53 protein-coding genes and 5 pseudogenes (2 of these 58 only partly in view) are annotated in these 56445 nt (G+C 66.2%); 29 read left to right on the plus strand and 29 right to left on the minus strand.

Annotation, left to right across the window (positions count from 1 at the left end; all coding sequences use genetic code 11):
• From KXV01_RS08245 to KXV01_RS08280, 8 genes are all read right to left on the minus strand, one after another.
• Positions 1-93, minus strand: partial view of an exo 1,3/1,4-beta-D-glucan glucohydrolase gene (locus tag KXV01_RS08245; RefSeq protein WP_111096260.1) — the 5' portion only. It extends 2466 nt beyond the left edge of the window; the window shows 93 of its 2559 coding nt (coding positions 1-93); the start codon lies at positions 91-93; its stop codon lies off the left edge, out of view.
• Positions 90-1499, minus strand: coding sequence for a sugar porter family MFS transporter (locus KXV01_RS08250; protein WP_111096261.1), 1410 nt, complete (start codon positions 1497-1499; stop codon positions 90-92). Before KXV01_RS08250 ends, KXV01_RS08245 begins: the two co-directional genes overlap by 4 nt.
• A gap of 49 nt (positions 1500-1548) precedes the next feature.
• Positions 1549-2883 carry a xylose isomerase gene (xylA, locus tag KXV01_RS08255; RefSeq protein ID WP_111096262.1) on the minus strand — a complete coding sequence of 445 codons (1335 nt, stop codon included), beginning with the start codon at positions 2881-2883 and terminating at the stop codon, positions 1549-1551.
• 43 nt (positions 2884-2926) lie between these two features.
• Positions 2927-4420 carry a xylulokinase gene (xylB, locus tag KXV01_RS08260; RefSeq protein WP_111096263.1) on the minus strand — a complete coding sequence of 498 codons (1494 nt, stop codon included), beginning with the start codon at positions 4418-4420 and terminating at the stop codon, positions 2927-2929.
• A gap of 165 nt (positions 4421-4585) precedes the next feature.
• Positions 4586-6115 carry a tryptophan halogenase family protein gene (locus tag KXV01_RS08265; RefSeq protein ID WP_099495893.1) on the minus strand — a complete coding sequence of 510 codons (1530 nt, stop codon included), beginning with the start codon at positions 6113-6115 and terminating at the stop codon, positions 4586-4588.
• 14 nt (positions 6116-6129) lie between these two features.
• Entirely contained in the window at positions 6130-7152 is a 1023-nt protein-coding gene (locus KXV01_RS08270; protein ID WP_263467669.1) for a cupin-like domain-containing protein, read from the minus strand.
• Between the two features lie 3 nt (positions 7153-7155).
• Positions 7156-7914 (minus strand): SapC family protein, encoded by a 759-nt coding sequence (locus KXV01_RS08275; protein WP_263467670.1) that lies wholly within the window; start codon positions 7912-7914, stop codon positions 7156-7158.
• A 130-nt stretch (positions 7915-8044) separates the two neighbouring features.
• Entirely contained in the window at positions 8045-11173 is a 3129-nt protein-coding gene (locus KXV01_RS08280; protein WP_262223250.1) for a TonB-dependent receptor, read from the minus strand.
• Between the two features lie 527 nt (positions 11174-11700).
• Here KXV01_RS08280 and KXV01_RS08285 point away from each other — a divergent pair.
• Positions 11701-12156 carry a fasciclin domain-containing protein gene (locus KXV01_RS08285; RefSeq protein ID WP_239668883.1) on the plus strand — a complete coding sequence of 152 codons (456 nt, stop codon included), beginning with the start codon at positions 11701-11703 and terminating at the stop codon, positions 12154-12156.
• A gap of 96 nt (positions 12157-12252) precedes the next feature.
• Here KXV01_RS08285 and KXV01_RS08290 read toward each other — a convergent pair whose 3' ends face one another.
• Both KXV01_RS08290 and KXV01_RS08295 read right to left on the minus strand, forming a co-directional pair.
• Complete coding sequence (locus KXV01_RS08290; RefSeq protein ID WP_049411161.1) at positions 12253-12465, minus strand: hypothetical protein; 213 nt, start codon at positions 12463-12465, stop codon at positions 12253-12255.
• A 106-nt stretch (positions 12466-12571) separates the two neighbouring features.
• On the minus strand, positions 12572-13753 hold the full coding sequence (locus KXV01_RS08295) for a serine hydrolase domain-containing protein (RefSeq protein ID WP_049411158.1): 1182 nt from the start codon (positions 13751-13753) through the stop codon (positions 12572-12574).
• Positions 13754-14048: 295 nt separating this feature from the next.
• Between KXV01_RS08295 and KXV01_RS08300 the strand changes: the two genes are divergently transcribed.
• Positions 14049-15296 carry an arsenic transporter gene (locus KXV01_RS08300; protein WP_049411155.1) on the plus strand — a complete coding sequence of 416 codons (1248 nt, stop codon included), beginning with the start codon at positions 14049-14051 and terminating at the stop codon, positions 15294-15296.
• Between the two features lie 24 nt (positions 15297-15320).
• Here KXV01_RS08300 and KXV01_RS08305 read toward each other — a convergent pair whose 3' ends face one another.
• The 5 genes from KXV01_RS08305 to KXV01_RS08325 form a co-directional block, all read right to left on the minus strand.
• A complete protein-coding gene (locus tag KXV01_RS08305) occupies positions 15321-16754 on the minus strand; it encodes a porin (RefSeq protein WP_263467671.1) in 1434 nt (477 codons plus the stop codon).
• A gap of 134 nt (positions 16755-16888) precedes the next feature.
• A complete protein-coding gene (locus KXV01_RS08310; protein WP_005409726.1) occupies positions 16889-17665 on the minus strand; it encodes an ABC transporter permease in 777 nt (258 codons plus the stop codon).
• Positions 17649-18482: an ABC transporter ATP-binding protein gene (locus KXV01_RS08315; protein ID WP_014647218.1), complete on the minus strand. Its 834-nt coding sequence runs from the start codon at positions 18480-18482 to the stop codon at positions 17649-17651. Before KXV01_RS08315 ends, KXV01_RS08310 begins: the two co-directional genes overlap by 17 nt.
• A 13-nt stretch (positions 18483-18495) precedes the next feature.
• Entirely contained in the window at positions 18496-19554 is a 1059-nt protein-coding gene (locus tag KXV01_RS08320) for an ABC transporter substrate-binding protein (protein ID WP_049410922.1), read from the minus strand.
• A 75-nt stretch (positions 19555-19629) separates the two neighbouring features.
• Complete coding sequence (locus KXV01_RS08325; RefSeq protein WP_263467750.1) at positions 19630-20751, minus strand: 4-oxalomesaconate tautomerase; 1122 nt, start codon at positions 20749-20751, stop codon at positions 19630-19632.
• A gap of 109 nt (positions 20752-20860) precedes the next feature.
• Between KXV01_RS08325 and KXV01_RS08330 the strand changes: the two genes are divergently transcribed.
• Positions 20861-21763, plus strand: coding sequence for a LysR family transcriptional regulator (locus KXV01_RS08330; protein ID WP_049410734.1), 903 nt, complete (start codon positions 20861-20863; stop codon positions 21761-21763).
• Positions 21764-21835: 72 nt separating this feature from the next.
• On the opposite strand, the pseudogene KXV01_RS20015 reads toward KXV01_RS08330, so the two are convergent.
• The 5 genes and pseudogenes from KXV01_RS20015 to KXV01_RS08350 form a co-directional block, all read right to left on the minus strand.
• A pseudogene (locus KXV01_RS20015) lies at positions 21836-22093 on the minus strand (hypothetical protein); the annotation flags it as partial.
• 44 nt (positions 22094-22137) lie between these two features.
• Positions 22138-22608 (minus strand): hypothetical protein, encoded by a 471-nt coding sequence (locus KXV01_RS08335; RefSeq protein ID WP_262223248.1) that lies wholly within the window; start codon positions 22606-22608, stop codon positions 22138-22140.
• A 166-nt stretch (positions 22609-22774) separates the two neighbouring features.
• Positions 22775-23302: a DUF6622 family protein gene (locus KXV01_RS08340; RefSeq protein WP_263467672.1), complete on the minus strand. Its 528-nt coding sequence runs from the start codon at positions 23300-23302 to the stop codon at positions 22775-22777.
• 88 nt (positions 23303-23390) lie between these two features.
• Positions 23391-24275, minus strand: coding sequence for a methylenetetrahydrofolate reductase (locus tag KXV01_RS08345; RefSeq protein WP_164284110.1), 885 nt, complete (start codon positions 24273-24275; stop codon positions 23391-23393).
• Positions 24275-25189: a LysR family transcriptional regulator gene (locus KXV01_RS08350; RefSeq protein WP_049410747.1), complete on the minus strand. Its 915-nt coding sequence runs from the start codon at positions 25187-25189 to the stop codon at positions 24275-24277. Before KXV01_RS08350 ends, KXV01_RS08345 begins: the two co-directional genes overlap by 1 nt.
• Positions 25190-25264: 75 nt before the next feature.
• Between KXV01_RS08350 and msuE the strand changes: the two genes are divergently transcribed.
• The 3 genes from msuE to KXV01_RS08365 are packed head-to-tail and all read left to right on the plus strand — an operon-like array spanning position 25265 to position 27966.
• Positions 25265-25858: an FMN reductase gene (msuE, locus tag KXV01_RS08355; RefSeq protein WP_111096267.1), complete on the plus strand. Its 594-nt coding sequence runs from the start codon at positions 25265-25267 to the stop codon at positions 25856-25858.
• Positions 25859-25914: 56 nt separating this feature from the next.
• The gene (locus KXV01_RS08360; protein ID WP_049410753.1) at positions 25915-26892 is read left to right on the plus strand and encodes a DUF1852 domain-containing protein; all 978 of its coding nucleotides are present in this window, start codon (positions 25915-25917) and stop codon (positions 26890-26892) included.
• A gap of 39 nt (positions 26893-26931) precedes the next feature.
• The gene (locus tag KXV01_RS08365) at positions 26932-27966 is read left to right on the plus strand and encodes a methionine synthase (protein WP_263467673.1); all 1035 of its coding nucleotides are present in this window, start codon (positions 26932-26934) and stop codon (positions 27964-27966) included.
• Here KXV01_RS08365 and KXV01_RS08370 read toward each other — a convergent pair.
• Both KXV01_RS08370 and KXV01_RS08375 read right to left on the minus strand, forming a co-directional pair.
• Positions 27923-28492: a hypothetical protein gene (locus KXV01_RS08370; protein WP_240459004.1), complete on the minus strand. Its 570-nt coding sequence runs from the start codon at positions 28490-28492 to the stop codon at positions 27923-27925. The two genes, KXV01_RS08365 and KXV01_RS08370, sit on opposite strands and share 44 nt — an antisense overlap.
• A 106-nt stretch (positions 28493-28598) precedes the next feature.
• Complete coding sequence (locus KXV01_RS08375; protein WP_164284112.1) at positions 28599-28811, minus strand: hypothetical protein; 213 nt, start codon at positions 28809-28811, stop codon at positions 28599-28601.
• 66 nt (positions 28812-28877) lie between these two features.
• Here KXV01_RS08375 and KXV01_RS20020 point away from each other — a divergent pair.
• A pseudogene (locus KXV01_RS20020) lies at positions 28878-29135 on the plus strand (arsenic transporter); the annotation flags it as partial.
• Positions 29125-29477, plus strand: a pseudogene (locus KXV01_RS20025) (LysR substrate-binding domain-containing protein); the annotation flags it as partial. The pseudogenes KXV01_RS20020 and KXV01_RS20025, both read left to right, overlap by 11 nt.
• Before the next feature lie 65 nt (positions 29478-29542).
• Here the strand turns inward: KXV01_RS20025 and KXV01_RS08390 are convergent.
• A complete protein-coding gene (locus tag KXV01_RS08390; protein ID WP_049410763.1) occupies positions 29543-30757 on the minus strand; it encodes a hypothetical protein in 1215 nt (404 codons plus the stop codon).
• Between the two features lie 185 nt (positions 30758-30942).
• Here KXV01_RS08390 and KXV01_RS08395 point away from each other — a divergent pair.
• Positions 30943-31239 (plus strand): annotated as a pseudogene (locus KXV01_RS08395) (PfkB family carbohydrate kinase); the annotation flags it as partial.
• A gap of 60 nt (positions 31240-31299) precedes the next feature.
• Positions 31300-32229 (plus strand): DUF6708 domain-containing protein, encoded by a 930-nt coding sequence (locus tag KXV01_RS08400; protein WP_049410768.1) that lies wholly within the window; start codon positions 31300-31302, stop codon positions 32227-32229.
• A gap of 4 nt (positions 32230-32233) precedes the next feature.
• Here the strand turns inward: KXV01_RS08400 and KXV01_RS08405 are convergent, their stop codons facing one another.
• On the minus strand, positions 32234-33808 hold the full coding sequence (locus KXV01_RS08405; RefSeq protein WP_049440848.1) for a CocE/NonD family hydrolase: 1575 nt from the start codon (positions 33806-33808) through the stop codon (positions 32234-32236).
• Between the two features lie 802 nt (positions 33809-34610).
• Here KXV01_RS08405 and KXV01_RS08410 point away from each other — a divergent pair.
• Together KXV01_RS08410 and KXV01_RS08415 are read left to right on the plus strand one after the other, a co-directional pair.
• Positions 34611-35351: a DNA/RNA non-specific endonuclease gene (locus tag KXV01_RS08410; RefSeq protein WP_263467674.1), complete on the plus strand. Its 741-nt coding sequence runs from the start codon at positions 34611-34613 to the stop codon at positions 35349-35351.
• Positions 35352-35455: 104 nt separating this feature from the next.
• Positions 35456-36151 (plus strand): HAD family phosphatase, encoded by a 696-nt coding sequence (locus KXV01_RS08415; protein ID WP_099495909.1) that lies wholly within the window; start codon positions 35456-35458, stop codon positions 36149-36151.
• A gap of 11 nt (positions 36152-36162) precedes the next feature.
• Here KXV01_RS08415 and KXV01_RS08420 read toward each other — a convergent pair whose 3' ends face one another.
• Entirely contained in the window at positions 36163-36393 is a 231-nt protein-coding gene (locus KXV01_RS08420; RefSeq protein WP_099495910.1) for a hypothetical protein, read from the minus strand.
• Positions 36390-36815, minus strand: coding sequence for a VOC family protein (locus KXV01_RS08425; protein ID WP_049410787.1), 426 nt, complete (start codon positions 36813-36815; stop codon positions 36390-36392). Before KXV01_RS08425 ends, KXV01_RS08420 begins: the two co-directional genes overlap by 4 nt.
• 271 nt (positions 36816-37086) lie before the next feature.
• Between KXV01_RS08425 and KXV01_RS08430 the strand changes: the two genes are divergently transcribed.
• Positions 37087-39570, plus strand: a complete 2484-nt coding sequence (locus tag KXV01_RS08430; protein WP_263467675.1) for an aminotransferase class V-fold PLP-dependent enzyme — start codon at positions 37087-37089, stop codon at positions 39568-39570.
• 26 nt (positions 39571-39596) lie between these two features.
• Here the strand turns inward: KXV01_RS08430 and KXV01_RS20030 are convergent.
• A pseudogene (locus KXV01_RS20030) lies at positions 39597-40034 on the minus strand (helix-turn-helix transcriptional regulator); the annotation flags it as partial.
• The gene (locus tag KXV01_RS08440; RefSeq protein WP_049410792.1) at positions 40031-40957 is read right to left on the minus strand and encodes a LysR substrate-binding domain-containing protein; all 927 of its coding nucleotides are present in this window, start codon (positions 40955-40957) and stop codon (positions 40031-40033) included. The gene KXV01_RS08440 and the pseudogene KXV01_RS20030, both read right to left, overlap by 4 nt.
• 91 nt (positions 40958-41048) lie before the next feature.
• Between KXV01_RS08440 and KXV01_RS08445 the strand changes: the two genes are divergently transcribed.
• Together KXV01_RS08445 and KXV01_RS08450 are read left to right on the plus strand one after the other, a co-directional pair.
• Complete coding sequence (locus tag KXV01_RS08445; RefSeq protein ID WP_263467676.1) at positions 41049-42089, plus strand: hypothetical protein; 1041 nt, start codon at positions 41049-41051, stop codon at positions 42087-42089.
• Positions 42086-42967 carry a PD40 domain-containing protein gene (locus KXV01_RS08450; protein WP_099496001.1) on the plus strand — a complete coding sequence of 294 codons (882 nt, stop codon included), beginning with the start codon at positions 42086-42088 and terminating at the stop codon, positions 42965-42967. Before KXV01_RS08445 ends, KXV01_RS08450 begins: the two co-directional genes overlap by 4 nt.
• 7 nt (positions 42968-42974) lie before the next feature.
• Here the strand turns inward: KXV01_RS08450 and KXV01_RS08455 are convergent, their stop codons facing one another.
• Entirely contained in the window at positions 42975-44330 is a 1356-nt protein-coding gene (locus KXV01_RS08455; RefSeq protein ID WP_099487150.1) for a sigma-54 dependent transcriptional regulator, read from the minus strand.
• A gap of 397 nt (positions 44331-44727) precedes the next feature.
• Between KXV01_RS08455 and KXV01_RS08460 the strand changes: the two genes are divergently transcribed.
• The 14 genes from KXV01_RS08460 to KXV01_RS08525 form a co-directional block, all read left to right on the plus strand.
• On the plus strand, positions 44728-45258 hold the full coding sequence (locus tag KXV01_RS08460; protein ID WP_049438401.1) for a hypothetical protein: 531 nt from the start codon (positions 44728-44730) through the stop codon (positions 45256-45258).
• Positions 45255-45872 carry a hypothetical protein gene (locus tag KXV01_RS08465; protein ID WP_049438400.1) on the plus strand — a complete coding sequence of 206 codons (618 nt, stop codon included), beginning with the start codon at positions 45255-45257 and terminating at the stop codon, positions 45870-45872. Before KXV01_RS08460 ends, KXV01_RS08465 begins: the two co-directional genes overlap by 4 nt.
• A gap of 43 nt (positions 45873-45915) precedes the next feature.
• Entirely contained in the window at positions 45916-47232 is a 1317-nt protein-coding gene (locus KXV01_RS08470) for an adhesin (RefSeq protein WP_111096274.1), read from the plus strand.
• A gap of 99 nt (positions 47233-47331) precedes the next feature.
• On the plus strand, positions 47332-48036 hold the full coding sequence (locus KXV01_RS08475; protein ID WP_111096275.1) for a C39 family peptidase: 705 nt from the start codon (positions 47332-47334) through the stop codon (positions 48034-48036).
• 13 nt (positions 48037-48049) lie between these two features.
• A complete protein-coding gene (locus tag KXV01_RS08480; protein ID WP_111096276.1) occupies positions 48050-48799 on the plus strand; it encodes a hypothetical protein in 750 nt (249 codons plus the stop codon).
• A gap of 49 nt (positions 48800-48848) precedes the next feature.
• Positions 48849-50153 carry a transporter gene (locus tag KXV01_RS08485; RefSeq protein WP_111096277.1) on the plus strand — a complete coding sequence of 435 codons (1305 nt, stop codon included), beginning with the start codon at positions 48849-48851 and terminating at the stop codon, positions 50151-50153.
• Between the two features lie 137 nt (positions 50154-50290).
• Positions 50291-51430 carry an SPFH domain-containing protein gene (locus KXV01_RS08490; RefSeq protein ID WP_263467677.1) on the plus strand — a complete coding sequence of 380 codons (1140 nt, stop codon included), beginning with the start codon at positions 50291-50293 and terminating at the stop codon, positions 51428-51430.
• A gap of 20 nt (positions 51431-51450) precedes the next feature.
• Positions 51451-52803 (plus strand): membrane protein, encoded by a 1353-nt coding sequence (locus tag KXV01_RS08495; protein WP_049410830.1) that lies wholly within the window; start codon positions 51451-51453, stop codon positions 52801-52803.
• Complete coding sequence (locus KXV01_RS08500; protein WP_049410834.1) at positions 52800-53057, plus strand: hypothetical protein; 258 nt, start codon at positions 52800-52802, stop codon at positions 53055-53057. The genes KXV01_RS08495 and KXV01_RS08500 overlap by 4 nt, the downstream gene beginning before the upstream one ends.
• 210 nt (positions 53058-53267) lie before the next feature.
• Entirely contained in the window at positions 53268-53852 is a 585-nt protein-coding gene (locus tag KXV01_RS08505; RefSeq protein ID WP_049410837.1) for an AprI/Inh family metalloprotease inhibitor, read from the plus strand.
• 69 nt (positions 53853-53921) lie between these two features.
• Positions 53922-54881 (plus strand): cation diffusion facilitator family transporter, encoded by a 960-nt coding sequence (locus KXV01_RS08510; RefSeq protein ID WP_263467678.1) that lies wholly within the window; start codon positions 53922-53924, stop codon positions 54879-54881.
• Between the two features lie 72 nt (positions 54882-54953).
• A complete protein-coding gene (locus KXV01_RS08515; RefSeq protein WP_100478409.1) occupies positions 54954-55589 on the plus strand; it encodes a DNA-3-methyladenine glycosylase in 636 nt (211 codons plus the stop codon).
• Positions 55589-55783: a hypothetical protein gene (locus KXV01_RS08520; RefSeq protein WP_263467679.1), complete on the plus strand. Its 195-nt coding sequence runs from the start codon at positions 55589-55591 to the stop codon at positions 55781-55783. The genes KXV01_RS08515 and KXV01_RS08520 overlap by 1 nt, the downstream gene beginning before the upstream one ends.
• Before the next feature lie 120 nt (positions 55784-55903).
• A protein-coding gene (locus KXV01_RS08525) for a diguanylate cyclase (RefSeq protein WP_263467680.1) crosses the window boundary here: on the plus strand, positions 55904-56445 show its 5' portion. The gene runs 1177 nt beyond the window's last position; only the first 542 of its 1719 coding nucleotides appear in the window; the start codon lies at positions 55904-55906; its stop codon lies off the right edge, out of view.

The following is a 56445-nucleotide window of genomic DNA, read 5'->3' on the forward strand; positions in this document are numbered from 1 at the left end:
GTCCTGGCCGTGGCAGCCAAGCAACCCCAGCATCAGTGCGGCGACCAGCGCACCGCTGCGGTTTACGAAGGTCTGCGATGTCATGGCGCTCATCCTTCCATCTGCTCCAGTTCCTTGCCCTTGGTCTCGTGCACATGCCGGACGACGAAAATCACCGAGATCACGGCAGCGACCAGGTAGATGCCGTAGGTCGCCGCCAGCCCTGCCGCGGCCAGCAGCATCGGGAACGTTACCGTGACCACGAAGTTGGAGGTCCATTGCGCTGCGCCAGCGACCGCCAATGCCGAACCGCGGATCTGGTTCGGGAACATCTCGCCCAGCATCACCCACATCACCGGCCCCCAGGACAGATTGAAGAACACGACGTAGGCGTTGGCCGCCACCAGCGCCAGCGTGCCCATGCGGCCGGGCAGCTGCAGATGCCCGTCGGCCAGCGAACCACTGGCGAAGGCCACCACCACCAGTGCAAGCGACAGCGACATCCCGGCCGAGCCGAACCACAGCAGGGGCTTGCGGCCGATCCGGTCAATCAGCAGTACGGTGACCACGCAGGCACCGATGCTCAGCGCGCCGGACAGCACGTTGATCAGCAGCGCGTCGTTTTCGGAAAAGCCGACCGCCTGCCACAACACGGCGCCGTAATAGAACACCACGTTGATGCCGACCAGCTGCTGGAAGCAGGCCAGCCCGACGCCGACCCAGACAATCGGGCGGATCCGCCCGGTCCCCCTGCTCTTCAGGTCGGACAGGCGCGGGCGATGGTGGTCGTTGGACAGCGAGGCATCGATCTCCTCGAGCGTGGTCCTGGCCTTGTCGCTGCCCAGCAGCCGGGTCAGCACCTGCAGGGCGTCGTCCTTGCGCCGTTTCACCACCAGGTAGCGCGGGCTCTCCGGAATGGTCAGCAACAGCAGCAGGAACAGCAGCGATGGCGCGGCCTGCACCCAGAACATCCAGCGCCAGGCGGCCTGCCCGCCCCACAGTGGCTCGGTCGACGCCCCCGCTGCGGCCGCCAGCAGGTAGTTGGACAGGAAGGCAGCGGTGAGCCCGGTGATGATGGCGATCTGCTGCACCGTGGCCAGGCGGCCGCGATAGCGGGCCGGAGCGACCTCGGCGATGTAGGCCGGCGAGATCACGCTCGCCGCGCCGACCGCGAATCCGCCCACCACCCGCGCCGCAATGAACCAGCCCGACGAGACCGCCGCCCCCGCACCGAGTGCCGACAGCAGGAACATCACCGCCGACAGGATCAGCACGTTGCGACGGCCGAGGCGGTCGGCCAGGCGGCCGGCACTGAACGCGCCCACCGCACAGCCCAGCAGCATCGACGCGATCTCGAACCCCTGCATCCATTCGCCGGACCGGAACGCCTGGTGCAGGCCGTCCTGGGTGCCATTGATCACGCCGCTGTCGAAGCCGAACAGAAAACCGCCAATCGTCGCTACCACGCTGATCAGTACGATCAGCCGGGTGTTCTCGCCGCTGCCTGCTGCCTGGTTCATCCCCGTCCCCTTGAGTGCACCGTTGCCGCCGTTGGCCTGCCTGCTGCGCTCAGCGCAGCAGGTACTGGTTGAGCAGGTTTTCGTAACGCTCCTGCTTGCCGCTGGCCTGGCGCGGTTCGCCGAGGCGGGCGGCCAGGCCCGCCAGGTCCGGCAGGCTGAGCGTGCCGCGCTCGAACTCCTGGCCGGCGCCGCTGTCGAAACTCGCGTAGCGCTCCTTGCGCCATTGCTCCCAGGGCGACTCGGTCAGCAGTGCATGGGCGACCTCCAGCCCGCGTGCGAAGGCGTCCATGCCGCCGATATGGGCAATGAACAGATCCTCCAGGTCGGTCGACTCACGGCGCACCTTCGCATCGAAGTTCAACCCGCCCTCCAGCCCGCCCTGGCGCAGCACGACCAGCATTGCGCCCACGGTGTCGTACAGATCGCTGGGGAACTGGTCGGTGTCCCAGCCGTTCTGCGCGTTGCCGCGGTTGGCATCGATGCTGCCGAGCAGGCCATGATCGGACGCGACCTGCAGGTCGTGCTCGAAGGTATGGCCGGACAACGTGGCGTGGTTGGCCTCGATGTTGAGCTTGAAGTCCTTGTCCAGCCCGTGTTCCTTCAGGAAGCCCACCACCGTGGCACTGTCGAAGTCGTACTGGTGCTTCATCGGCTCCATCGGCTTGGGCTCGATCAGGAAGTTGCCCTTCAGCCCGATGCTGCGGCCATAGTCGCGTGCCATGGTCAGGAAGCGCGCGAAATGCTCGATCTCCCGCTTCATCTGGGTATTGGCCAGCGACGCATAGCCTTCGCGCCCGCCCCAGAACACGTAGTGCTCGCCACCGAGTTCGACCGTGGCCTCGAGGGCGGCCTTGACCTGCACGGCTGCACGTGCGACCACCGCGAAGTCGGGATTGGTCGATGCGCCGTTCATGTAGCGCGGGTGCGAGAACAGGTTGGCCGTGCCCCACAGCAGCTTGACGCCGGTGGCCTCCTGGCGCGCCTTGGCCAGGCCCACCATATGCGAGAGGTTCTTCTGGTACTGGCCGATGTCGTCGGCATCCGGCGCCAGGTCGATATCGTGGAAGCACCAGTACGGCACGCCCAGCTTGGTGAAGAACTCGAACGCTGCGTCCACCTTTGCTTCGGCCGTGGCCAGTGGCGAGGCGGCCTCCCACGGGAACTGCCGGGTGCCCGGGCCGAACGGATCGTGCCCGGCATTGCAGAAGGTGTGCCAGTAGCACACGGCGAAGCGCAGATGCTCCTGCATGGTCTTGCCACCGATGACCCGGTTGGCATCGTAGACCTTGAAGGCAAGCGGATTGTCCGAGCCCTTGCCCTCGAACGGAATGCGGCCGACGCCGGGGAAGTATTCCTTGGCGCCGATGAAGGGCTGCGTGCTCATGGTGCGTGCTCCTGTCGTGGTACGGGGTGTCGTGGAGGAGTCATCAGCCGCGCTGCAGCGGCGTGATGGCATCGAGATGACTGAGGAAGCGTGCGTAGGCCCGTGCATAGGCATCGCTGCGGGCCGGATCCGGCCGTGCGGACAGCGCGGGATCGACGGTGACGTGGCGCGCGGTGATGTCGCTGATCGAGGTGGCGTCTCCCTGCGCCCGGGCGAGCGCCCACAGCGCCTGCAGTGCCGCACCAAACGCCGCACCTTCGGCCTGCACCGGGACGTCCACCGGCAGGCCGAACACATCAGCCACCAGCTGACGCCAGGCAGCGCTGTTGCTGCCACCGCCGGTGAGCACGATGCGATCGAACTGCATGCCCGCGCGGACGAAGGCGTCGTAGCCGTACTTCAGGCTGTAGGTCGCGCCCTCCATGGCGGCGCGGTAGATATGCGCGGGAGTGAAATTGGCAATGTCCAGGCCAGCCAGCACGCCCTTGCCCAGCGGCAGGTCAGGGGTACGTTCGCCATTGAGGAACGGCAGCATCACCAGGCCCCCTGCCCCCGGCGGCGTTGCGCGAAGATGCGCGTCACCGTCGCGGCTGCTGAAACCGAAGGCGGTGGCCACGCGTTCGGTGGCCACGGTGCAGTTCATGGTGCAGATCAGCGGCAGCCAGCCCCCCGTGGACGAGCAGAACGCCGCCCACGCGCCGTCCGGATCGATCACTGGCGAGCCGGAATAGGCAAACAGCGTTCCGGAGGTTCCCAGGCTCATCGCCAGCCGCCCTTCCGTGACGCAGCCGGTGCCGATTGCCGCCATCATGTTGTCGCCGCCACCCACGGCAATCTTCACGGCCGCCGGCAGCCCGAACTCGGCGGCTGCCTTCGGCGCGATATCGAACAGGGCATCGGGCGCAGCGATCGGCGGCAGGCAGGCAGCAAGATCACGATCAGGATCGGTTGCGCGCAGCAGTTCCTGCGACCATGTGCGTGTGCGCACGTCCAGCCAGCCGGTGCCGGACGCATCGCCAAGCTCGCAGAACCGCTGCCCGGTCAACACGAAATTCAGGTAGTCGTGTGGCAGCAGGATGGTCGCCAGCCGCGCATAGGCGTCGGCACGGTGGGTCCGGGTCCAGGGCAGCTTGGAGGCCGTGTAGCCGGCCAGGATCGGATTGCCCGCCAGCGCGATGGTCCGTTGGAACCCACCCACGGCGTCCATGATCTGGATGCATTCGGCCGAGGTGCTGGTGTCGCACCACAGCTTGGCCGGCGCCAGTACCTCGCCAGCATCATCGACCGGCACGAACCCATGCTGCTGGCCCGATACCGCCAGCGCGACGATGCGTGCGCGCAGCGAGGGATCGACCCGGGCAAAGCAGTCGCGCAGGGCCGACACCCAGTCGGCCGGCGCCTGTTCACGGCTGCCATCGGCACCGCTGTCCAGCGCGAGCGGCGCGCTGGCCGAGGCCACCACCGCCTGCTTCCGCGGGTCATAGACCAGCACCTTCAGGCTCTGCGTCCCTGCATCGATCCCTGCAACCAGACCCATCGAAACCGCCTCCGATCGACAAAAAGGTAGCGCTAACATTGCGTGGACTCAAAAAGGGGGCGTGGTGTCCGGCCCCCTCGTTGCCACCGCGCGCGTCATCGCCCGCGGTGTTGCCGCACTGTAACCAGCTGCAGCGGAAAAAGCGTGCTGCAACGCAAAACCCTGCTACGTGCTCGCCGTCGTCGAACGCCATACGTCCACGCCGGACCTGCAGTACTGCGCGATGAACTCCGCCTGCGCCGGCATCTGCGCGGCGGCCTGCTGCACAGGCCCTTGGATGCCCTTCAACAAGGTGCGCAGATCGACATCACTCACGGCCCGCGCCAGCGGGTGGGCAGGACCGGGCGCGATGCCCTGCCCGAGCAGCACGCTGGTCCAGGATTCGACACGGAACAGCTCGCCGGGGTCCTGCCACGCATGTGCACGCTCGCGCCACGCCTGCAGCCGCTGCTGCAGCGATTCCGGCACGCGCATCTCGCGACAGGCCTTCCACATCGGTTCGCTGCGCTGCGTGGCGTGGTAGTGCAGGATGATGAAGTCGCGCACGTGCTCCATTTCCTGCCGGCTGACATCGTTGTACAGCTGCACCAGCGACGCACTGATGCCGTCGAACGGGAACAACTGGATCAGGCGCACCACTGCGCTGATCGTCAGATGGATGCTGGTCGACTCCAGCGGTTCGATGAAACCGCTGGCCAGCCCGAGCGACACCACGTTCCTGTTCCACGCCTTCAGCCGGCGTCCACTGCGGAACGGCACCTTCCATGGATCGCGCAGGGGTGGAGCCCCGGCATCGCGCAGCAGTTTCGCGGCGGCCTCGTCATCGGACAGATGGCGGCTGTCATACACCAGCCCACAGCCGACACGGTGCTGCAGCGCGATGTGCCAGCGCCACCCCGCCTCGTGGGCGATCGCCCGGGTATAGGGCACCGGCGGTGCCACCGCCTCGGTCTGCACCGCCACGGCACGGTCGCACGGCAGCCATTCGTGCCAGTCCTCGTAGCCGGTGCCCAGCGCTTGCTCGATCAGCAGGCCGCGGAAGCCGGTGCAGTCGATGAACAGATCGCCCTCGATCACCTGGCCGTCGTCCAGCACCAGCGCCTGCACCGAGCCGTCGTGCGCGTGCTGCCTGACCTGGGCGATCCGGCCTTCGATCCGGCGCAGGCCGTGGGCCTCGGCCCTGCGGCGCAGGAACCGCGCATACAGCCCGGCATCGAAGTGATACGCATAGCTGGCTTGCGGCTGGGTGTGCAGCGAGAAGCGGTCGCCACGCGAGGCGATGCTCTCCAGGCAGAAGTCGCCCAGGTCGGAGGGCATGCCGCGGCGCAGGCTGTCCAGCCAGAAGTGATGGAAGGGGGCCGCCCAGGTGCCGTGGCCGATGGTGCCGAACGGATGGAAGAAGCGATCGCCCGGCAGGCGCCAGTTCTCGAACGAGATCGACAGCTTGAAGGTGCCGGCCACCGCGCGCAGGAACTCCTGCTCATCGATCTGCAGGAAGCGATGGAAGGTGCGGATCGGCGGCACGGTGGACTCACCGACGCCGACCGTGCCGATCTGCTCGGACTCGACCAGCGTGATCTGCAGCTGGTCACGGAACTGGTGCGCCAGCGCGCAGCCGGCCAGCCATCCCGCTGTACCGCCACCGGCAATGACCACCTTGCGGATGCGCCCTGCAGGCGCGCTCTGGGTATCCAACGCGGTGCCCTCTCTCAACGGTTGAGCCTGCCCAGCAGCATCGCGCGCATGCGGCGGGCGCGCTGCTCGTCGAACGGTGCCAGGTCCCCGCGCGCGGGGTCAGGCAGGTGCTGCGCCGCGCGCTCGCCAGGGCCGAATGCGTAGTAGCGGAAGAGTCCTTCCCAGGCCTGCTTTTCGCGCGCCGGCAGGTCACGCACGGCCCACATCGCGTGGTGCAGCGCCGCCAGCGCGGATCCCAGCCATGCCGGCGAGTTTCGCCACCAGTAGTTCACCAGCACGTTGAACGGCTCCAGGCTGCGTACATGGTGCCACCACATGCTGGGAATGAAGATCGCATCGCCGGGTCCAACTACCGCGCTGCGTGCATGCGCCAGCGCCTCGCGGAAACGTGGATGCCGATCGAAGTCGGGGCGCTCGAAGTCCACCACGCTGACCACCTGTCCGCCCGGCGTGGGATCGAGCGGGCCCGGATAGAGGTTGTCGATCTGGGCGGGCGGGAACAGGGTGAACTCACGCCGCCCCACCGCGCAGCAGGCGAGATTGTCGGGTGTGTCGAAATGGCACGAGGCCGTCACCCGGTTGCCGATCCAGATGCTGGCGGTGGCGTCGATGCCCTGCTTCGCCAGACCGGCGTCGTTGGCCTGCGCGAATGCCGGCAGCAGTGCCCGCGCGATCGGCAGCGAGGCCACGTAGTAAGTTGGCGGTTGCGGTACATGCAGCGTCATGGCGATCTCTTCCAGCACCTGGGCCAGCACGCCGCGCCGCACTTCGAAATTCAACCGGGTGAAGTCCGCGCTGTAGAACGGGCGCCCCCCGATCTCGGGGCCGCCGAACGAGTACTGGATGGGCGCACCCGCATCGACGCTGCACAGGTACGCCATTGCGTCCTGCACCCCGCCCAGTCCGGCCTGGACCAGCGGCCAACCGCTGGCGATGCCGCGCAGTACAACCGGCTCACCGGCCTCCACCAGGTCAGCCAATGGCAAGGCGGCAGGATCGATGCCTTCCAGGATCCGCATCGGCAGGCGAGCGTGCACCGGTCAGTTCCTGACCGCCTGCGCGGTGCCGTCCTGGATGCGGAGGCGGCGCTGCTTCTCGGCAATCAGGCGGCGCATGTTATGCAGCGAGGCAAGCATCAGGTACGCACCTTCCAGGTAACCGGCGCGGTTCAACGCAGCCAGGCGCGAACTGTCCAGCGCCGCCAGGCGCTCGCGGTCGACGCCGTGCAATCCGCTCACGCTCACCCGGTGGTGCGGCGCGACCTGCACGTCGAGCATGACCGGCTGGATGAGGCCGCAGTCGTCGAGCATCGTGAACATCCCGGTTGCGAAGGCACTGCCCTCGTGGATGCCGCGCAGCACGCCGGCGATGTGGTCCAGGTAAGGCGTGTTGCCGCCCTGCGGCAGGAACAGCGGCTCACCGACGCCGGCGGTGACGCGCGGATGGTCCAGGTCCACGTGCATCACCGCATCCTGGGTGAGCAGGCCATCCACGTAGTGCTCCTGGAAGCCGATCAGGAACGGCCCTTTGGCGGCCGCGCCAGGCAGGTAGGAGGCATTCCAGCGCCCGTCCAACAGGAACAGGTTCTCGTGTTGTTCGAAACCCAGCAGGGCCACGGACTGCCACGCTCCCGTCCCGGTTTCCCTGCGCAGGAAGATCGGATACTCACGCTGCAGTTCGGCGAACTCGCTGGGATAGGCCGGCACCATACCCACCGCATCGCCGAACTGCGGCCCGAATCCGGTGGCGACCTTCAGGTCCCGATGCGCGATGTTGTTGAGCATTTCATAGCGGGCCATCAGGGAATCCAGTCCAGTGCGGGGTGGCTGGCCGGCAGAGTAGCGCAGGCGCGACAGGTGCGGCGACACCGTCCCGGCGCGGCACCGCTGGCGGGCAGCGGTGCCGTGCCGGACGCATCGGCAACCAGGCTCAGAACTTGTAGCGTACGCCCAGCATGTAGCGCGGGCTCTGGTCTGCCAGCTTGACGATCATCTGCGAGGTGCGCGAGCGCCACCGCACATCCTCGCCGGTCAGGTTGATCGCCTCCAGGCTGAAGGACCAGTGGTCATCCAGCGCGTAGTTGACGCTGAGATCCCATTGCTCGTACGGCTCCACATAGTACGGATTGCGGCTGGAGCCCTGGTTGGCCAGGATCAGGTACTGGTCGCGCCAGTTCCATGCCAGGCGCACCGACCACCCGTACTTCTCGTACATCAGCATAGCGTTGGCAGTGTCGCTCAGGCCGGTGAGCGAGAACTGGTCGACGCCCGGATCGCCGCCATTGTTGTAGCCGACATCGCCTTTGACGACGGTGTAGTTGGCCAGCACGCCGAAGCCAGTGTCACCGAAGAAGTACTGGCCGCCCAGCTCCCAGCCATGCAGCTTGGATTTGTTCTGGTTGATCGGGCGATTGACGTTGAACTGGTACAACGGGTCGTTGGGCTGCCCATACAGATCGTAGGCCGCTTCGGTGGCCAGGACCTGCGCATCGGTGCCGTTGTAGGCGCCCAGCCCGGCGGGATTGTTGCGCAGCAACGCCAGTGCGGTGAACAGCGAGGTGTCGTTGGCCGAGCAGGCAGCGGCATTGGCCGGCCCGACCTGGGCGACGCAGGCGCCGCTGGTCAGGAAGTCCAACGCCGCCCGCGCATCCGGCCCGGAGGTCGGGTCGGTGAGGCCGTACAGGCTTTCCTGGACGACGGTATTGCCGATGAAGTTGCTGACCGACTTGTTCCAGTAGGTCAATGACACATAGCTGGCGTCGGCGAAGTACCACTCCAGCCCCAGGTCGAGGTTGTCCGATTCCAGCGGCTTCAGGCTCGGGTTCTGCGAGTTGCCGCTGGCGCGCGACGAGGGATCGATCAGCACCGAGCCGAACGGCTGCTGGGCCCCGGGTCCTGCATAGAGATTGCCGTACGGCGCGCGGGCGATGCTCTTGCCGAACGAGACGCGGCCCTTCAGCTCCTCGGTGAGATCGATGCTGAAATCAAGGTTGGGCAGGATGTAGCTGTACCGCGCCTTCTCCGTGAAGGGCTGCTGCTCATCGGACAGCACGATGCGGAAATCATTGTTGGCCTGCCACTCGATCGATTCGGGCACGGCAATGACCGAGGTCGACACCACATCGGTGGTCTCATAGCGCACGCCCAGGCGGGTGTTGGTGCGCAGGCCGCCCAGTTCGCCATCCAGTTCCACCTGGAAGTACGCCGCCTTGGTCTTTTCCTCGACGAAGTTGTCGGCCGCACGTTGCGGGTTCACGCCCAGCCCGACGCCGTACTCGCGCGATGCCCATTGCGCCAGCTGCCCCGCATTGCCGCGCCAGGCCGGCCAGCTGTTCGCGCTGTAGTCGTCGAACAGGCCGACGATGTTGACCGGCTGCAGCAGGTCCATCAGGCCCGCGGCGGTATCCCGGTCCACGTTGGCCACGCCCCAGTCGCCCAGGGTCGAATAGGCCTCGGCCGCCTGGATGCGGTGGGTGGTGGACTTGTTGGTGTCCACGCCGAACTGGAAGCGGCCGTGGTCGAAGTTCCATTCGCCATCGACGCGCGCCTGCTTGATCTCGCTGATCTGGGTCTGCGCGTTGACGCGCAGCACCTGCGTGCCGACCTCGCCCTCCTGGAAGCCCGGGTTGACCACGCCATTGGTCCCGGCGATCGCATCGGCCGTGCTGGGATACCAGACCTGGGTGCCGACCGGGAGGCCATTGTTGAAGTTCAGCTCCTGCACCCAGGAGCCGCCACAATGCGGGCCACGGGTACAGTTGTTGGTGCCGGCGATGCTCATGAAGATCGAACCACCGCCGGTGAGCGGGTCGTTCGGGCGGCTCTCGTTCTTCGAGTTGTGCGCATCGAAGCTGAGCTTGAAGCGGTCGCTGACATTCCAGACGGCATTGAAGCCCAGCGAACCCAGCTTGTATTCCTGCATGCTGCGCTGCTGTTCCAGGCCGAAATCCTTGGTGCCGGCGATTTCACGGATGTACACCGGCGTCGCGACGGCGCCACTGGTGTCGAACTCGACGTTGGTGTAGTTGCTGTTCTGCAACCACATGCCCTGCTCGCCGCGATTCTCGGTGATCTCGTTGGTCGAGTAGGTGTAATCCACGGTCAGGGTCAGGCTGTCCGTCGGTGCGAACTGCAGCACGGCCTGGCCGTTGACGCGCTCGCGCTCGAATTCGGAGAACGCGTAGCGCAGGTCGTTGGGCCGCGCGTAAAGCTGGCCGACGGCCGGGGCATTGACCACGGTCGGATTGCCCGGCATCGACCCTGTCCACGGCTGCACGTTCCAGTAGTTCTCCGTGGCCTGCACCGAGCCACCCTTGCGCTTCTGCTGGCTTGCGCTGAGGCTGACGCCGAAGGTCTTTTCCGGATTGCTGTAACTGAAGATGCCTGACAGCTCCGGGGTCAGGTCATTGTCGAACGGCTGGCTCTGGTCGGACACCAGCTTCGCCCCGGCGTTGGCCACGATGCCGGCGTGATCGAGCGGACGCGAGGTCAGGATGTTGATCGTCGCGCCGATGCCGCCGCTGGGCACCTGTGCCTGGCTGGTCTTGTAGACCTCGATACCATTGATGGCCTCGGCGGCCAGCTGCGCGAAATTGAAGGCGCGGGTGCCGCCGTCGACACCGCCGATGGCGACCTGTCCAGAGGCACCGAATGCATCGGCGCCCGGCATCTGCCGACCGTTGAGCGTGACCATGTTGAACTGGGGGCCGAAGCCACGCGCGGTGACCTGCGCACCCTCGCCGTCACGGCGCTCGATGGAGATGCCGGTGATGCGCTGCAACGACTCGGCAAGATTGGTATCGGGGAACTTGCCGATGTCCTCGGCACTGATCGCGTCGACCACGCCCGCCGAGTCGCGCTTGATGTCCATGGCCTGGCTCAGGCTGTTGCGTATGCCCGTGACCTGCACTGCATCAAGCTGGGTGGGTTGCGACTGGCTCTGCGGCTGCTGCCCGGTCGCCGGTGCGGCGTCCTGCGCAAAGGCGGGATTGATGACCAGGGCACCACCCACGAAGGTGAACATGGCCCGGGACCGGAACTTCGCCAACGCGCGGCTCATGAACCGGCCCTCGGGGCCAGGGTGCCGCGGAAACTGCAAGTGCTCATGAAAGTCCCCTCTGACATACGATCGAATGGATGTACCGCCCCCTCCCAGGGGCACGCACGGGCGTGGCCCGCATTCCAAACCGAACAGCACGGGTGCTCGGGCACGCCGCGACTTACACTTGCTTTTCAAGCCTGCCAGGACAAACACGCGGCAAAGAAGGCAGCCCCTGGACCTTGGATCCCCGTCCAACTGGTAGCGCTACCATCGCGTTGCAGCGGAGAGTAATCACCGAGGTTCGCCGTTGTCACCATGCAGCGCAGCAAAACCGGCAGCGCGCGAAACAGCTGCTGACTCGGCCGTTGCTGCATCCGGTCACGCTCGCCCGCCGTAGGAAAGATGCCCGCGCTTGCGGGTCATCCAGAAAGGAACGCACCGTGAACGCTCTTCAGCGCATCGCCGCCGCAGTCGGCTTCGCCGTACTCGTTTCGTCCGTGCCCACTGTCCTCGCCGCCAACACCGTCATCGTGGGCGGGGCAGAAATGTATCCCACCAGGACCATCGTCGAGAACGCAGTCAATTCCAAGGACCACACCACTCTGGTCGCAGCGGTCAAAGCCGCCGGCCTGGTCGACACCCTCAACGGCGCCGGGCCCTTTACTGTTTTCGCGCCCACCAATGCGGCCTTCGAAAAGCTGCCTGCAGGCACTGTCGATACACTGGTGAAGCCTGAGAACAAGGCGCAGCTGACCCGGATCCTGACCTACCACGTCGTCCCGGGCAACTACAGTTCCGCCCAGCTTCTGGCCGATGCCCGCAAGCACGGCGGCAAGGCCACCCTGAAGACCGTGCAGGGTGAGCCTCTTACCGTGGCGCTCCACGATGGCAAGCTCTGGGTCATCGACGCAAAGGGTGGAAAGGCAGGTATCAGCGTTGCAGATGTCAGCCAGTCCAACGGCGTCATCCACGTGGTCGACACCGTGCTGATGCCCAAGTAGGCGGCCTCATGCAACGGGCATCCGGCGCGATGCCCGTTGCCCCGGCCGGTCATCCCGCCGTCACCATGCGGATCCCCGCCCGGCATGGCGTAGTGGCTACCACTCCGGTCCCAGCAACTTGGTCACTTCGGCCTCCAGTTTCTGCGCAGCCTCGTCCTGGGAGGCAACCTTGATGCACAGCCCCGACTGCGCCGGCCCCGGCACCAGCTGGTAGCGGTTGATGGTGCCGCCACCGTCGCCGTCCAGCGCTACCCGCGCCACTACCGTTCGGCCATTGGCGTGGAAGGTCCAGTCCTGATAATCAAACATGCTTCAGTAAGTGTGCGGCCAAGATGTCATCCCACTTTAGGCGCCACGACAGTGAAGAACGCTCCAGGAGGATGTTCAGAGCGCGTGGACATGATGACAACAGGGCCTATGGCAGTGTCCGCGCCAACTGCAGGACATCGGCGAAGAAGGAGGGATAGTCGTCCTGTGGAGCGCTGTGGGTGTCGCGCCGGTGGACCAGACGCACGGCGACCACCCGCTGTTCCGGGACGATCATCAGGTATTGGCCCAGGTAGCCGTTGGCGGCAAAGCCGACGACCGGTCCCCGTGTGATGTCGTAGAGATCGGCGAGCTTCAGGCCGCGCGCGGAGATCTGGCTGGCGTAGCGCTGGGACCAGTCCGCGCCCAGCTGATTGGCGAGGAAGGCGACCAGTGCGCTGCGGCTCTCGAATGCACGCCCTGCGCTGGCCTGCAGTGCGCGCTGTACGTCGTCGTCCACGCCCCTTTCCACCAGCAGATCCCGTAGCCGGGGCTTGAGCTGGTACCGTTCCCAGGCCGGTATCCGCCACCACAGCAGCCCAACCTCTGGCGCACGGGCGCTTTCGGTCGTCATCAACGCGACCGACTGCTCACTCAGGAGTCGTTTGCCATCCGGCGCCACGCCACCGTCCAGCAACAGTTGCCCGATGGCGGCAAGATCGATCGCGCGCAGGGACAGCCCGGCCATGCCCAGCGGAGTGCCTGCTTCATCCTTCATCCAGGTGTAGTGGGCGATGCCCAGTGGCTTGAACAGCCGCGCGTCCAGGTACGCATCCACAGGCTCGCCTGCCAGGCGCTCGACAATGCCGGGCAGCAGGTTGGTAGCCTTGTTGTTGTAGGAGAACACGTTACCCGGCTCATCGCTCAGCTCGGCAGCCAGTGCCAGCTTGATCAGGTCCGGGGCCCCTTCCAGCTCTTCGCCCGCGTTCGCCACGTTCTGCAGGCCCGAGGTATGGTCCAGCAGCATGCGCACGGTAATGGCGCTCTTCCTGCCCTGCTTCCATTCGGGATAGATCCGGCTGACCGGCGTATCGATCGAAGCCAGCTTTCCTTCGTCCAGCAGCAATGCAATGGCCAGCGCGACGACCGACTTGGTGGCCGACATCAGGTGAACGGATTCCTGCCCGACGGCGGGCTTCAGCTCAAGCAGCGTCTCCCGGTCGTGCATCACCAGGACCGCATCGGAATGCGCGGCGCGCGCGTTGCGCTCGATCGCGGCGAGGGCTTCGGCGCGCGTCGCCGCTTGGCTGGGCCCGGCGATGCCGAACACCAGGGCCAGGGCGCAGGACAACCAGCAGGATCTTGGCATCGCAATCTCGTCCAATGAGTGTGCGTGCAGTGTGACTACATGTGTAGTCACACTGCAGTGCCTGAAGTCATGGCGCGCTTGAGTGCTGAACGTGGGCTGGGCGCCGCCCCCGGCCCACCTGCAACGCGGTCGTCCGCAGCGGTCGCCATGCCGCGCCGCACGGTATGATGCGGCGACCCGGAACCTGCGATGATTGCAGCGGCCGCCCATCCGCTGATCGCGCGCGCCAGGCCCTCCTGCGCCGGGGTCGCTGCAGGTGCCGCTGAAGCCCCACTCCATGCTCGCCCCCCAAGCCCCCCTCGTGATCTGGGCAGCGGTCGCCGTTGCCACCATCGGCCTGCTGTTCCGTCCTTTGCGCATCCCCGAATATATGTGGGCGTTGGGCGCTGCCGCCCTGTTGCCGTTGCTGGGCGCGGTGTCGCTGCATACCGCATGGGGCGCAGTGGCCGAAGGCCGCGACGTCTACCTGTTCCTGGTCGGCATGATGGTGCTGGCCGAACTGGCGCGGCGCGAAGGCCTGTTCGATTGGCTGGCGTTGTACGCGGTGCGGCATGCGGGCGGATCGGGGCGACGCCTGTTCGACCTGGTGTTCCTGGTCGGCACGCTGGTGACGGTGTTCCTGTCCAACGATGCAACGGCCGTAGTACTGACGCCGGCGGTCTACGCCGCCTGCAAGGCGGCGCGCGCCAATCCCCTGCCCTACCTGTTCGTCTGTGCCTTCATCGCCAATGCGGCCAGCTTCGTGCTGCCCATTTCCAATCCGGCCAACTTGGTGGTGTACGGCCAGCACATGCCGCCGCTGCTGCAGTGGCTGGCGCAGTTCGCGCTGCCGTCGGCGGCGGCGATCGGCGCCACCTATCTGGTCCTGCGCTGGGTGCACCGGCGCGAGATCGCCCAGCCGCTGGTGGCCGCGCCGGCGCATCGCCCGTTGACCGACGGCGGCCGACTGAGCGCACTGGGCGTGCTGTTCACCGGCACCGTGTTGCTGGTCACGTCCGCCTTGAACGGGCCATTGGGCCTGACCACGTTCTGCGCGGGCACGCTGAGTGTGGCGGTGGTGGCGATCCGCCAGCGGCGCAGCCCGCTGCCACTGCTGCGCCACGTGTCCTGGGGTGTGCTGCCGCTGGTGGCGGGACTGTTCGTGCTGGTGGAAGCGGTGGCGCAGACCGGTGTCATCCAGACCGCGGCCAGCGCGCTGCAGGCCGTGGCGCAGGCATCTCCCCGCCAGGCCAGCTGGCTGGCCGGTGGCGCGGCTGCGCTGCTGAGCAATGTGGCCAACAATCTGCCGGTCGGCCTGGCCGCCGGTTCGCTGGGGCAGATGGCCGACCTGCCGGCGCAGACCCGTGCCGCATTGCTGGTCGGCGTGGATCTGGGGCCCAACCTGTCGGTCACCGGTTCGCTGGCCACGATGCTGTGGCTGGTAGCGCTGCGCCGCGAGGGCGAGCATGTCAGCGCGCTCGACTTCCTGCGTGTCGGCGCGCTGGTGATGCCGCCGGCGTTGATCGGAGCACTGCTGCTGCTCTGATCGGCGCGCGAGCGGCATGCGCTGCTAGAAGGCCACCTGCAGGCGGGTGTTGAAGGTGGTGCCTTCATCCCTGCCCTGGCCGGTGCCGCTGCGGTTGCGGGTCTGCCAACGGATCGCCTCGAACATCACGCGGCTGAAGTCGTTGAGATACCAGTTCGCACCCAGCGTCCACGCGTGGCCGGTACCGCCACTGGGCAGCTCGGCATAGTCGACGTCCTCGTAGCGCCCTTTCAGTTCCCATGCCCCGGCGCCGCCGCGGGTGACAGGATCGGCCACCTTGACCCGGCCCCAGGTGCCGGCCTTGCCCGAATAGGCCGGCCTTGCACCGGCCAGGAACCAGCCAGCCGAAATCGCCCAGGCCTCGTGGTCCAGATCGTAGTGCCCGCCGGCGTCGGCCCCGCGCAGGTTGCGCGTACCCCATTCGCCGGTCGCCCAGGCCGGCCCGAAGATGCCTGCCAGTTCCGCGCCATAGGCCGTGCCGCGCTCGGCGCCCGGCAGTGTGCCCGGCGCGATCTTTACCAGGTCATTGAAGTGCCCGGCGATGGCCGAACTGCGGACGACGCCGCTGGCGCCTGCGGCGATCTCCTCGTGGAAGGCCCAGGCCCCCAGGTGCACCGTGACCGCGTCGTTGGCCACCGGGTTCCAGTGCACGCGCGTGGCCCAGGTCTGGCTGTCGTTGTCGGTGCCGGCGTTGTTGAGATCGTTGCCGGCCACCGACAGGCTGGCATGCCAGTCCTTGCCGTACACGCGCTCGGTCAGGCCGACACCGAACAGGCCGCGCTGCGGCAGCATCAGCGTGCCGACCACGTTTCGGTCCTGGAAAGGCGTGTTGGAAGTGCTGCTGGAGCCATCGATACCCCGGTCGTTGAGGCGGTTGCCCACGGTCAGGTCGGCCGGCAGCCCGAACAGGCGGTGGTCCACGGTGGCGTAGACCGACTTCCACGCCACCGCGTTGTCCGCGAAGTCACCTTCCACTGCCCAGCCGAGGATGCCGTAGCGGCCTTCGGCGCCCAGCCGCACCGAGCGGATCTCGGTACCGGAGATGTTGCGGTCACTCACTGAGGATCCATCGGTGCTGGATGCGTCGACGAACAGACGTCCGCGCGGACGGAACGCCACGGCGCCGTCGGCACTGCTGAACTCCGGTGCGCCCTTGGACCAGGTGACCTTGGGCGCCTTGGCCTGGCTGGATTCCAGTGCGGCGACGCGGGTGTCCAGCGCGGGGGGCTGCGTTGCGGCCGCCGCACCGGCGGTGCTGTGCCCGCCCTCCACGGCACGCAGGCGCGCCTCCAACTGCTGGATCTGCAGCGCCTGCTCCTGCACCAGGCGTGAGAGTTCGGCCTGGCTCAGTGGTGCGGGAGGGGACGAAACAGCCTGGGCGCCAGCATGGCCACTGGCCAACAGCAGGCCGAGCGCGACCGACAGCGCTGCCGGTGGCAGCACGGTGGAATGGTTCATGGACTCTCTCTCCGGCCAGCCGGCCCCCTGGCCCGGCGCTGGCCTGTTGCGGTGGTGCGGGGGAAGATCGGGGGAGGAAGCGCGCGCCGCCGGATCGGCCCGGCGGCGCGGCAGGCGGGCTCAGCCCGGCCCGGTCAGCTGGTGGCCTGGGCCTGGGCGTTGGGACGCCAGGTGATCAGCTTGTTCTCGACCACGTCCAGCAGCGCGTCGATGACCAGCACGAAGGCGGCCAGGATGATGATGCCGGCGAACACACCCACAGCGTTGAAGTTGCCTTCTGCCTGCGCGATCAGGTAGCCCAGGCCCGCCGAGGCGCCGAGGTATTCGCCGATGATCGCACCAACCACGGCAAAGCCGACCGAAGTACGCAGCGAAGACAGGATCCAGCTCGCCGCTGCCGGGAAGTAGACATGGCGCAGCAGGTCACTGCGGCTTGCGCCCAGGATGCGGGCATTGGCCAGCACCACCGGATTCACCTCGCGTACGCCCTGCATGGCATTGAAGAACGTGGTGAAGAACACCAGGGTGACCGCCAGCGCCACCTTCGACCACAGGCCCAGCCCCAGCCACAACACGAAAATCGGCGCCAGCACCACGCGCGGGATCGCGTTGAAGCCCTTGATGAAGGGATCGAGGATGCGTGCCGAGCGGCGGCTCAGGCCGAGCCAGACGCCGCCGGCCACACCCAGGCCGGTGCCGATGATGTAGCCCAGCGCGGTTTCGGTCAGCGTGATGTAGACGTGCTGGTAGAACGACGTATCGGACAGCCAGGTCCAGGCCTGCTGCACGATCGCCGTTGGCGAGGGGAAGAAGAACGGATCGATCACGCCCAGCGCGATGCCGCCTTCCCAGCCGCCGAACACGGCCACAACCAGGGCCAGTTGGATGAACTTGTCAGTCTTGGCGTGCATAGCTCTTCTCCACTTCGCCGCGCAGGCAGGCCCAGATGTCGCGGTACAGGTCGGTGAAACGGTCATCCAGCTTGATCTCGGCCACGTTGCGCGGACGTTCCAGATCCACATCGAAACTGCGCACCACGCGGCTGGCCGGGCCGGAGGACAGCACCACCACGCGGTCGCCCAGTGCGATCGCTTCTTCCAGATCGTGGGTGATCAGGATCACCGAGCGCCGGTCTTCCTGCCACAACCGCAGCAGCTCGTTCTGCATCAGGTGGCGGGTATGGATGTCCAGCGCCGAGAACGGCTCATCCATCAGGATCACCTTCGGCTCGACGATCAATGCCTGGGCCATCTGCACGCGCTTGCGCTGGCCACCGGACAGCTGGTGCGGGTAGCGATGCTCGAAGCCGGCCAGACCGACCTTGGCCAGCCACGCGTTGGCCTTGGCCTTGCGTTCGGCCTCGGGCACACCGCGGAAGCGCAGGCCGAGTTCAACATTCTGGTACGCGGTCTTCCACGGCAGCAGCGCGTCCTGCTGGAACAGGTAGCCGACCGACTCCTGCACGCCGCTGACGGCGCGGCCGTCGATGCTGACCTGGCCCGACGACGGCTTCAGCAGGCCCGCCACGGAATTGAGGATGGTGCTCTTGCCGCAGCCGGTGGGTCCGACGATGGCAAGGAACTCGCCGTCACCCACCTGGATGTCGACATCGCGTACGGCGGTGAATTCGCCGAAGGACATGGTCACCTTGTTGATGGCGACCATGGTCTGTGCAGGCTCCAGCTGCGGTGCGCCATTGAACTGGCGCACGGTGGCATTGAGGGCCATGGTTTACCTCCGCTTACGGTTGGGCAGCCGGCGCCGCAGCGTTGGCACGCTCGACGAAGGCATTGGTATAGGTCCGGGACAGATCGATATCGGCCTTGGCGACATCCGTGTTGAACTCACGCAGCACCTTCAGCGGTGTTTCCAGATCGGCAGGCGTGAAGTGACCATCCCGGGTGAAGATCGCGCGGGCGTTCTCCACTGCGCGTGCATAGGTGGCGCGGTCGCCAGACACGTAGCTGTCCGGCAGCGCCGCCACGATGTCTTCAGCACTGTTGTCGGCGATGAACTTCAAGGCCATCTGCTCGGCGCGGGCGATCTTCTCGGCCGCTTCGGGTCGCTTGTCAAGGAAGCTCTGGTTGGCGTACATCACCGAGGTCGGGTACAGGCCGCCATAGACCTGGCGGGCGCCGTCGTCGCTGCGCGCGTCGAGGATGATCCTGCCGACCTTGCGCTCGGTGATCAGGGTGGCGGCAGGATCATAGTTGACCAGCAGGTCGATCTTGCCCTGCTCCAGCGCGGCCACCGCTGCGGCGCCCGAGCCGACGCCGATCAACGAGATGCTGTCGGCCGGAATATCGTGCTGGGCGAGGAAGTGACGGACGAAGAAGTCGGACGAGGAGCCCGGCGCGGTGATCCCGACCTTCTGGCCCTTGATGGTCTCCGGGCGCGCCGGATCGAAGGTGGCATCCTCGCGGCCGGCCATCACCAGGCCGGAGTTGCGCGAGAGCAGTACGAAGGCCACCACGTCCTTGCCCTTGGCCTGCATCTGGATGGTGTGGTCGTAGAAGCCGACGGCCACGTCGGTGGAATTGGCCACCAGCGCCTGCAGCACCTTGGAGCCGCCCTGGGCGAAGTTCTCGGTCTTCACCTGCAGGCCGACGTCCTTGAAGTACCCCTTGGCGTCGGCGATGAAGAACGGCAGGTTGTTGAGGTTGTAGGAGCCGACGCTGATGCGTACCGGGGCATTGTCGCCACCGCCGGCGGATGCGCCTTCGGTGCGCCCGCTGTTGCTGCATCCGGCCGCGGCCAGACCGGCCGCGCACAGCGCGGCCAAGAAGAACTGCTTGTACATCATCCCTCCCAGGAGTGAAGCATCTACGTTGTAATGGAGGGCATGCGCGTCTACGCAGGCCCGTCCGGGTTCAGATCATGCCGCTGACGTCCATTGGCGGGCTTGGGTGGCAGTGGCCGTGGCGGGCGCGGGCGAAGTCGCGTACACGCGCCCCTCGAACAAGCGGCGTGCGGTGCGGACCACGCTGGCAATCACCGGCGAATCGCCCGAGCTGCGACTGAGGCCCACCTCCAGGGCCCCACTCGGATGTTCGAGGGTAATGCTGCCGGGAACGGACCGGCATCCGACCAAAGTGTGGGCCAGCGTGCCCGGCGTGACGGCGGCGGTGGCCAGGCCGACCGCACCGGTAATGGCCAGTGCGGTGTGGCATTGGTGCGGCATGAAATAGCGCACCTGCAGATCGCCGCCCTGTTGCGGCGCCGACAGCAGCACCGGCTTGGGAATGACCTTGTTGCCGGCGTCGGCGATGCCCATGCGGGCGCCCGCCTCGATGCGCAGCGCTTCCAGCCGGCGCATGAACGCCGCGTCCGCGTTCAGTTCGGCGGGCGAGGCATCACCGCGCACGCCCAGGTCTTCGGCACGCACCAGCATCATCGGCATGGCGCAGTCCACCAGGCTGGCCGGCACGCCATCGATGGTTTCCTGCGCATGCCCGCTGGGCAGCAGCTTGCCGGTGCGGGCGCCTGCCGCATCAAGGAAGGAGAGCCTGACCGGCGCGGCTGAGCCCGGCGCGCCGGCAATGCGCGTATCACCGCGGTAGGCCACATTGCCGCCCGGCGTTTCCACCGTCGCGATGATCAGCTTGCCGGTGTTGACGTTGTGGATGCGCACCTCGGTCTGCGGATCCTGCGCCTGCACCAGCCCACGCTCGATGGCATACGGGCCCACGGCCGCCAGCATGTTGCCGCAGTTGGGCGAGGTATCCACCATCTGCTGCTCCACCCGGACCTGGGCGAACAGGTAGTCCACGTCGGCGTCCGCCCGGCTCGAGCGGTCGATGATCGCCACCTTGCTGGTCAGCGCGTTGCCACCGCCGATGCCATCGATCTGCAACGGATGGCCCGAGCCCATCACTTCCAGCAGCAGGCGATCCCGTTCGACGGTGTCCGCCGGCAGGTCGCTGGCCAGGAAGAACGGGCCCTTGGAGGTGCCGCCGCGCATGAGCACGCAGGGAATGCTGAGCAGATCGTTGGACATACGTGTGCTAGATTGATGCGTATAGGGGATGAATGACCCCTCTGTGATTCGATACTGGCATGACCCTAATTGATCTGTGAATTGCTGATTTTTGGATGATTGATACCCAATGAGCATCAATTGCGAAATCCTGGATCTACGCGCGTTCCTGCTGGTATCGGAGACACGCAGCTTCCATCGCGCCGCGGAAATCCTGCACGTCTCCCAGCCAGCACTCAGCCGGCGGATCCAGAAACTGGAGCAGGCCGTGGGTTCGCCACTGCTGGAGCGCACCACGCGCAGCGTCAGTACCACCGCAGTCGGCGAGAACCTGCTGCCGCTGGTACGCCGCATGCTGGAGGAATTCGATGGCTCGCTGTTCTCACTGCGCGGCCGGGAGGACACCCGCGGCGCCACCGTGACCATCGCGTGCCTGCCGACGGCGGCGTTCTACTTCCTGCCCAGCGTGATGGCGCGTTTCCACGAAGCGCACCCGAACGTGCGCTTCCGCATCCTGGATATCCCGGCCACGGAGGGTCTGCAGGCAGTGGAACGTGGCGAAGTCGAGTTCGGGATCAACTTCATGGGCGCCAACGATCCGAATCTCGACTTCGACGTGCTGGCCGAGGATCCGTTCGTGCTCGCCTGCCGGCGTGACCATCCGCTGGCACGCAAGCGCAAGGTGGAGTGGGCCGACCTGGCCGAGCACCAGCTGATCACCGTGCATCGCACCAGCGGCAACCGCACGCTGCTGGACGGCGCGTTGGCGCGCGAGAACCTCAAGCTGAGCTGGCACTACGAAGTGACGCACCTGTCGACCTCATTGGGCATGGTCGAGGCCGGCATCGGCGTGTCGGTGCTACCGAAGATGGCCACGCCGGACGGGGATCACCCCACCCTGGTGACACGTGCGATCGGCAACCCGGTAGTGTCGCGCACGATCGGCATCGTCCGCCGGCGGGGCGCCCTGCTCTCGCCCACCGCCGAGCGGTTTCTTCAGATGCTGATGAGCCAGTGGCGCGGGAACGTCTAAGGCGTTGGGCGTCTGACCGACATGTCATGGTCTGGATCCGCACAAAAGGCTCGCCTCGATGGTGCGCAGCACGCACGCCCCCCGCCGCGTATTGGGCGAAAAGTCCTCGGCATACAGCATGGGCGGGGTGGCCGGGTAAGCGCCTGCCCGCGAGTACATCATGCGCACCAGACTGGACAGCGTGTTCACGCTACCCACCGATGATCGCGCATTGCTGGCACCGCGCTATTGCTGCAGAGCCACCGCCGGTGGCGGCCCATCGGTGGCATCGACGTCGGGCACGCCCACCTGGTCGATCAGGCGGCGTGCATGAGGTGCGACGGATTCGAAGTCAGGAGATCAATGCGTTTGGCGCACTTCAATCGCCCCTGGATTCAATGGCACTGCCGCGCGACATCGATGCCGTCTCTAAGCTTCATGATGAGCGCCTCCAGTCCCGAGGGCTCTCCAGAACTCGGGCCGGGCTTGCCGGGCTGACCCTCCGGGATCAGTCTCGATGTCATCTGATCTTGAAGCTTGGCAATGCCTGGCGCACGTCGGTCTGCGTACCCAAAGATATCGAGGGTGAGCAGGTCATGCCCGTTCTCTACCAGAAGTAATGGAACCTCTCTGCACCGCAGTTCGAACACGCTCGATTGCGGGGGGCCTGCTTCGATGGTAATGCCTTTCGATGCGTTCGCCCGAGCGAAGGCAATCGCATCGTCGCGAAGCATCTTGAATGTTTCTGGTGGAAGTGAGCGGAAGGTTCTGAGCTCAGATTCGAGAGAGGTTGGATACGTTATCCAAACGATTCCTGCCGCAACCACCAAGCCCAGGAGCGTGAGGGAGGAGATCAGAATCTTCATTCTGGAGCCTTCATTCGACCTGTCTGAACCTTGGCGGTACCCACTACGCTGACGTGCCAAGCTGCGAAATGCAATCCGCCCACCGCATGGTTCATCGTGACGTCTGCGCCAGCTCCGCACAACCCTGCCTGGGGAAGCCGGCCAGCGGCCGGCACTACCAGGTCAATCAACCTGCGGTTTCCAGTCCCTTGCCCGCCGCATCCACCCGCAGCGAGGCCAGGTAGCGGGCGTACTTGCCGACGAAGATGCCAGTGAACCCGCCTGTCAGCAGCAGGTAGGCGGCGCTGAAGCCGGCACTGGCGGTCAGCGTCGGCGACACCGCAAATGCGACCTCGAAGCCGTACTTCACCAGGAAGGTGGCCAACAGCAGCGGCAGCAGGCTGAAGTCCGCACTGCGCCAGAGCTTGCCGGTGCTGCGGTCCAGCGTCAGCTTCAAGCGATTCAACAGCAGCCAGGCAAGCGCGGCCCCCGTGGCGATGCCGCCAAGCCACTCGCTCCAGGCGATCAGCGACGCGCCGAAACGATGACTGATCGACCACGCACCCCAGACGGCAAACAGGCCGGGCACGATCGCCAGCTTCTGCAGCGAAGTCTCGGCCGGCTTCATGGCGGCGATGCCACGGGTGACCAGGAAGGCCAGTAGCAGCCAGACCCAGATCGGCGTCTGCGAGGCGAGTTGCTGGAGCATGTTCATGAGCGATCCCTTTGGTGAGTGGCGGCGAGGTGCGCCCGCCTTGGTGCTCACTATTCGCTTCCGCCCCGGTTGCAGCCAGTGACAGCTGTCAGCCTTCGGGGATTACGCTGCGGGCACTGGAAATGCGCTGCCGGTACTGCGCCATCCAGTCCAGCGATGGTGCAACACCGCCGAACGGGTAGAAATGCGGGCTGACCTGGCCATGGGCGCGGGTCAGCCCCTTCACCAGGCGATCGACGAACACCTCCGGCCCTGCCGTGCCGAGCAGCCGGCCGATCGAGATGCCATACCTGGCCAACATCGATGCACTGGCGCCCACGCCGCACATCGCGGCATAGCGCAGCAGACGGGAGATGCTGGCCGGGCCCGGCACACCGACCAGCACCGGAACGCTGATGCCACGCGTGCGAAGTGCATCCAGCCACGCCAGCACGAGATCGGCATCGAAGGCGAACTGGGTGACGATCACTGGCGCCATGCCGCGCGTTTCGATGCCCTGGCATTTACGCTCAAGCACCTGCCAGCGTTCGTCACTGCTCATTGCCGGATGCCCTTCCGGGTGGCCGCCGATACCAACGACCTTGATCCCGGAGTGCTCCAGAAGACCGGTCTGGATGATCGAAGCACTGTCGGCAAACGGTCCGGCGGGCGTGGCCAGGTCGCCCGCGATCAGCAGGCAACGCTCGACCCCGGCGTCGCCGGCGGCACGCTCCAGGAAACGTTCAAGTGCTGCGCGTGACCCGACGCGCCGCGCAGAGAGATGCGGCATCGGCTCCAATCCGAGCGCACGCACCGTGCGCGCGGCGGCCAGGCGGGCGTCGTCATCCTCGCTGGACAGGTACGGAAGGGAGATGACGGTACCGCGCGGGATCCGATCCGTCTCGGCGCGCAGCGCGGGCATGGCCTTCGCACTGACTTCCAGTGAAAAGGCGCCGATGAAGGCGTCCGCCCGCAGTGACAGGCCTGCCGGCATCAACGTGCTCCGCCCACATTGCCGGCAAGCGGCGAGCTGTTGCGGGCCAGTTCGATGAAGGCCTGCAGGTAGTCGATGCCGGTATCGGCCTCGCGCGCGCCAAGATAGATCTGCTTGGGGATGCCCTTGGCGCCCAGGCGTACGGGCACCACGTCCATGCGCGCCGCGTACTCTTCCACCAGCCAGCGCGGCATGGCAGCCACGCCGCGGCCGCTGGCCACCATCTGCATCATGATGTCGGTGGTTTCGATGGCCTTGTGGCGCCGCGGCGTGATGCCGGCCGGCAGCAGGAACTGGTTGTAGATGTCCAGGCGTTCGAACGGCACCGGGTAGCTGATCAGCACTTCCTGGCTGAGCTGGCGTGGCTTTACGTGGTCCACCTTGGCCAGGGCGTGGCTGCGGGCCACCACCAGCACCTGCTCGTAGTCGAACACGGGGATGAACTTCAGGCCCGGCTTCAGCAGTGGATCGGGCGTGACCAGCAGGTCGATCTCGTAGCCGAACAAGGCGCCGATGCCGCCGAACTGGAACTTCTGCTTGACGTCCACATCCACATCCGGCCACGCGGCCAGGTACGGCGAGACGATCTTCAACAGCCACTGGTAGCAGGGGTGGCATTCCATGCCGATGCGCAGCGCGCCACGCTCGCCCTGGGCGAACTGGCGCAGGCGCTCCTCGGCCAGGTCCAGCTGCGGCAGCACCCGGTTGGCGACCGCCAGCAGGTACTGCCCGGCCTGGGTCAACCGCAGGCTGCGGCCTTCGCGCAACCAGACCTCGGTACCCAGCTGCTGCTCGAGCTTCTTCATGCTGTGGCTGAGCGCCGACTGGGTCAGGTTGAGCACGCCGGCGGCTGCGGTGAGCGAGCCCTGCTGCTCGACCTGCTGCACGATGCTGAGGTGGATCCGCTCCAACATTAAGATGAATCTCACTCATGGATAGGTGAAGTAATACCATTTTACGTCATGGAAAGGCATGACTAGGATCGGGTCATGCCTCCATCCCACCGTCCTCTCCGTATCGTCGCCGTTTCCGGCGGCTTGCAGCGCCCCTCCCGGGCCGCCACCCTCGCCGAGCACCTGCTGGGCCTGATCGGCGAGAACATGCGCAGCGAACAGCAGCTGATCGAACTCGGCGAACTGGCGCCGCAACTGGCCGGTGCGCTTTGGCGCTCGCAGCTCCCCGAGGCTGTCGAGCGCCAGCTGGTGGCCGTCGAGCAGGCCGATGTCCTCGTGGTGAGCACGCCGGTCTATCGCGGCTCGTACACCGGGCTGTTCAAGCATTTCTTCGACTTCATCCACCAGGACGCGCTGGTCGACACCCCCATCCTGCTGGCCGCCACCGGCGGCAGCGAACGCCATGCGCTGGTGATCGATCACCAGCTGCGGCCGTTGTTCAGCTTCTTCCAGGCCCGCACCCTGCCTCTGGGCGTGTATGCCACCGACCGCGATTTCGCCGAGGGGCGCGTGCACAACGAGGCGCTGATCCAACGCGCACGACTGGCGGTGCAGCGCGCCATGCCGCTGCTTGCGCTGTCCCATCGCGGCGCGCCACTCGCCGCCGCCGAGGCCATCGAAGCCCTTTGAATGCCGGATGCCGCCGACCTGCATCTGGATGTCACCCTGCAAACGGAACGCCGCCCATGACGAACGACGCCTTCACCTTCAGCATCACGCGCATCCCCTTCAACGAGGATTACCAGCCGGCCGAAGGCACGCGCATCACCACCAACTTCGCCAACCTGGCGCGCGGCGCGTGCCGGCAGGAAAACCTGCGCAACACCATCCGCATGATCAACAACCGCTTCAATGATCTGGCGCATTGGGACAACCCAAGCGCCGATCGCTACGCGGTCGAGCTGGACATCATCTCGGTGGAGATGCACATCGATGGCAACGCGGGCAGCGACCCCTTTCCCTTGATAGAAGTGCTGCGCCCGACCATCGTCGACACGCACACCGGCGCGCGCACCGAAGGCATCGTCGGCAACAACTTCTCGTCCTATGTGCGCGACTACGACTTCAGCGTCGTGCTTCCGGCCAGCAACGAAGGCAAGGACACCTTCGGCATTCCGGAGGGCTTTGGCGACCTGCACGGCAAGCTGTTCAAGCACTTCCTGGAGTCGGACGCCTACCGCGCCAACTTCAGCAAGGGTCCGGTCATCTGCATCAGTGTGTCCAGCAGCAGGACCTACCACCGCACCGAGAACCATCACCCGATCCTGGGCGTGGAGTACCGCCAGGGTGAGCGCTCCCCCACCGACCAGTACTTCGACAAGATGGGCCTGCGGGTGCGCTATTTCATGCCGCCGGGCAGCGTCGCACCGCTGGCGTTCTACTTCCAGGGCGACCTGCTGGGCGATTACTCGAACCTGGAGCTGATCGGCACCATCAGCACGATGGAGGCCTTCCAGAAGATCTACCGCCCGGAAATCTACAACGCCAATTCCGTGGCCGGCAAGGTCTACCAGCCCAGCCTGAAGCACCAGGATTACTCCTCCACCCGCATCGTCTACGACCGCGAAGAGCGCAGCCAGCTGGCCGTCAAGCAGGGCCGGTTCACCGAAGAGCACTTCATCAAGCCATACCGCGCCGTGCTTGAGCAGTGGGCCGCCCGCTGATCCATCGACTTTCCATTCTCCCCCAGGACACACGACACAATGCCGACGAAGACGCTGCTCCCCACCTCCACCGCAGGCAGCCTGCCCAAGCCTTCCTGGCTGGCCGAGCCGGAGAAGCTCTGGTCACCGTGGAAGCTGCGGGACGAAGCCCTGGTTGAAGGCAAGCAGGATGCGCTGCGCCTGTCGCTGCAGGAACAGCAGCATGCCGGCATCGATATCGTCAGTGACGGCGAGCAGACCCGCCAGCACTTCGTCACCACCTTCATCGAGCATCTCAGCGGCGTCGACTTCGAGAAGCGCGAAACCGTGCGCATCCGCAACCGCTACGATGCCAGCGTGCCGACCGTGGTTGGCGCCGTGAGCCGCCCCAGGCCGGTATTCGTCGAGGATGCGAAGTTCCTGCGCCGCCAGACCACGCAGCCGATCAAGTGGGCGCTGCCCGGCCCGATGACGATGATCGACACGCTGTACGACGCGCACTACAGGAGCCGCGAAAAGCTGGCCTGGGAGTTCGCGAAGATCCTCAACGAGGAAGCGAAGGAGCTGGAGGCCGCCGGCGTGGACGTCATCCAGTTCGATGAGCCGGCCTTCAATGTGTTCTTCGACGAAGTGAATGACTGGGGCGTAGCCGCACTGGAGCGCGCGATCGAAGGGCTGAAGTGCGAGACGGCGGTACACATCTGCTACGGCTACGGCATCAAGGCCAACACCGACTGGAAGCAGACCCTGGGTTCGGAATGGCGCCAGTACGAGGAGTCGTTTCCGAAGCTGCAGACCTCCAGCCTCGACATCATCTCGCTGGAATGCCACAACTCCCATGTGCCGATCGACCTGATCGAACTGGTGCGCGGCAAGAAGGTGATGGTCGGTGCCATCGACGTGGCCTCCAACACGGTGGAATCGGCGGAGGATGTGGCCAACACGCTGCGCAGGGCGCTGCAGTTCGTGGACGCCGACAAGCTCTACCCGAGCACCAACTGCGGCATGGCGCCGCTGGCGCGCGACGTGGCCAGGGGCAAGCTGCGCGCACTCAGCGCGGGGGCAAGGATCGTGCGCGAGGAGCTTTCGGCGTAGCCCCAACCGGGGAGGTGCCGCCATTCCGGCGCAGCGAGGATGGAATCTGGCCGGGTACAGACCAGGTTCCACCTCGCCCCTGCACCTCGGGCCGGGCCGTCATCGCACGTGGCCGCGGCGCCAGCGCTTCCTTGATCCTCCCCATTTCCCCCGATCCGGCCTCAGCCAGGCGCCGGGCCTGCTGCCGCTGCTCCCGCGTCATTGCCCGCCGGGGCACGGCGCCCGCGTCGGGCGCAGCGTCCACCAGCCGCGCCACCGCATCGCGCAGGGGCAACTGCGGGCAGAGCCGTGCCGCGCACCAGCGTTCGGCGTATCGCTTTGCCTGACGTACGCTGGCGGCGGACACGACCTTGCTCTGGGACATCCTGCGCGCGTCCAGGCACATGCGGAACCCGAGCACGGCATGCGGCACGATTCTGGCCACTGAACGGCCGTTCCACCACAGATCCCAGCGCTCGCCGTTCTGCACCCAGCCGGAGGGTCGGCGGGCCATCATGAAATCGGGAGGGCTGGAGGGCGAATGCATGGCCGTAAGAATACGGTCGGGCGTCGCATGGACTGAGATTGCGGAGTGGCGCTGGCAACCTCACAACGCTTCTGCCGCAGTGAAGCCCTCTTTACCACTCCCCTCTTTACCACTCTGGGCCGAGCAGTTTCTCCACCTCGGTTTCGGGCCTCTTGGCGGCTTCCTCCTTCGAGGCCACCTTGATGCACAGCCCGGACTGGGCGGGCCCGAGGGTCAACCGGTAACGGTTGATGGTGCCGCCGCCGTCGCCATACAGTTCCACCCGGGCCACCCGGGTTCGGCCATTGGCGTTGAAGGTCCAGCCCTGGTAGTCGAACATCGTTGAGTCCACCGCAACGCCCTGAATGGCTCCCACCTTATGCGGGGAGGTGCGACACCCCGCCCGATGCTCGCTTCCTGTTCCTCTTTCCTCATCTGGGCGGCCGTGACCGTGGCGACCCTCGGCCTGCTGTTCCGGCCATTCCGCATTCCGGAGTACGTGTGGGCACTGGGGGCTGCTCTTCTGCTTCCACTGCTGGGAACGGTGCCGTTCGGCACGACCTTGCACGCGGTGGCCGAGGGCCGCGATGTCTATCTGTTCCTGATCGGCATGATGATGCTGGCCGGGCTGGCCGGGCTGGCCCGGCGCGAAGGCCTGTTCGACCCGGCACAATCATTCCCTGGCACGCAAGCGCAAGGTGGAATGGGCGGATCTGGCCAAGCGCCAGTTGATCACCGTGCACCGCACAAGCGGCAACCGCACGCTGCTGAATGGTGCGTTGGCGCGTGAGAGCCTCAAGCTCAGCTGGCACTACGAAGTGCCCCACCTGTCGACTCATTGGGCATGGTCGAGGCCGGCATCGGCGTGTCAGCGCTGCCGAAGATGGCCACGCCGTACGGGGATCACCCCACCCTGGTGACACGCGTGATCGGCAACCCGGTAGTGTCGCGCACGATCGGCATAGTCCGCCGCCGTGGTGCCCTGCTCTCGCCCACGGCAGAGCGCGCCACCTCTCCTGTCCGCAGCAATTCCCTGCGGCGCCTACTGAAGGCTTCCTCGGTCCCGGTGCCTCATACCGGGTCGAGATTCAGATCGGCAACCTTGCCGAAGGGCATGACGGTCAACGCCTTGCAGCTTCCCTTCTCGATTGAATCACTGGGATTCTCAGCGGATTTTACGATCCCGTAGCCTGAGCCGCTCTTGTTGAAGACGGCGGCGCCGCTGTCACCGGACGCGCATGCAAGTTCGGAGCCCTCCACTCTTCCCCAAGTGGGTGCACAGACTGCAGCGCCACATACGCCCAACGGGGCGTGCTGCACCGATGTGACGGTTCCGCAACTGAAGCCGGTGCGAGCCCCTCGGAAGCAAAGGAGGCCATGCAGTGGAAGGTCCGCATGGATCAGTATCAATGCCTTCGTCTGGTACTCACCCTTCAATTCTGCGAACACTTCCTGGAGCGGTGTATTTCCAGCAGGAAGCGAGTGCCATTGAACATCGTGACTACCGTCGAAGAGCGCGTCCTGGAATGTCAGTGGCATCATGACCTGCGGGCCACCAACCTCATGACCGTAATTGCTGTAAAGCAACTGATCATCGCAGTGCGCTGCCGTAAGGAGCCCTTTTACCTTGGTCAGCTTGTGCCGAACCGCAAGGCCGCTTGTGCACATCCTGCCATTGGCAGTCAGGATCGCCCCACCGGCGGTGTACGCCGAATTGCGGAAGGGATCCCTCCCAAGGATGATGTTGACCTTCAGCTTCGCAGCCTCTTCAATCTTGCGCTTGGCCGCTTCATACGATTTTACATCGGCTCCGCGAACCGAAACGTCAATCATGCCCAGCTCGGGGCGGCCGTCCACACTGACTGCATCAGGTATGAGTTCGACCACAAGTGGAACGACTCTATGCATGGTTTCGGAGAACTCCTTCTCCGTGTACGGATACCCCTCCTCGAATTCGACCCTGATGGATGAGTCGCTCACTCTGAAGTGCCGGACCGCCTCCATCATGTTTCCCTTCAGTCCAACAACGAGGTGTTGATCGGGCATGTTTTCGATCGAAACAAATGCGAGCCGATCACTGTATCGCCGTTTCAGTTCGGCGATGACCGAAGGTAGCTCGGATTCAACTTCCAGCCTGCGCTTGGCGGTGTCGAGTGACACGCCGTTCGCACTCATGTAGGCCTTGGCAGCGATATCCGATTCCTTCTCCGAAAATGCCTGGCCTGCCGGCATGACCGCGAGACTCTGAGCTGACGCGAGAACAAGCAGAACTGATGCTAGCGACATCTAGGTTTCCTCCATGGAATGAGTTCAGGAGCCAGTGCCGGCTCCACGGCCGAAGGTAGCAGGAAACCTCTTTGCGCTCGGCGGGGCAGGAGGGCCATTCACCGTTTCGTGATGCATTGCGCGCTTCAACGCAGGTGTGCGTCGCGCCAGATCAAGCTTAGCGCTGGTAGTTCTTCAGAAACAGCCAGGTAATCAGCACCGACCATCACGTGCTCGGTGCGCTGCTGCTGGGACGCGATGGAACCCGCGCGCAGGCTCCTCCGAGGCCGCTGCCCGGCATCGTTGATCGCATCGGCGGTGGCGATGCCTTTGCCGCCGGCATCGTGCACGGATTGCTGTCCGGGCTGGACGCAGAAAGCACCGTGCGCTTCGGACTGGCCGCGGGCGCGTTGAAGCACGCCATTCCCGGCGACTTCAGCCCTGCCCGCGAAGCTGAAGTCCGGGCGCTGATGGAGAGCGACCAGTTCGACGTTCGTCGCTGATCTCCCCCAGGATAATCCCGCTAGAATCCAACGGGCGCTGGAATCGCGCAGGGATCGCCCATGGATTACACCGGATACACGCGCAAATTTCCCAACAACCGCCCGCTGAATGCGTTTGATCGTGAGCACCGCCTGCTGCGGAAGAAGCGACTGGATGTCGCGCCGCTGGCGCAGCTGTGCGTGGTGAAGATGAATTCGAACTGCCTGGTTTCGGTGGATCGCTGGTTCGCCGCACGTGGCTTTGCAGCCCTGCTAGGCGCGATCGGCATTGCCTTCGGGCTGGGCGGCATGCTGATGCTGCTCTGGTTGCTGGTCGTGAACAGGCTACCGAACGAAAACGGCCTGTGGGAGGCGATATTCATAGGCATGGCGATGCTGGCCGTCTTCACTGCAGCGAGCATATGGGTGGCTTGCCTCGAGCTGTTCCGTTGGACCTACTATCCGATCGCGCTTGATCGCAAGCATCGGCAGATACACGTGTTCCGGCTGGATGGCACCACCCTCAGCGCGCCCTGGGACCGGGTGTATTTCACGCTTGGCCGCGGAACCGGAACCTTCGGATGGTACAACTGGGATGTCCGCGGACTGATCCTGGACGCGGATGGCGTGACAGTACGGGAGACGTTCGCGTTCTGCATCGCGACCTCCCGCATCGAGAACGCGTATGCCCACTGGGAGTTCCTGCGGCGCTACATGGAAGAAGGACCGGCAGCCGTCGTGGATGCGGTGCACTACTGCATGCCGCTGGACGGCAAGCGCGGGAGCTTCGCGTCCTGCAAGGAGCGCATCTTCGCCGAAGACGCGCAGCTCCCGGGTTTCATGTGGCTCACGATGCTGCCACTCAACTACCTGCACACGATCATGCGCTGGGTGGTGATGCAGACCAGCAGGATTCCGCGGTTTCCACCGGACATCGAGGCGCGCCTGACACCGGACGCTGGTGATCCCTGTGTACGCGACGCTTCGATGAATCCACCGGACCTGCGCTGACCCATCAACGCAAAGGCACCTTCAGCACCGAAGGCGCGTTGGCCGGCGAGCTGAAGGTCACCGCCCCCCCCAGCTGGCTGATCCCCGCATAGCGCAGGTCCACGGTATCGACCACCAGGGTCAGCCGGCTGCCGGCCGGGAGGTTCCAGCTGCTGGCTTCCAGGCGAAGATCGATGGTTCTCGGCTGGCCGGGCGTGGCACCGCGCAGGGTGTACGGCTTGTGGCTGATCAGCTGGCCGTTGCCCAGCACATCCTCGGCATACAGGTAGGCATACAGCGTGGTGTTGGCGCGAGTGGGCGTCACCGTCAACCGCACTTCCGGTGCGCCATCCAGGCGGCGTGCACTCCAGTAGATCGGGCCCTGCCAGACGCCTGCGGCGTTGCGGCCAACGAACGGTACATAGGCGCCGGGCGGCAGGTTGAACATCTGCAGCGCGCCGGACGCCATCACCACGCCGGAGTTGGCGGCCGTCAGCAGGCCGCTGCCGATCCGGTAGTTCCAACCGGTGCCACCACCGCTCTCGGCCAGCCCTCCGGTGGGCAGCAGCAGCCCGGTCGGCGCGGTCAGCCCGTAGCTTACGGCGCCGGTAGAGGTGGCCTGCCAGTCCGGATAGCGGCTCCAGCTGCCCTTCTGCGACTTCAGCTGCACCGCCGGCTGGCGATCGATGCCATTGGCCACGCCCTTGAGGTAGTGGTCGAACCAGTCGCCCACCGTGGCATAGACCTCATTGGGAATGCCGAGCGCACCGAAGGCTTCGTTGAGGGCGTGGTCGCCATGGCGCAGCTGCAACTGCTTGGGTCCCTTCAGGCGGGTGAAGAAGTCGACCAGTTGGCCCGGCGGAAACAGGCTGTCGTTGAAGGCGTTGGCGAGGAATACCGCGGGTTGGTTGGCATTGATCTCATCAAGGCTGCTGGCCGGGCTGCGCTGTGCCGCCACCGGCAGCAGCGAGTCCACCGCCCCCTGGTAGTTGCCGACCAGCACATTGCCGTTGATGGTGGCCAGTTCCGCGCCGGGGCGGCCAGTGGCCAGGCCCGCTGCCACCAGCAGGGCGATGCCCTGCGCGCTGGGCGTGTCATGGCTGTAGAGCGACGCCTGCAGGTCGGCCCAGCCGCTGAGCGCGGCAACGGCCTTGATGCGCGGGTCGCGTGCCGCCGCCAGCAGGCTGGTGCCGGCACCGTAGGAGATGCCAGAGACACCGATCCTGGCCGGATCGGCGCGGGTGTTGTCCAGCGCCCAGTCGATCAGCGCACTGACATCTTCGACCGTGGCGGGCCCGGCGATGTCGATGCTGCCGCCGGACTCCCAGAAGCCGCGCGAGCTGTAGCTGATGACCACATAGCCGCGTTGCGCCAGCGACTGTGCCACGCCCACGTACTCCACGCTGGGCACTGCCCAGCTGCTGGGCATCACCAGCAGCGGATAGCGGCCACTGCCGGCATCCTGCGGTTCGATGACGAAGGCCCCGAGGGGCGTGCCATCCCAGCTGGGGATGGTGCGATGGGTGGTCTTGACCGTGGCCGCCAGGGCCGTGGGCGCCAGCCCGGTCAGCAGGATCAACAGCAGCAGAACCTTGCGCATCGTTGTCTCTCCCCGTCGGTGGTGGTGCAACGGGTCGGACCGTACCAGTGCGAATGGTGGCTGGCACCTTGCGACGCAGCATGGCGCTTTCGGAGCCGACAGCCCCGGCGGATCGATGCGAAACCAGATTCAGGCGCGGTGGACAACCCATACCAGCAGGCCCGCCAGCGGTATCAATGCCAGCATGCCAACCACGCCCAGGCACCCGGATTGCCCACGGCGCGACCTGGAATCCTGTGGGTGTGATCGCAACCAGTCTGCATGACAAGTGCTGCAGTAGAACCGCTGCTTCCCGTCTCGCCAGGCGCCGATGGTACGTGTGTCGTGCAGCGCCGCGCTGCCGCAGCGCCCACACTTGAAACTGCGATGTGGCGGACGCTTCTGTCGACGCAGCGCAGCCACGATCGCCATTCCGACGACGGCAACAACAGCAGCCCCCGCAAAGACGTCACTGCTCATCATTCCCCCCGTGCAATGCCAGGGCTTTCCCAGATGCCGGGTATGGTACCGAGTCGCGCAGCCACTGTGCCACGACGCCCTATCACGCGCGCGTGTCAGCCACGGACCACGTGATCTGACACATCACCAGTGCTTGCACCCGGTCACAGCTTCGCGTTCTCGTCGTTGACCAAAAGACGACAGCTTGTGACGCTTGCGACACCGCACGGCCTCTGTGGCCCCGTCATCGCGGTCAGTCCCACCGCACTCCGCATCACCCGTATCCGCAATGCCTTCACATGACACAGGCCTGGCCTTGTCGTGGCGGGCAGCTGCGTCCCGAACTCTTTGCTGGAGAATCGCAATGCGCCTTGCAAGCTTTGTCTTTGCCTTCGTCCTCAGCGCCTTTGCCGGCGCAGCCCAGGCCCAGGTAGTCACCCTCAACAAGGGCGGCTTCGTGCTCACCTACGACTGCAGCATCCACAGTGCCACCCGCTACGAGTACACGCTTACCGCCGATACCGGTTCCGCGGCGCGGCCGTCCAGCTTCTACAAGGACCCGGACCTGCCGGCCGGCTGCCTGGGCCAGACCAGCACGGCGTCGTATGCCAGCATCAAGTCCGGTTATGACCGTGGCCATCTGGTCACGTCCAACCACATGGATTACGACGCGACCTACATCCGCCGCGCCAACTACATGACCAACATCGTTCCGCAGGTGTCCAGCTTCAACCAGGGCATCTGGGTGAAGGCCGAGAACGTGGCCGAGTGCTACCGCGACATTGCGCCGGTGGACGTCTACGGTGGCGTGGTCTACGGCGATGCCGCCAACGACTATTTCCTGGCCAGCCACGGCATCCCGACGCCGGAGTTCTTCTGGAAGACGATCATCACCCGCGACCCGAATACGGGAACCGCCAAGGCGATCAGCTGGATCATCCCCAACGAGGCCAACCTGGGCAGCCTGGACGACTACCTGGTGACGATTGCCGATCTGGAGGAGCTGCTGGGTGCGAGCTACGTGGCGATCAACGCGCCGGCCTCGCTGAAGAACATGCTGCCGGCCAGCACGTGGCCGCAGCCGGCCGGGTGTGATCTGGGCTGACCGGTCCACTGGGATCGGGTGGCACCCGGCCCGGGTGCCACGCGGGGATGGCTGTGGGAAAATGGCCTGCAATTGAATCACTGCATTGCGCCCTGGAGTTGTAGATGTCCCGTTTTCCCTTCGATGCCGTGCTGTTCGACTGCGACGGCGTACTGGTCGATTCCGAGCCGCTGGTGGCCCGTGTGCTTTCGGAAATGCTGACCGCACGCGGCTGGCCGCTGACCCCGGCTCAGGCCGGCGAGGTCTTCCTCGGCCAATCCGTGGCCCATCTGGCCGGGCTGATCGCAGAGCGCACCGGCAAGCCGTTCACGGAGGAATGGCTGGAGGAATTCCGCCAGCAGCGCAACCGTGCGCTGGAGCAGGACCTCGAGGCGATCCGGGGGGCGCCCGAGGCCGTGCGTGCGATCGCCGCAGCGACCGGTGGCCGCATTGCCTGCGCCTCCGGAGCAGACCTGCACAAGGTGAAACTGCAGTTGGACAAGGTCGGGCTGCTCGATGTGTTCGGGGCCAATGTGTTCAGTGGCCAGGACCTGCCCCGCACCAAGCCGCATCCGGATGTGTATCTGGCGGCCGCTGCGGCGCTGGGCGTGGACCCCACGCGCTGCGCGGTGATCGAGGACACCGTCACCGGCGCGACTGCGGGCGTGGCCGCCGGCGCCACGGTGTTCGGCTTCAGCGAAGGCGGCCCGCACCACAGCACGCCGGAGGCCCTGCGTGCAGTCGGCGCCCGCGTGATCTTCCAGCGCATGGAAGACCTGCCGGGCCTGCTCGCCGCCTTCGCGGCCGACGCCGTCGCCTGACGGCATGGCCCTCAGCGCGCAGCGCCCGCCGTGGCGCTGCCGCGCTTGCCTGCATAGTGCAGGACGAACAGATACAAGCCGGTGAAAAGCTGCAGGAACAACGGCGGCAACGGCGAATAGGTGATCCAGGCCGAAGGCTCGCCCTGCCCCAGCCCGCGCGCCACGAAATTGGCGACCACTGCCAGCGTGAACACGATGGACGTCCAGCGATGCACGGGCCGCGCCCAGCCGCCACGGCTCATTGCCGGCGCCTCGCGTCAGATCGTGCTTCGATCATCTTCCAGCCGTTGCCGGATGGGTCACGGAATCCGGCATCGACCGCGCCATAACGCTCGATGGGTTCCTGGATGAATTCCACGCCCTTGGCCTGCCATTCCACATAGCGCGCCCTGCAATCGTCCACCGCCAGCACCAGCGGCGGCATCGCGCCCTTGGCCACCAACTGCCGCAACGCCTGCGCCGTGGCGGCGTCGTGGGTGGGTGGGCCGGGCACGAACAGGCCCAGCTGGAAACCCTGCTGGCCGCGGTTGCGCACTGTCAGCCAGCGATAGCCGCCATTGCGCACATCGGTGTGCACCTCGAAGCCGAGCGTGCCGACATAGAAATCGAGCGCTTCATCCTGGTCACGCACATACAGGCCGATCGTATCCACCGTATTTGACATGCAACACCTCCTCACAAGTGCGGCTACGTTACGCCCCCCGGCCCGGCGCCGCTTCTCCAAAACTGCGCCAGTGGCCGCGACGCCCAGCGTGGAGAAACCGGGGGTCAATGGCGCCTCCGGGGCGCATGAATACGCAGATCGGCACAGCGGATAATCCACCGGATGATTAAGTCCACTTAATGTGATGCCAATCACGCACGCACACAGGAACGCATGCGATAACCGCGCCAGCCCGGTCCATCGGCACCATCACGCTGCCAGGGAGCGCACCATGCAGGACGTAGCGCAAGGCCAATGCAAAGTTGTGTCCGACAGCCGCTGGTCACTCAGTACCTTCATGGAATTCTATGAGCGGGTATTGAGTCCTCGCATTTTCCACCCTTACGGGAAGCTGCTGGCCAGCGAAGTCGCCAGCGACATCGATGGCGGATTCGTGGTCAGGGACGTGCTGGAAGTCGCCTGCGGCACCGGGGTGATCACCGCAAGCCTGTATGAGGATCTTGCGCGGCCACGGGGCCTGCGGCTGGTGGCCAGCGATCTGTCGCAGATCGCGGTGAACATGGCCCGGCGCGTCCTGAGCCCGGAGATCCAGCAGCACGTTCCGCTGTTGGCCGACGTGGACATGGCAGAGCTTCCGTTCGAGGACAACAGCTTCGATGTGATTGTCTGTGGCTTCGGCCTGATGTTCCCGCCGGACAAGGCGCGCGTGGCCAGGGAGTTCCGCCGCGTGCTGCGGCCGGGCGGGCGTGTCTATGCCACGATGTTCCACTACAACCAGCTCTTCGAACTCACCCGCCAGCAATCGCAGCTGCATTTCGGCATGCCCTCGCGGCTGATGGACGCTGCGCTGAGCCTGACCGACCCGTCGCCAATCACCCGGGCTTTCGCGATCGAAGGCCTGTCCAGGGCCAACGATCTGCCTGCGGGGCTGCATCCCCTGTCGTTCTCGCTGGATGCGGCCGGCGCGCGCGAGTTCCTGTTCAACGCCTGCATCCTGCTCGAGGAGTTCAACCAGTGCGACACCGGCACCCGCGAGCACTACCTGGACCTGATGCTCGCGCAGTTCCGCAAGGACGTGCCTGACCAGCGCTATCGGGTGGAGGCATGGCTGCTGCGCGGCCAGGCTGATCCGGCCCATGCGGGCACGACGCTGGATATCACGCCCCCCGATTTCTCGCCGCTGCTGCGGTGCCAGCAGCTGACCCATCGCGCGCCCTGCGTGGGCGCCGAGCGCGCCGTCCCTGCGCACGAGGCGCAGGCGCTCGATGCATTCACCGCGGCCAGGGCGCAGTTCCTGACCGAGCATCCGGGCTTCCCCGACGCATCGGTAGAGAAAATGCGCAACGAGGAGTACGCACGGCTGGACGAGCAGCACGTGACGTACCTGGATCATGTGGGCGGAACCCTGCCACCCGAAAGCCTGCTCGAACAGGACCTGCAGGCATTGAAACACGCGATCCTGGGCAATCCGCACAGCGGATCGAAGGCCTCGCAGGCCGCCTACCAGCAGGCACGAGAGGCAATCTACGCCTTTTTCGGCTGTTCGCCGGACGAGTACGAGGTGATATTCACTGCCAACGCCAGCAGCGCGATCCGGCTGGTGGCGGAATCGTTTCCCTTCCAGCCGGACACGCAGCTGCTGCTGACCAAGGACAATCACACATCGGTGCATGGCCTGCGCGAATACGCCAGGGCCAAGGGCGCCTCGGTGAAGTACATCCCCTTGGACGACGACCTGCTGCTGCACGGGGACCTGATGCAGCGTGCGCTGCAGCGGCTGGGCGATGGCGCCCCGCATCTGCTCGCCTTTCCCGCCCAGTCCAACGCGACCGGTGCGCGACATGACCTGGCCTGGATCGCCCGCGCGCGGGCGCATGGTGCGATGGTGCTGTGCGACGCTGCCGCACTGGTTCCGCAGGCGCGGCTGGATTGCGGCGCCCTTCAACCGGACTTTGTGGTGGCCTCGTTCTACAAGATCTTCGGCTACCCCACCGGCGCAGGCTGCCTGCTTGCCCGCCGCTCGTCACTGCAACTGCTCAGGCCACCGTCCCTTGCCGGTGGCGGCGTCTGCTACTACTCGGGCCCGTGGTCGCCCACCGAGCGGTTGCTGTATCGCGATGCCGGGCAACGCTTTGAGATCGGAACACCCAATTACGCCGCGTTCCCGGCGATCGCCCGGGGCTTTGCCTTCGTGGCGCGGATGGGCGGCGTCGAGGCCCTGGCGCTGCGTTCCGGTGCACTGGCCCGGTGGCTCGAGGCGCGCCTTGCCGCGCTTCGCCATACCGTGCGCGGCGACACACCGCTGTGCCGCGTGTACGGCCCGCCGGCACAGCACAAAGGAGCGACGGTGATGCTCAACTTCTTCGACTGCTATGGCTCGATCATGCCGCATGCCCGCATCAAGCGCCTGGCCGACCGCTTCGGCATCACCCTGCGCAATGGATGTTTCTGCAACCTCGGGGCCGTCCAGCAGGCAACCTATGCCACCGCAGGTGCCGAGCACTGCGAACTGGACAAGACCGGGAAGATCCTCGACTGCACCGCCTTCGATGAGAAGATCCTGGACAAGGGAGATTGCGGCGCGGTCAGGATTTCATTCGGGCTCGGGTCGAACTTTGCCGACGCCTACCGCTTCCTCATGTTTGCGACGTGCCTGCTGGACACCGATGTTTCAGGTCTTGAAGGTGCGCTCGCCGGAAGCGATCCCGCGGTCGATGCCGGCCGTCTCCGTGCCGCCCCTGTCGTACCGGCCTGACGCTCCGCGGCGGGCACCACCGGCGGCGCGCCACGGCGGCGTTGTTCCAGCACGGACGTGTCGAGGCAGGGCCGCTGCGCGGCGCGCGCGTGGCATTCGGGCACGGCGCCGCGCAGCGGTGGGTGCCGGCGTTCGCGTGCGCGCACGTTGCCGGGGCTGTCGCCGGTGATGTCACGGAAGATGCGGCCGAAGGTGCCCAGGCTGCTCCAGCCGGTCTGCGCGGCGATCTCGGTGACCGGCAGGTCGGTGTCACGCAACAGCGCCACGGCCCGTTCAATGCGGCGGCTCAGCAGGTAGCGGTGCGGCGGCAGCCCGAATGCCTGCTTGAACGAACGCGCGAAATGCGCCGCGGATACGGCACTCACTTCGGCCAGGCGGGCCACCGGCCAGTCCTCGTGGCTGGCATGGTCCATCCGGTCCTTGGCACGCAGCAGGCGTCGCAGCAGTTCAGGGCTCTGCTTCATGCCGTCACCGTGCGCGCCAGATGATGTCGCGCCGCATGCCTGGCCTGCGCGGCCTGCTCGACCAGCCAGTCACCGAATGCAATGACCTTGGCGCTCCGGCTGCGCGCCGTCGGTGCCACGAACCAGAAACCACGCCCGTCGCTGGCCACACCGGGATGCGCCTGCACCAGGCGCCCGCTGTCCAGTTCGGCCTGGAACAGGATTGGCGAAGCAATGGCGATGCCCTGCCCGGCAATGGCCGCGCCGACGTCCAGATGCTCCAACGCAAAGGGGCTGACCAGGCTCTCCTCGGCCGGCGGCGGAACGGCACCATGTGCGGAGAACCACAGTGCCCACCAGTCGGGCCTGCCGAGCAGCGGAATGTCCAGCGCCCGGCGACCGAGCCCGGCCGCCGCCGGCAGCAGCGCCGGTGCGCACAACGGGGTGAAAATGCTGGGGAACAGGGGCGTGGCCTGCAGCCCGGGCCACGCACCATGCCCGTTGCGGATGGCGGCATCGAAACGCCCGGCGGCCAGGTCCTGCGGCTCTGCCGACAGGTCCAGTTCCAGCACGATGTTACGATGGCGGGCGCGGAAGCTGCCCAGCCGCGGCGTCAACCAGCTGGTGCCCAGCGTGGGCAAGACGGACAGGCGCAGTCGCGCCGCATCCATGTCAGCGGCACGCATGAAACTGGCGCGCAGCGCGTCGAAGGCCCGGGTGGCCTCCACTGCGACGCTCGCACCGGCGGCGGTCAATTCCACATGCTGTGCATGGCGCAGGAACAGGCAGGTGCCGGTCTGGGCCTCCAGCCGGCGCACGTGGTAACTCACCGATGCCGCGCTGGTGTCGAGCTCCTCGGCGGCACGGGCAAAACTGCCCAGCCTCGCCGCCGCTTCGAAGGCGCGGATGGCGACAAGCGATGGAAGCTGGCGTTGGGTCACCATAAGTGTGGCTTAGCCTGAGCCCGGATATCTGCGTGGTCAATCCCCCTCGCACCCGCAACGATGGAGGCACTTCCGGCAAGGGATCACGCACATGGATCGACGGCAGTTCCTGGCCACCTTGGCCGCAGTGGCCGCCTCAAGCGCCCTGCCCTCGGGGCGGCCCCTGGCCAGCCACAGCGAAGACTGGAAATGGTTGCAGGGCAACTGGCGGGTCCGGCACCAACGCCTGAAGGAGCGCCTGGTGGGTGATACCCGCTGGGAAGCCTTCACCGGCGCCAGCGCGGTCTGGCTCACCCTGGGCGGGCTCGGCACCATCGATGACAACGTCATGGCGCTGCCTTCGGGTCCCTACAGGGGCCTGGGCGTGCGTGCCTTTGATCCGGTGTCTTCCACGTGGTCGATCTGGTGGATCGATGGACGCACCCCTGCTCATATCGAAGCGCCCGTGCGCGGCGTCTTCGAGGGCGACGGCGGCAGCTTCCGTGGTCGTGATGATTTCAAGGGACGCCCCATCGACGTCTGGTTCCGCTGGCATGACATCCATGGCGAGGAGCCTTGGTGGGAACAGGCATTCTCCGACGATGCCGGCGCGCACTGGGAAGTGAACTGGCGCAACTGGTTCCGGCGCACTGCGGCAGCCCCTTCTCCGCTTCCGAAGCTGCCGGATGCACCGCGCGATTTTGATTTCCTGGTGGGCCATTGGAACGTGCGCCATCGTCGCCTGCGCGCTCGGCTGGCGGGCAGTGATGCGTGGGACGCGTTCAACGGCACCCTGCACAACTGGCCGGTACTGGGAGGATTCGGCAACGTGGGCGACAACCTGATGGACGTGCCGGGAGCACCGCTGCGCGGCATGGGCATCCGCGCCTGGAGCGCCGCTGAGCGGCACTGGCTGAGCTGGTGGCTGGATGGCCGGGAGCCGACCCGGATCGGCGCGCCCTTGCGCGGTGGTTTCGAGGCCGGCGTCGGTCGCTTCTTTGGCGAGGACCAGCACGACGGTCGCGCGATCCAGACGCGGGTGATCTGGTCACGTATCACCCCGCGTTCGGCGCGCTGGGAACAGGCGGCTTCGACCGATGGGGGACGCAGTTGGGAAACCAACTGGGTCAGCGACTTCGAGCGGCAGGCATGAAAGCGCGGCTGGCCGTGATGCTGCTGGTTGCTGCGTCGCCCCCTGCGACTCCCTCAAGCGTGCTGCAGATCGTCGGCTCCGCTGAACGCTTTGCGCCGGGCGTTGCATCCACGCAGTACGACGAAATTCGACTGACCCTGAGCCCAGATGGAAAGACCGCACTGTGGTTCAGCCGCAACCGGCCCGGCGGTCCGGGCGGGTATGACATCTGGGTCTCCCGCCACGATGGACAGCGCTGGCGGCCGGCGACGCCGGTCTCGTTCAACACGCCGGGACGTGACTTCGATCCCGCCTTTTCCACCGATGGCCGTGTGGTGTATTTCTGCTCGGACCGCGCAGGCGGCCAGGGCGGCGACGATCTGTACCGGGTCAGGATTGGACGCGACGGTCGATTCGGCGAACCGGAAAATCTCGGGCCTGCGGTAAACAGTGCGGCCGACGAGTTCGCGCCGATGCTCTCGCCGGACGGTCGTACGCTGTTGTTCTCCAGCGATCGTGCGGGCGGTGCCGGCGGCCATGACCTCTACAGCGCGGCGATGATCGGCGGCGTCGCGCAGCCGGCACGGCCGCTGGCGGGTGACCTCAATACCGCAGCGCAGGAGTTCGATGCCACCTTCCTGGGCGACGGCCGAACGGTGGTGTTTGCCCGCGCCCTGGACTTCGCCACTGCACCGGTGCGCCAGTTCATTTCCTACGACCGTGGAGGTCGTTATGACGCGGGCCATGCATTGCCCTCCCCGGTGAACGAAGCCTCCGGCGACAGCTACGGTGCGATGCTGGATGGCTCGCAACCTGACACTTTGACCTATTCGGCGCGGCGCGCAGACGGTGCGGGGTTGGACCTGTACCGCATCCGCTACCGTTCGGGCGAACCATGATCCGCACTCAGCGCTGCGCCGGCAGCTCCAGCCGATGCTTGCGGCACAGCCGGTACACGGTCACCCGCGAGATCTGCATCTGCCGTGCGCACTCGGAGACGTTGTAGCCGGTCTGGCGCAGGGTCTGCAGCAGCACATCGCGCTCGGCCTGGCCGCGGGCATCGTGCAGCATCGCCCCCGGCGGCGCATGCCCGGGCCCACCCAGTTCGAGGTCACGCTCGCTGATCAGCTCGCCTTCGGCCATGATCGCCGCCCGCTGCACCCGGTTGAGCAGTTCACGCACGTTGCCGGGCCAACCGAAGCGTCGCATCGCCTGCAGCGCAGCGGGTGCGAAGCCACGTGCACGCACGCTGTGGCGCAGTCGGAAGCAGCGCAGGAAGTGCTCGGCCAGCAGTTGCACATCGGCGCCACGCTCGCGCAAGGGCGGCATCAGCAGGCGCAGCACATTGAGCCGATAGTAGAGATCACTGCGGAACCGACCCTGCGCCACCGCGTGTTCCAGTTCCACGTGGGTGGCGGCGAGTACCCGCACATCCGCCCGCAGCGGCTGGCTGCTGCCGACGCGCTCGAAGGTGCCTTCCTGCAGCACGCGCAGCAGGCTGGTCTGCGCCTCCGCTGGCAGGTCGCCCACTTCGTCGAGGAACACGGTTCCGCCGTGTGCGGCTTCGAATACGCCTATCTGCCGCTTGTCGGCGCCGGTGAACGAGCCGCGCTCGTGGCCGAACAGCTCCGACTGCACCAGGTTGGCCGGAATGGCACCGCAGTTGACCGCGATGAACGGCTTGCCCGCACGGCCGGACAACGCATGCAGCGCGTGAGCCGCCAGCTCCTTGCCGGTGCCGGTTTCGCCGGTGACCAGCACTGGCAGTTCGACCGGCGCAAACTTGTGCAGCACGATGCGCACCGCATGCAACGCAGGACTCTCGCCGATCAGTGTGCGCGGCCCCTGGCCGCCGCACACCTCGCTGGCAGAAGGATCATCTGCGTCGAACTGCTGGCGCATCGCAGCCACCAGGTCCTGCAGGCCGAAAGGCAGCGTGAACCGCGAGATGCAACGCTGCAGCAAGGGCTGCCACGCCGCAGGCGTGGGCCCCGCGCCGGGTGGCAGCACCGCAAGCCAGGGCAGATGCGCGTGCTGTTCGATCCATGGCGCCAGCAACTGCAGCGCGGGCGTATCCAGATGGCGAAGATCCAGCACAGCGAGCAGCCGATCACGCCCGCGCAGCCCGATCGCCATCGCCGGGTCGGGATGGATGCGGCGCACGTACCAGCCTGCGGCCGCCAGCGCGCTGCGCTCGTTCGCCAGCGGCTCGCCGAACCAGAGCACGCAACGCGATGTAGAAGCCTCCGGGACCGCCGCCATGCTTCCCCCAGCATCCGGACACCGTCGGCGGACTGTCAGGCAATCACCGGCGTGCCGCCCTCCGCCGGGACCTCTACAGCCGCCGCAGCGGCCTTTGATGGGCGGATCCTAGCGCTGCGCTAAACGGCGGCGCAATGAGCGCCGCGTCAAGAGAGCACCGGCTGAAGCGGCATCGTTACAGTCCGCGACGGCACCTGTAACACCCGTGTGACAGTCGGGCGCCCGCCTTGCCCTGCGGCGCTTGGTACAGCGCAATCCCAACATTTTTCCGACGCCGCTGTAACAGCGCGGCAGCAGACCCCCTGCGTCTGCCACCACCTGGCGCCATGGCAGCCAAGCCTTGCAGGGTTGGCACGGTTGATGCGTGGTTCCGCCGCACCCACCACGGGAGATCGGCATGGACGGCATCACCCCCATTCGCGGCCTGCTGGCAACGCTGGCCGTGGCCCTGCTGTCGGTTGGCGCGAGCGCCTCTGCCTCCGGTGCACGCCAGGGCGTGAAGGCTCAACCGGGCGAAATCGTCCTGTTGCGTGATGTGTCCGCACGCCCGGCCTATCGCATGGCACCGCCCGGCATGGCGCTGATCGCCGACCCGAAACCCCAGCGCGAGATCGCGGCGGCCCTCGGTGCGGGTGCCCCGGCAAACGGGATGGACGAGCTGAGCGATGAGGACTACGCAGGCATGGGGGCAGGTCACGCCGCCACAGCCACCACACCCGCAGGCACCACGGTCGAACGTGTGACGCAGCAGGCATTGGGCGGCACGCTCGGCCGCAGCGGTGACGGCATGGTCGGCAGCAGCCTCGGTGGCGCCATGAACGGCCCGCTCGGCGCGGTCGGCAACAGTACCCGCGGCATCGGCGATACCGTGCGCGGCGCTCTCGGCCAGTTCCCGCTGCAGGGCATGGCCCCGGCAGGTGGCAAGTGAGGCGGGCGCACTGGCTGCTGCTGATCCTGCCTGCCACGCCGTTGATCGCGCAGGCCGATGACTACAGCGGCATGCTCGCCTACCTCGACGTTGCCCGCATCGACGGCCATGCACTGGCCGGCGCGAACGGCGCCATCGCGGTCAACCAGGCGGCCGGCGACCTCAATCTGCAGGCCAACCTGCGCGGCATCGCCACTGGCGAACATGCCGACGTCTCGATCGGCAACCGACAACTGCGCGGTGGCGACCGCGTGCTGGGTGCACCGGTTCACGCCACCGCCGTCATCGATGGCAAGGCGCTGGCCGGTGCCAGCGGTATCGCATCCATCAACCAGGCCAGCGGCATCGCCAACACGACGCTCAACGTCGTCAGCGCGACACTGGCCCGACAGGGCATACGCGAAACCGACGATACGGCCTTGGCCGCCGAGGGTTCCGCGTTGGCAGGGGGGCGGGACGACGCCGGTCGCGGCGTCGCGACGGGCACCCGCAGCGCCGGTGTCACCAGCACCGCGCTGCGGGGATTCGACGGGGTCCTGCAACTCAATCAGATCGCGGGCAGCGGCAATGACACGGCCAATGTGCTGGGCCTGGTCGTGCAGGACCGCCCGTGACAACCACCCAACCGATGCACCACCTGATGAGAGAGAGGGCACCATGAAAGCGACCGTCAAACGGACCATGCTCGCCATGGCGATTGCCACTGCCTCGACCGCCGCTGCGGCCAATGGCTGGGACAACCAGAACGCCAACGCGAACATCAACCACACCCACACCGTCAGCGAAACCCGCAACGACACCCACAATCACACCGACAACGACGTGCGCAACCGCACCGTCAACGTCAATGTGCAGAAGCACAGCAACATCCAGGCCGACGAACGCAAGGAAAAGAACAACCACGGCGTCGACGTGAACCTGGAGAAGGACCTGCGACTGGGTACCGACATCAATTTCTCCGGCGACCCGAACATCACCGGCGACATCGACCTCGATTCTGCGGCCATCGCCGTAATCGACAACCGCCAGTCGATCAGCAACAACGCCACCAGCAACAGCCTGGTCACCAACAGTGCCTCCATCGGTGACAGCGTGGGTGCAGGTGCCTCCGGCAACCTCGGCTTCAACGTGGTATCGGGCGACAACAACGCCCAGGACAATGCCGCGTCGTTGTCCGCCGCCGACGCGTCCTTCAGCTTCGGCATGGCCGACGCCGAGGTGTTCGTCAACCAGGCCGGCTTCGGCAACGCGACCATGAACTCCGGCGTCACCAATGCCGCAGGTCTCGGTGGCAATGCCTTCGGCGGTGCGTCAGGCAACATCGGTGTCAACATTGCTTCGGGCAACAACAACGAGCAGAAGAACGCGCTGGCGGCGTCGGTCGCGACCACCGCGGTGGCGCAGTCGAGCATCAGCTCCAACCAGGTCTCCACCGGCAACACGGTCAGCAACGCCGGCTTCGTGCAGTCCTACACCGATACCGTGCAGGTCGGCATGCGTGGCGGCGTCAGCGGCCTGACCCTGGCCTATGGCGCCGGCACCTACCGCGGTACCGGCAACGCCTACCAGATGGCCAACTACTATCTGGATACCTGGAGTGGGGAGCTGCCACACCCGGGTGGCAGCAGCACCGGCCATATCGATCTGGACGACGAAATCCAGAACGCCACGATGAACCCCAACCGGCCGGGGGTGGGTGGCCTGGGCTTCGATACGCGTGAGAGTGGCACCAGCCAGTTCGTCGAACTGGGCGTGGCCGACCTGTATGCCAGCCTCAGCGGCACCGTCAGCACCACGCGATGGGTGAATGTGGATGCGACCAACACCTCGGCGTTGTCCGGCAGTGCCTTCTCCGGCGCCTCCGGCAACATCGGCGTGAACGTGGCCGCGGGCACCGGCAACCTGCAGGCCAACAGCCTGGCCCTGGCAGTCGCCCAGCCCAGCACCGGCGGCGGTGGTGGCAGCGGCGAGTAAGCGCAACACCCCGGCCGTCCGCCAATGGCCGGGTCCCCGGGAGCCCCTGTTCCTCCTCCCCCTTGGGACAGGGGCTCCCCCTTGCTGCCGGAGAATGCGATGTTCGGCCACCGTCTCTCGATACGCCTGCTGGCCTGCCTGCTGTTGCTGGGCGGCGCGTCCGCGCGGGCGGGCGACGTCGGCTTCGCCGGCGTACTGCCCAATGGCGCGCTGCTGCAGCAGAAGGTAGAGAGCATGCAGGAACGGCGCTACCGCAACGTGGTACGCCAGCACACCGATTACAGCTGCGGAGCGGCCGCACTGGCGACCCTCCTGCGCCATGCCTACCACCTGGACACCGACGAGGCGACGGTGATCGAAGGGGTGATGGGGGTGTCCGACCCGGCGCTGGTGGCCGAGCGTGGCTTTTCGCTGCTCGACATCAAGCGCTACGTGGAATCGCTGGGCATGCGCGGGCGCGGCTATCGCATCGATGAGGCACGCCTGCGCACGCTTCGCGTTCCTGGTCTTGTCCTGATGGACGTGCGCGGCTTCCGCCACTTCGTGGTGCTCAAGCAGGTGCGCGGCGGCGTGGTCGAGGTGGCTGATCCCATCCTTGGCAACCGCAGCCTGGCGCTGCCTGAATTCCTCGCCGCGTGGCCATCGCGTGCCGTATTCGTGGTGATCGGCAGTGATTTCGATCGCAACACGGTCCTGCTGCAACCCAGCGAACGGCCCAGCGCCCGCGCGCTCTACGCGCGACAGGGGCCGATCACCGATGCCGAACTGGTCGATTTCGGCTTCAGCCACGCCGACCTGTTCTGAAGGAGGTTCCGCCATGTTCCGCCACCGTCTGTTGATGCTCCTGCTGCTGGCGAGCCCCGCCCTGCCCCTGCAGGCGGCGGATGCTGCGCCGGGACGCGGCCTGAAGGAAATTCCGGATTCCGAACTCAACCTGCTGCGCGGCCGCTACACCGTGGGCGGCAATACCGTCGCGTGGTTCGGGGTGACGATGGTCTCGCAGTGGCAGGCCGCCAACGGAAATGTATTGCAGGGTGCGTTGACCCTGGGCATGGACTTCCGCGGCGGCGGCAGCCCGAAACTGAGCTTCCAGCCCAGCGTGCACGTGACTGCCGCAGACGCGCCGCTGCCGGACACGCAGGGTCGCCTTATCGACAGCAGCGGCCTGGCCAACGCCAGCGGCCTGGTGCAGAGCATGCAGGTGGCCGGCGATGGCAACGTCGCCCGCAATGCGACCACGCTGGTGGTACGCAATGGCGCGGTGCCGGCCCTGCCGGGTGACGGTGCCCATTCGATCAGTGCGCAGGCCGCAGGCCTCTCGGCCTCCGCGGTGCTCGACGGCAACCAGGCACGCCTGCTGTTGCAGGCAGATGGCCAGGGGCTTGTCCAGCAATGGATACGCAACGGCAGCGTCGGCCAGGGCATCGCCCTGGCCGGTGACGGCCAGATCGCCAGCAACCAGCTGCGGCTGGAACTGGTGCGGGATACCGCGGGCGGCAACCTGCCGTTGAGCCAGAACGTGGCCCAGGCGATTGCGATGAACCGCGGCATGGGGCCGGGCCGCTAGCACCACGGCACGGCGTTGGGGGAAGCGCTCCACAACGCAGGACACGAACATGCACACCTTGAAGAGGATCACCCCGTTGGCGCTGGCGGCGCTGGCGGGCACCGTCTTTGCCGCACCACCGGCGGCGGACGATGGCGCCGACGTGCAGGCACTGGCCAACCAGCTGGAGCAGCTCAAATCCAACTACGCACAGGAGGTGCGGCGGCTGCGCGAACTGGACATGCAGGTACAGGCGATGCAGGCGCGATTGAGTGGACGCACGGGGTCCACCGGGCCGGCAACGGCGGCGGCAACGGGCGCGGCAGCCGAGCATGGCTCGACGCTGCAGGCATCGCAGGGTAGCGAGGGCTACGCCAGCACGGCGGCCGAGGCACAGCAGGCGAAGCAGGAATCGCGGCGCAGCGTGGATGATGTGAAACAACAGCAGTCGGCGCTGTTCTCGCGCCGCTTCACCGTCGAGAACAGCCTCACCTACGCCCGCTACGACCGCAAGCAGCTCACTCTCAATGGTTTCCTGGCGCTGGACGCGATCTTCCTCGGCAACATCGCCATCGAGAACGTTGAATCCGATTCGCTCACCTACAACCTGGCCGCGCGCTGGGGTGTCAGCCCGAACCTGACGCTCAACCTGGACGTGCCTTACCTGGCGCGGCGCACCGTCTACCAGAAGGGCGGCGCCGGCGGTGCGGCGGCCGCGATCGCGCAGGAAGAAACCAATGGCAACGGGCTGGGCGATATCGGCTTGAGTGCGAACTACCGTTTGTTCGGCGAACGCGGCTGGCGCCCGGAAACGGTGCTCACCGCCGGAGTCACCGCCCCTACCGGGCGCGCACCCTACGGTCTGGACTGGAAGGTGATCGAGCGCGACGACGATGACTACATCCGCTTCGCCGTACCCAGGGAACAGCCCACCGGCAATGGCGTGTGGCAGGCCAATGTGGGCCTGTCGATGGTCAAGACCGCCGATCCGGCGATCCTGTTCGCCAACGTCGGCTATGTGCATTCGTTCCCGCGTGGTTTCAGTGATATCGACAGCAACCCCGACACGGTCAACCCGGGTGACGTGAAGCTCGGCGGCGCGGTCTACTTCGGCGCTGGCGTGGCCTTTGCGTTCAACGAGCGCACCAGCCTCAGCCTGTCCTTCAGCGACCGCATCAGCGCCCGCGCATCCACCCGTTTCCAAGGCGGGAAGTGGATGAAAGTGATCGGCAGCGACGCCAACGCGGCATCACTGAATCTGGGCGTGACGTACGCGCTCAACCAGCACACCACACTGGTCACCCTGCTCGGCATCGGGCTGACCCCGGATGCACCGGACTTCACGCTGGCGTTCAAGATCCCGTACATGTTGTAGAGACAGCGCCAGGCGCGATCCTGCGCCCCGGCAGGGCCTGGATTCATCTTCCGGCACCACAGCGGTCCCTGCCCGCTGCTATATTCAGCCCAGCTCGGCAGGCATGGTGCCTGCCCTCGAATCACAGGGAGTTGGACATGGGTCTGGTACAGGCGGTGAAGGGTGCGGTCGGTGGCGTGCTGGCCGACCAGTGGAAGGACTTCTACACCGTGCCCACAGGCCTGCCCTCGACGGCGGCCCTGTTCGCGGCGGTGCCGCGCGGCACCAACGCCGGCCGCGGCTCCAACACCAACGGCTCGTCCAACATCATCACCAACGGCTCGAAGATCGTCGTGCCGGAGGGCTACGGCCTGCTGTTGTTCCAGGACGGCGCGATCACCGCGTTCGTCGCCGAACCGGGCGGCTACGAGTGGCGTTCGGACGACCTGAACTCGCAATCGATCTTCGCCGGTGACGGCCTGGTCAGCACCTTCATCAAGCAGAGCTGGGAACGCTTCAAGTTCGGCGGCCAGCCCGGTTCGCAGCAGGCGGCTTATTTCGTCTCGCTGAAGGAGCTGCCGGACAACCGCTTCGGTACCCAGTCGGAAATCTACTGGGACGACGGCTTCCTCAATACCCAAGTGGGTGCAGTCACGCGTGGCTCGTACACGCTGAAGATCGTCGACCCGATCCTGTTCGTGAAGAACTTCGTGCCGGCCAGCTACCTGCAGCCGGGCCAGGTGTTCGACTTCACCGACCTGGACAACGCCGCCGCCAGCCAGCTGTTCAATGAAGTGGTCGGCTCGCTGGCGCCGGCCTTCAGCCTGTATACGAACGATCCGGGCAAGGGCAACCGCATCACCAAGCTGCAGCAGGACTCGCTGGGCTTTGCACAGAGCCTGTCGGCCGCCGTCGAGCAGGGCTACCAGTGGAAGTCGGATCGCGGCCTGGCCATCGTCAAGACCGCCATTGTCTCGATCGAGTACGACGCCAACACCCGCGAACTGCTGAAGACCGTGCAGCGCGCCGATGCGCTGTCCGGCTCGCGCGGCAATTCCAACCTGCAGGCGAGCGTCGCCCAGGGCATCCAGTCGGCCGGCGAGAACGGCGGTGCGGCTGGCCTGGTCGGTGTCGGCATGGCCTCGGGCATGTTCGGTGTCGGCGGCATGCAGCAGCCGGTCACGCCGGCTGCCGACGATCCGGTGGCCAAGCTGAAGAAGGCCAAGGAAATGCTGGACCTGGGCCTGATCACCCAGGGCGACTATGACGCCCTGAAAGCCAAGGCACTGGGCCTGTAACAGCAGGACGCACAACCCACATGTCCGATCCCAGAAACGGCCCACCGCCGCTGCCCGGATCCGCGCCCGCAACGCCGCCGCCCTTGCCGGCGGCGTCGTTGGATGGGCCCGGTTCGCCGCAGGACGTCCCTCCCCTGCCCGGCAGCTTCCCGCTGGACACCTCGAAACTGCCTCAGGCCATCCGCGATGAAGTGGAAGCGCCCGATCCCGTGGCCATCGATACCTCGGCCAGCGAGCTGAAGGACGGCCTCAACCGCTGCCCGAAGTGCGGCGCCACCGACATCCGGCCCAAAGCCGGCACCGATATCCTCGTCTGCCTGTACTGCCGTCACGAATGGCATGGCGCGCGGGTCGAGGAGGAATTCGGGCTGGGCGAGGCCATCGACCAGCTGCGTGGCACGGTCATCGCCTCCGGTGCACGCAACATCGATGCCGACACCTCGGCGTTGATGACGTTCAAGTGCACGGGCTGCGGCGCCGAAGTCACGGTCAACACCGAAAGCACGATGACGGCGCGCTGCCACTGGTGCCGCCACGTCTTCGGCGTCAACGAACAGATCAGCAATGGTGCGGTGCCCGACGCGGTGCTGCCCTTCCACATCAAGAAGGACGATGCGGTCGCGCGCATCCGCCAGTTCGTCGACAAGCGCCGCATGTTCGCGCTGAAGGCGTTCAAGGAGCAGTTCACCCCGGAAAACGTGGTGGGCGTGTTCCTGCCCTACATGATCGTGGACAGCAACGTCAGCGCGGCCGTGGCCGGCAAGGGCGAGATCCAGACCCGGCAATACACGGTCGGCACCGAGAAGAACAAGCGCACCCTGTACGACGCCGATGTCTACCAGGTCGAACGCCAGGTGGATTTCACGGTTGATGACCTGCCCCTGGAATCCTCGGCCGAGCGCGGCAATCTGGATACCCGCGCCAACACCAACAACATCATCAACACCATCCTGCCGTTCGACACCAAGAACGCGGTGAAGTGGAACGCCTCGTACCTGGCCGGCTTCACCTCTGAAAAACGCAACCTGGATGTGGAAAAGCTGCGGCCGCGGCTGGAAGACCAGCTGCTGTCGATCGCCCGTGCGCAGGTGGAAGGGTCGGTGAGGCGCTACAACCGTGGCGTGCGCTGGGAACAGGAACAGCTGGAGGTGCATGGCACTCGTTGGGTTTCGATGTACCTGCCGGTGTGGTTGTACTCCTACCACCAGCCCGGCAAGAACGGCGGCATGCTGCACTACATCGCGGTGAACGGCCGTACCGGCGAAACCATGGGCAGCGTGCCCGTGCAGCAATGGAAGATGCTGCTGGCGGCCCTGGCCACCGGCACCGTCATTGAAGCCCTCGCAATAGCCTTCCTGGTGGCATCGACATGAGCGACGACAGTGGCCTCTGGCTGTTGGCGGCAGGTCCAGCCGGCGCAACCGCGCTGTACTGGGCGCTGTACCGCTATTACCGCAACACCGACAAATCGCACTCCTTCGAGCACGAGACCGCCATCGAAGCCAAGCCGGTCACCGGCTCTGACCAGCAGGTCGGCCGGGTTACCGGCACCGAGGAAAAGCGTATCCGCGGCGACAATGTGTACGAGTACCGGAAACGGGTCGCTCGGGTGAAACCCGAAGAATAGAGCGAGGCCATGCCTGGCTGCGGGTCGTGCCGGCCGCTGGCCGGCATGCCTTCGGCCTCTGGGCGCCAAAGAGGAGCCGGCCAGCGGCCGGCACGACCCGTCAGCGAACAGCGCCGACTCTTGGCACGCCCGCCCCTGGGCGCGTCCTCACGCCGTCTCCCGCTCCACCGGTTCGATACTCGCGCGGTCCACCCTGTCGAGGATCCTGCGATGGCCGCCGTTCCTGCCCGTGCCTGCCTGTCCGTCCTGTGCTTCCTGACCCTGCCCGCCCTTGCCCAGGACGCGTCGTTCGGCTTCGGTGAACAGACCACCCGTACCGAGCAGACCACGCAATCCAGCAGTACCCAGACCCAGAGCAGTGGCGCAGTGACCACGCAGACCACCACCAGCGGCAGCTCGCAGTCCGAGTCGCGCAGTGAAAGCAAGGGGCTGGACGTGGACTTCGGCTTCCACGACAACAACGATGACTGGGACCACGACCGCCAGCGCGGCGGCCGCGGCGTGCGCGAAGGCGATCTGTTCGGCAGCTGGACGCTGGGCCAGGAGAACGGCAGCACGTGCACCATCGAACTGAAGAGCATCGAGTGGTTCGGTGGCTACAGCGCCTACGTTCCCACCGGCTGCCCGGACGGCTTCTTCTCGGCCAACCGCTGGGTGCTGTCGGGCAACCAGCTGCTGCTCACCGATACCAGCAACACGGTGTTCGGGCGCTTCCGCGCGTCAGGCGGTGGCCGCTGGTCCGGGTTCCGTGAATCCGACGGTGCGCGGTTGTATCTCAATCCGAAGGGGCGTTGAGCGTAGCGTGCACGCAGCGGGCACGCGGCGACCGCGAAGATCAGGCGTCCGCCCCGCCCGCTCACCGAAATGTCCGCTTCCACTGGTTCCCGCCTTGTCATCTATGCCGCGCTCGCGGGCAACCTCGCCATTGCGATCGCCAAATTCATCGCCGCCGGCATCTCCGGCAGCTCGGCCATGCTCAGCGAGGGCGTGCATTCGCTGGTCGACACACTGAATGAACTTCTGCTGCTGTACGGGCTGCGCCGTGCCGGCAAGGCGCCGGATTCCCTGCATCCGTTCGGCTATGGCCGCGAGCTGTACTTCTGGAGCTTCATCGTCGCCCTGCTGGTGTTCGCGGCCGGTGCCGGCGTTTCGGCCTACGAGGGCATCCAGCACATCCGCAGGCCGGAGCCGGCCACCAACCATGCGTTGAGCTACAGCGTGCTGGGCATTTCCATCCTGTTCGAGGGTGCCTCCTGGTGGGTCGCGCTGCGCGAGTTCCGGCGTACCAAAGGCAAACTTGGCTACTTCGAGGCCTTCCGCCGCAGCAAGGATCCTTCCACCTTCACCGTACTGCTGGAAGACAGCGCTGCGTTGCTCGGGCTGGGCTTCGCACTGATCGGCCTGGTGGCCGCGCAGGTGCTGGACATGCCGGTGCTTGATGGCGTTGCGTCGCTGTGCATCGCCGGCGTGCTGGCCGCCACCGCCTTCCTCCTGGCCCGTGAGACCAAGGGCCTGCTGGTCGGAGAGCCTGCCCATCCCGCAGTGGCCGAGCGGATCATGGCGGTGGCCGAAACCGATCCGGATCTGCGCCGCGCCAATGGCGTGACCACCATGCAGATGGGCCCGGAACAGGTCGTCGCCATGCTCAGCGCCGAGTTCGAGGATGACCGCCGGACCCCGCAAATCGAAGCCTGCATCACCCGCATCGAGACGGCGGTGAAGCGCGAGTATCCGGAACTGGTGGCACTGTTCATCAAGCCGCAGACGCCGGAGGTGTATGCCGCCCGGCGCGCTGCATTGGCCGCACCGCCTGCGCCGGAATGACACCGCGTCTGCGCCCGTTTCACCTGATCGATGCCACAGTGCCACGGTCTTTCACCCGAGCCTGCCACCACCGTGCCGGACTGGTTGCCCGCCTCCCTGCAGATCCTGCCGCGCCGCTTCTACCGGCGTCCATCGACCGAAGTTGCGCCGGAGCTGCTCAACAAGCTGCTGGTGCGCGACGATGGTCGCACTGGCCGCATCGTCGAGGTTGAAGCCTATGCCGGCAGCGACGATCCCGCCGCGCACTCCTATCGCGGGCCAACGCCGCGCACGGCCAGCATGTTCGGTGAGGCCGGCCACCTCTACGTCTACTTCACGTACGGCATGCACTGGGGCAGCAACGTGGTCTGCGGAGAGGTCGGTGAAGGCGTGGCGGTGCTGCTGCGGGCCGTCGAACCGCTGGCGGGCCTGGAGCGCATGCACGAGCTGCGTCCCGCCGCGCGCCGCGACCACGATCTGGCCAGCGGCCCCGGCAAGCTCTCGCAGGCATTCGGGTTGGACCGCAGCTTCGACGGCGCCGATCTGGTGACAGGCAGCCATGGCATCGTGATCGCCAGCGATGGCACCCCGCCCCCGTCCGACCCGGAAGTTGGTCCACGGATCGGAATCACGCGCGCCGTCGATTTCCCCTGGCGATGGCACGTCCGTGACCACCGTCACGTGTCGGTGCGGCGACGCCGCATCTCCGCCCCCGCAAGGAAACCTTGATGACACCTCTCGACAAGCCGTTGCGACGCGAACTGGAGATCGATGGCCAGGCCTACACCCTGACTGTGGCCCCTGACGGCCTGAAGCTGGTGGAGAAGGGGCGACGCAAGGGCATTGCGTTGCGCTGGCAGGATCTGGTGTCCGGAGACGCGGCGCTGGCAACCGCATTGCAGGCGTCGCTGCGCGAGCACTGAACCGGCGCGCCCACCTCACATCGGCATCACCCCGCCATGGCGATACATAACGCCGTGCGCACTAGCGTAGTCCCAGACAGCTGCCGCAAGCGCCCTCGCCACCCAGCCCTGAAAAGCGCCATGGACGAAGCCGAACGACTGCTCGAAATCGAACGACTGCACCTGTTGGATACGCCGCCGGAGCCGGTGTTCGATGCCATCGTCGCCGCCGCCCGCGCTGCAACCGGCATGACCATGGGCCTGATCAGCGTGGTGGCCGAAGACCGCCAGTGGTTCAAGGCCAACATCGGCCTTGAGGGCGTCAGCGAAACGGCCCGCGAAATTTCCTTTTGCACCCATGCCATACGCCAGGACGAGCTGTTCGAGATACCCGATGCGCGCCAGGACCCACGTTTCTCCACCAATCCGCTGGTGACAGGTGGGCCGCGCATCCGCCACTACGCTGGCATCCCCCTGGGCTCGGCGCACGGCGCACGTATCGGCACGCTGTGCCTGCTCGATCCGATGCCTGGCGTGCTGTCTCCGTCCCAGCGCGAACTGATGGTGCACCTTGCCCGGGTCACCACCCAGGTGCTGGAGCAACGCAGCACGCTGATGGCGCAGGTGGGCCAGGCCAAGGCGCTGCATCGCGAGCTCAAACGCAGCGAAGACTTCCTGGAGCG

Source organism: Stenotrophomonas sp. Ps181 (assembly GCF_025697425.1).
In the GTDB taxonomy this organism is placed as follows: domain Bacteria; phylum Pseudomonadota; class Gammaproteobacteria; order Xanthomonadales; family Xanthomonadaceae; genus Stenotrophomonas; species Stenotrophomonas sepilia.

Coding starts and splice junctions, on each gene's coding strand:
- KXV01_RS08250 (WP_111096261.1), bottom strand. CDS start 1,499: ATGAACCAGGCAGCAGGCAGCGGCGAGAACACCCGGCTGATCGTACTG.
- xylA (WP_111096262.1), bottom strand. CDS start 2,883: ATGAGCACGCAGCCCTTCATCGGCGCCAAGGAATACTTCCCCGGCGTC.
- xylB (WP_111096263.1), bottom strand. CDS start 4,420: ATGGGTCTGGTTGCAGGGATCGATGCAGGGACGCAGAGCCTGAAGGTG.
- KXV01_RS08275 (WP_263467670.1), bottom strand. CDS start 7,914: ATGGCCCGCTATGAAATGCTCAACAACATCGCGCATCGGGACCTGAAG.
- KXV01_RS08280 (WP_262223250.1), bottom strand. CDS start 11,173: ATGAGCCGCGCGTTGGCGAAGTTCCGGTCCCGGGCCATGTTCACCTTC.
- KXV01_RS08285 (WP_239668883.1), top strand. CDS start 11,701: ATGTATCCCACCAGGACCATCGTCGAGAACGCAGTCAATTCCAAGGAC.
- KXV01_RS08290 (WP_049411161.1), bottom strand. CDS start 12,465: ATGTTTGATTATCAGGACTGGACCTTCCACGCCAATGGCCGAACGGTA.
- KXV01_RS08300 (WP_049411155.1), top strand. CDS start 14,049: ATGCTCGCCCCCCAAGCCCCCCTCGTGATCTGGGCAGCGGTCGCCGTT.
- KXV01_RS08305 (WP_263467671.1), bottom strand. CDS start 16,754: ATGAACCATTCCACCGTGCTGCCACCGGCAGCGCTGTCGGTCGCGCTC.
- KXV01_RS08310 (WP_005409726.1), bottom strand. CDS start 17,665: ATGCACGCCAAGACTGACAAGTTCATCCAACTGGCCCTGGTTGTGGCC.
- KXV01_RS08315 (WP_014647218.1), bottom strand. CDS start 18,482: ATGGCCCTCAATGCCACCGTGCGCCAGTTCAATGGCGCACCGCAGCTG.
- KXV01_RS08320 (WP_049410922.1), bottom strand. CDS start 19,554: ATGTACAAGCAGTTCTTCTTGGCCGCGCTGTGCGCGGCCGGTCTGGCC.
- KXV01_RS08325 (WP_263467750.1), bottom strand. CDS start 20,751: ATGTCCAACGATCTGCTCAGCATTCCCTGCGTGCTCATGCGCGGCGGC.
- KXV01_RS08330 (WP_049410734.1), top strand. CDS start 20,861: ATGAGCATCAATTGCGAAATCCTGGATCTACGCGCGTTCCTGCTGGTA.
- KXV01_RS08335 (WP_262223248.1), bottom strand. CDS start 22,608: ATGAAGATTCTGATCTCCTCCCTCACGCTCCTGGGCTTGGTGGTTGCG.
- KXV01_RS08340 (WP_263467672.1), bottom strand. CDS start 23,302: ATGAACATGCTCCAGCAACTCGCCTCGCAGACGCCGATCTGGGTCTGG.
- KXV01_RS08345 (WP_164284110.1), bottom strand. CDS start 24,275: ATGCCGGCAGGCCTGTCACTGCGGGCGGACGCCTTCATCGGCGCCTTT.
- KXV01_RS08350 (WP_049410747.1), bottom strand. CDS start 25,189: ATGTTGGAGCGGATCCACCTCAGCATCGTGCAGCAGGTCGAGCAGCAG.
- msuE (WP_111096267.1), top strand. CDS start 25,265: ATGCCTCCATCCCACCGTCCTCTCCGTATCGTCGCCGTTTCCGGCGGC.
- KXV01_RS08360 (WP_049410753.1), top strand. CDS start 25,915: ATGACGAACGACGCCTTCACCTTCAGCATCACGCGCATCCCCTTCAAC.
- KXV01_RS08365 (WP_263467673.1), top strand. CDS start 26,932: ATGCCGACGAAGACGCTGCTCCCCACCTCCACCGCAGGCAGCCTGCCC.
- KXV01_RS08370 (WP_240459004.1), bottom strand. CDS start 28,492: ATGCATTCGCCCTCCAGCCCTCCCGATTTCATGATGGCCCGCCGACCC.
- KXV01_RS08375 (WP_164284112.1), bottom strand. CDS start 28,811: ATGTTCGACTACCAGGGCTGGACCTTCAACGCCAATGGCCGAACCCGG.
- KXV01_RS08390 (WP_049410763.1), bottom strand. CDS start 30,757: ATGTCGCTAGCATCAGTTCTGCTTGTTCTCGCGTCAGCTCAGAGTCTC.
- KXV01_RS08400 (WP_049410768.1), top strand. CDS start 31,300: ATGGATTACACCGGATACACGCGCAAATTTCCCAACAACCGCCCGCTG.
- KXV01_RS08405 (WP_049440848.1), bottom strand. CDS start 33,808: ATGCGCAAGGTTCTGCTGCTGTTGATCCTGCTGACCGGGCTGGCGCCC.
- KXV01_RS08410 (WP_263467674.1), top strand. CDS start 34,611: ATGCGCCTTGCAAGCTTTGTCTTTGCCTTCGTCCTCAGCGCCTTTGCC.
- KXV01_RS08415 (WP_099495909.1), top strand. CDS start 35,456: ATGTCCCGTTTTCCCTTCGATGCCGTGCTGTTCGACTGCGACGGCGTA.
- KXV01_RS08420 (WP_099495910.1), bottom strand. CDS start 36,393: ATGAGCCGTGGCGGCTGGGCGCGGCCCGTGCATCGCTGGACGTCCATC.
- KXV01_RS08425 (WP_049410787.1), bottom strand. CDS start 36,815: ATGTCAAATACGGTGGATACGATCGGCCTGTATGTGCGTGACCAGGAT.
- KXV01_RS08430 (WP_263467675.1), top strand. CDS start 37,087: ATGCAGGACGTAGCGCAAGGCCAATGCAAAGTTGTGTCCGACAGCCGC.
- KXV01_RS08440 (WP_049410792.1), bottom strand. CDS start 40,957: ATGGTGACCCAACGCCAGCTTCCATCGCTTGTCGCCATCCGCGCCTTC.
- KXV01_RS08445 (WP_263467676.1), top strand. CDS start 41,049: ATGGATCGACGGCAGTTCCTGGCCACCTTGGCCGCAGTGGCCGCCTCA.
- KXV01_RS08450 (WP_099496001.1), top strand. CDS start 42,086: ATGAAAGCGCGGCTGGCCGTGATGCTGCTGGTTGCTGCGTCGCCCCCT.
- KXV01_RS08455 (WP_099487150.1), bottom strand. CDS start 44,330: ATGGCGGCGGTCCCGGAGGCTTCTACATCGCGTTGCGTGCTCTGGTTC.
- KXV01_RS08460 (WP_049438401.1), top strand. CDS start 44,728: ATGGACGGCATCACCCCCATTCGCGGCCTGCTGGCAACGCTGGCCGTG.
- KXV01_RS08470 (WP_111096274.1), top strand. CDS start 45,916: ATGAAAGCGACCGTCAAACGGACCATGCTCGCCATGGCGATTGCCACT.
- KXV01_RS08475 (WP_111096275.1), top strand. CDS start 47,332: ATGTTCGGCCACCGTCTCTCGATACGCCTGCTGGCCTGCCTGCTGTTG.
- KXV01_RS08480 (WP_111096276.1), top strand. CDS start 48,050: ATGTTCCGCCACCGTCTGTTGATGCTCCTGCTGCTGGCGAGCCCCGCC.
- KXV01_RS08485 (WP_111096277.1), top strand. CDS start 48,849: ATGCACACCTTGAAGAGGATCACCCCGTTGGCGCTGGCGGCGCTGGCG.
- KXV01_RS08490 (WP_263467677.1), top strand. CDS start 50,291: ATGGGTCTGGTACAGGCGGTGAAGGGTGCGGTCGGTGGCGTGCTGGCC.
- KXV01_RS08495 (WP_049410830.1), top strand. CDS start 51,451: ATGTCCGATCCCAGAAACGGCCCACCGCCGCTGCCCGGATCCGCGCCC.
- KXV01_RS08500 (WP_049410834.1), top strand. CDS start 52,800: ATGAGCGACGACAGTGGCCTCTGGCTGTTGGCGGCAGGTCCAGCCGGC.
- KXV01_RS08505 (WP_049410837.1), top strand. CDS start 53,268: ATGGCCGCCGTTCCTGCCCGTGCCTGCCTGTCCGTCCTGTGCTTCCTG.
- KXV01_RS08510 (WP_263467678.1), top strand. CDS start 53,922: ATGTCCGCTTCCACTGGTTCCCGCCTTGTCATCTATGCCGCGCTCGCG.
- KXV01_RS08520 (WP_263467679.1), top strand. CDS start 55,589: ATGACACCTCTCGACAAGCCGTTGCGACGCGAACTGGAGATCGATGGC.